At 34.0% G+C, this 57,671-nt stretch carries 53 protein-coding genes, 2 pseudogenes and 1 other annotated feature (2 of these 56 running past the window's edge); of the genes and pseudogenes, 6 read left to right on the top strand and 49 right to left on the bottom strand.

Annotation, left to right across the window (positions count from 1 at the left end; translation table 11 throughout):
• The 12 genes from pknB to ACFWM3_RS05340 form a co-directional block, all read right to left on the bottom strand.
• On the bottom strand, positions 1-705 hold the beginning of the coding sequence (gene pknB, locus ACFWM3_RS05285; RefSeq protein ID WP_390310591.1) for a Stk1 family PASTA domain-containing Ser/Thr kinase. 1,290 nt of this gene lie to the left of the window's left edge; only the first 705 of its 1,995 coding nucleotides appear in the window; the start codon lies at positions 703-705; the stop codon falls past the left edge of the window.
• A gap of 8 nt (positions 706-713) precedes the next feature.
• On the bottom strand, positions 714-1,466 hold the full coding sequence (locus tag ACFWM3_RS05290) for a Stp1/IreP family PP2C-type Ser/Thr phosphatase (RefSeq protein ID WP_056470937.1): 753 nt from the start codon (positions 1,464-1,466) through the stop codon (positions 714-716).
• A gap of 4 nt (positions 1,467-1,470) precedes the next feature.
• The gene (gene rlmN, locus ACFWM3_RS05295; protein WP_056471189.1) at positions 1,471-2,529 is read right to left on the bottom strand and encodes a dual-specificity RNA methyltransferase RlmN; all 1,059 of its coding nucleotides are present in this window, start codon (positions 2,527-2,529) and stop codon (positions 1,471-1,473) included.
• 35 nt (positions 2,530-2,564) lie between these two features.
• Positions 2,565-3,911 (bottom strand): 16S rRNA (cytosine(967)-C(5))-methyltransferase RsmB, encoded by a 1,347-nt coding sequence (gene rsmB, locus ACFWM3_RS05300; RefSeq protein WP_056470940.1) that lies wholly within the window; start codon positions 3,909-3,911, stop codon positions 2,565-2,567.
• Between the two features lies 1 nt (position 3,912).
• Positions 3,913-4,857 (bottom strand): methionyl-tRNA formyltransferase, encoded by a 945-nt coding sequence (fmt, locus tag ACFWM3_RS05305; RefSeq protein WP_056470943.1) that lies wholly within the window; start codon positions 4,855-4,857, stop codon positions 3,913-3,915.
• 8 nt (positions 4,858-4,865) lie between these two features.
• Positions 4,866-5,339, bottom strand: a complete 474-nt coding sequence (gene def, locus ACFWM3_RS05310; protein ID WP_056470946.1) for a peptide deformylase — start codon at positions 5,337-5,339, stop codon at positions 4,866-4,868.
• A gap of 354 nt (positions 5,340-5,693) precedes the next feature.
• Entirely contained in the window at positions 5,694-8,093 is a 2,400-nt protein-coding gene (gene priA / locus ACFWM3_RS05315) for a primosomal protein N' (RefSeq protein ID WP_056470947.1), read from the bottom strand.
• The gene (gene coaBC, locus ACFWM3_RS05320) at positions 8,090-9,295 is read right to left on the bottom strand and encodes a bifunctional phosphopantothenoylcysteine decarboxylase/phosphopantothenate--cysteine ligase CoaBC (protein ID WP_056470951.1); all 1,206 of its coding nucleotides are present in this window, start codon (positions 9,293-9,295) and stop codon (positions 8,090-8,092) included. Before coaBC ends, priA begins: the two co-directional genes overlap by 4 nt.
• 362 nt (positions 9,296-9,657) lie before the next feature.
• Complete coding sequence (rpoZ, locus tag ACFWM3_RS05325; protein ID WP_025568819.1) at positions 9,658-9,870, bottom strand: DNA-directed RNA polymerase subunit omega; 213 nt, start codon at positions 9,868-9,870, stop codon at positions 9,658-9,660.
• Positions 9,871-9,873: 3 nt separating this feature from the next.
• On the bottom strand, positions 9,874-10,491 hold the full coding sequence (gene gmk, locus ACFWM3_RS05330; RefSeq protein ID WP_056470957.1) for a guanylate kinase: 618 nt from the start codon (positions 10,489-10,491) through the stop codon (positions 9,874-9,876).
• Between the two features lie 154 nt (positions 10,492-10,645).
• Complete coding sequence (locus ACFWM3_RS05335; protein WP_056470960.1) at positions 10,646-11,515, bottom strand: YicC/YloC family endoribonuclease; 870 nt, start codon at positions 11,513-11,515, stop codon at positions 10,646-10,648.
• A 146-nt stretch (positions 11,516-11,661) separates the two neighbouring features.
• A complete protein-coding gene (locus ACFWM3_RS05340) occupies positions 11,662-14,334 on the bottom strand; it encodes a calcium-translocating P-type ATPase, SERCA-type (RefSeq protein ID WP_056470963.1) in 2,673 nt (890 codons plus the stop codon).
• A gap of 695 nt (positions 14,335-15,029) precedes the next feature.
• On the opposite strand from ACFWM3_RS05340, the gene ACFWM3_RS05345 reads away from it, so the two are divergent.
• A complete protein-coding gene (locus ACFWM3_RS05345; protein ID WP_056470965.1) occupies positions 15,030-16,727 on the top strand; it encodes an Rqc2 family fibronectin-binding protein in 1,698 nt (565 codons plus the stop codon).
• Positions 16,728-16,785: 58 nt separating this feature from the next.
• Here ACFWM3_RS05345 and ACFWM3_RS05350 read toward each other — a convergent pair whose 3' ends face one another.
• Both ACFWM3_RS05350 and murI read right to left on the bottom strand, forming a co-directional pair.
• Positions 16,786-16,980 carry a hypothetical protein gene (locus ACFWM3_RS05350; protein ID WP_390310594.1) on the bottom strand — a complete coding sequence of 65 codons (195 nt, stop codon included), beginning with the start codon at positions 16,978-16,980 and terminating at the stop codon, positions 16,786-16,788.
• Between the two features lie 310 nt (positions 16,981-17,290).
• Positions 17,291-18,064: a glutamate racemase gene (gene murI, locus ACFWM3_RS05355; RefSeq protein ID WP_390310596.1), complete on the bottom strand. Its 774-nt coding sequence runs from the start codon at positions 18,062-18,064 to the stop codon at positions 17,291-17,293.
• 409 nt (positions 18,065-18,473) lie between these two features.
• On the opposite strand from murI, the gene ACFWM3_RS05360 reads away from it, so the two are divergent.
• The 3 genes from ACFWM3_RS05360 to ACFWM3_RS05370 all read left to right on the top strand — a co-directional run bounded on the left by ACFWM3_RS05360 (position 18,474) and on the right by ACFWM3_RS05370 (position 21,193).
• A complete protein-coding gene (locus ACFWM3_RS05360) occupies positions 18,474-18,953 on the top strand; it encodes a MarR family transcriptional regulator (protein ID WP_056470974.1) in 480 nt (159 codons plus the stop codon).
• Positions 18,954-19,108: 155 nt separating this feature from the next.
• Positions 19,109-20,344: an MFS transporter gene (locus ACFWM3_RS05365; RefSeq protein WP_390310598.1), complete on the top strand. Its 1,236-nt coding sequence runs from the start codon at positions 19,109-19,111 to the stop codon at positions 20,342-20,344.
• Between the two features lie 216 nt (positions 20,345-20,560).
• Positions 20,561-21,193 (top strand): NUDIX hydrolase, encoded by a 633-nt coding sequence (locus ACFWM3_RS05370; RefSeq protein ID WP_390310599.1) that lies wholly within the window; start codon positions 20,561-20,563, stop codon positions 21,191-21,193.
• 71 nt (positions 21,194-21,264) lie between these two features.
• Here the strand turns inward: ACFWM3_RS05370 and ACFWM3_RS05375 are convergent, their stop codons facing one another.
• The 4 genes from ACFWM3_RS05375 to ACFWM3_RS05390 form a co-directional block, all read right to left on the bottom strand.
• Positions 21,265-21,822, bottom strand: coding sequence for a DUF4240 domain-containing protein (locus ACFWM3_RS05375; protein ID WP_390310600.1), 558 nt, complete (start codon positions 21,820-21,822; stop codon positions 21,265-21,267).
• A gap of 113 nt (positions 21,823-21,935) precedes the next feature.
• On the bottom strand, positions 21,936-22,400 hold the full coding sequence (locus ACFWM3_RS05380; RefSeq protein WP_390310672.1) for a GNAT family N-acetyltransferase: 465 nt from the start codon (positions 22,398-22,400) through the stop codon (positions 21,936-21,938).
• A complete protein-coding gene (locus tag ACFWM3_RS05385) occupies positions 22,394-24,169 on the bottom strand; it encodes an ABC transporter ATP-binding protein (RefSeq protein WP_390310602.1) in 1,776 nt (591 codons plus the stop codon). The genes ACFWM3_RS05380 and ACFWM3_RS05385 overlap by 7 nt, the downstream gene beginning before the upstream one ends.
• A complete protein-coding gene (locus tag ACFWM3_RS05390; RefSeq protein WP_056470989.1) occupies positions 24,166-25,905 on the bottom strand; it encodes an ABC transporter ATP-binding protein in 1,740 nt (579 codons plus the stop codon). Before ACFWM3_RS05390 ends, ACFWM3_RS05385 begins: the two co-directional genes overlap by 4 nt.
• Before the next feature lie 628 nt (positions 25,906-26,533).
• On the opposite strand from ACFWM3_RS05390, the pseudogene ACFWM3_RS05395 reads away from it, so the two are divergent.
• Positions 26,534-26,852 (top strand): annotated as a pseudogene (locus ACFWM3_RS05395) (IS1595 family transposase); the annotation flags it as partial.
• Between the two features lie 84 nt (positions 26,853-26,936).
• On the opposite strand, the gene ACFWM3_RS05400 reads toward ACFWM3_RS05395, so the two are convergent.
• The 31 genes and pseudogenes from ACFWM3_RS05400 to spoIIGA form a co-directional block, all read right to left on the bottom strand.
• The gene (locus tag ACFWM3_RS05400) at positions 26,937-27,275 is read right to left on the bottom strand and encodes a hypothetical protein (RefSeq protein ID WP_056470994.1); all 339 of its coding nucleotides are present in this window, start codon (positions 27,273-27,275) and stop codon (positions 26,937-26,939) included.
• 235 nt (positions 27,276-27,510) lie between these two features.
• Entirely contained in the window at positions 27,511-28,716 is a 1,206-nt protein-coding gene (locus tag ACFWM3_RS05405; RefSeq protein WP_390310604.1) for a hypothetical protein, read from the bottom strand.
• Positions 28,717-28,782: 66 nt separating this feature from the next.
• Complete coding sequence (locus ACFWM3_RS05410; RefSeq protein ID WP_390310605.1) at positions 28,783-29,508, bottom strand: YiiX/YebB-like N1pC/P60 family cysteine hydrolase; 726 nt, start codon at positions 29,506-29,508, stop codon at positions 28,783-28,785.
• A gap of 445 nt (positions 29,509-29,953) precedes the next feature.
• On the bottom strand, positions 29,954-30,499 hold the full coding sequence (locus ACFWM3_RS05415; protein WP_390310606.1) for a DUF1572 family protein: 546 nt from the start codon (positions 30,497-30,499) through the stop codon (positions 29,954-29,956).
• Positions 30,500-31,363: 864 nt separating this feature from the next.
• Positions 31,364-32,002, bottom strand: a complete 639-nt coding sequence (gene pyrE, locus ACFWM3_RS05420) for an orotate phosphoribosyltransferase (protein WP_390310607.1) — start codon at positions 32,000-32,002, stop codon at positions 31,364-31,366.
• Positions 31,999-32,712, bottom strand: coding sequence for an orotidine-5'-phosphate decarboxylase (pyrF, locus tag ACFWM3_RS05425; RefSeq protein ID WP_056471007.1), 714 nt, complete (start codon positions 32,710-32,712; stop codon positions 31,999-32,001). The genes pyrE and pyrF overlap by 4 nt, the downstream gene beginning before the upstream one ends.
• Complete coding sequence (locus tag ACFWM3_RS05430; RefSeq protein ID WP_390310608.1) at positions 32,684-33,625, bottom strand: dihydroorotate dehydrogenase; 942 nt, start codon at positions 33,623-33,625, stop codon at positions 32,684-32,686. The genes pyrF and ACFWM3_RS05430 overlap by 29 nt, the downstream gene beginning before the upstream one ends.
• A complete protein-coding gene (locus ACFWM3_RS05435; protein ID WP_056471012.1) occupies positions 33,622-34,392 on the bottom strand; it encodes a dihydroorotate dehydrogenase electron transfer subunit in 771 nt (256 codons plus the stop codon). The genes ACFWM3_RS05430 and ACFWM3_RS05435 overlap by 4 nt, the downstream gene beginning before the upstream one ends.
• Positions 34,389-37,601 carry a carbamoyl-phosphate synthase large subunit gene (gene carB / locus ACFWM3_RS05440; RefSeq protein ID WP_056471015.1) on the bottom strand — a complete coding sequence of 1,071 codons (3,213 nt, stop codon included), beginning with the start codon at positions 37,599-37,601 and terminating at the stop codon, positions 34,389-34,391. The genes ACFWM3_RS05435 and carB overlap by 4 nt, the downstream gene beginning before the upstream one ends.
• Positions 37,586-38,686, bottom strand: a complete 1,101-nt coding sequence (locus ACFWM3_RS05445; protein WP_056471016.1) for a carbamoyl phosphate synthase small subunit — start codon at positions 38,684-38,686, stop codon at positions 37,586-37,588. The genes carB and ACFWM3_RS05445 overlap by 16 nt, the downstream gene beginning before the upstream one ends.
• Positions 38,683-39,969, bottom strand: a complete 1,287-nt coding sequence (locus ACFWM3_RS05450; protein WP_390310610.1) for a dihydroorotase — start codon at positions 39,967-39,969, stop codon at positions 38,683-38,685. The genes ACFWM3_RS05445 and ACFWM3_RS05450 overlap by 4 nt, the downstream gene beginning before the upstream one ends.
• A complete protein-coding gene (locus tag ACFWM3_RS05455; RefSeq protein WP_390310612.1) occupies positions 39,953-40,864 on the bottom strand; it encodes an aspartate carbamoyltransferase catalytic subunit in 912 nt (303 codons plus the stop codon). The genes ACFWM3_RS05450 and ACFWM3_RS05455 overlap by 17 nt, the downstream gene beginning before the upstream one ends.
• Positions 40,865-40,943: 79 nt before the next feature.
• Positions 40,944-42,242 (bottom strand): solute carrier family 23 protein, encoded by a 1,299-nt coding sequence (locus ACFWM3_RS05460; protein ID WP_172795409.1) that lies wholly within the window; start codon positions 42,240-42,242, stop codon positions 40,944-40,946.
• 136 nt (positions 42,243-42,378) lie between these two features.
• Positions 42,379-42,921: a bifunctional pyr operon transcriptional regulator/uracil phosphoribosyltransferase PyrR gene (gene pyrR / locus ACFWM3_RS05465; protein WP_056471028.1), complete on the bottom strand. Its 543-nt coding sequence runs from the start codon at positions 42,919-42,921 to the stop codon at positions 42,379-42,381.
• Between the two features lie 187 nt (positions 42,922-43,108).
• On the bottom strand, positions 43,109-44,017 hold the full coding sequence (locus tag ACFWM3_RS05470; RefSeq protein ID WP_056471031.1) for an RluA family pseudouridine synthase: 909 nt from the start codon (positions 44,015-44,017) through the stop codon (positions 43,109-43,111).
• Complete coding sequence (lspA, locus tag ACFWM3_RS05475; RefSeq protein WP_056471034.1) at positions 44,014-44,472, bottom strand: signal peptidase II; 459 nt, start codon at positions 44,470-44,472, stop codon at positions 44,014-44,016. The genes ACFWM3_RS05470 and lspA overlap by 4 nt, the downstream gene beginning before the upstream one ends.
• A 71-nt stretch (positions 44,473-44,543) precedes the next feature.
• Positions 44,544-44,867 carry a TraR/DksA family transcriptional regulator gene (locus ACFWM3_RS05480; RefSeq protein ID WP_056471037.1) on the bottom strand — a complete coding sequence of 108 codons (324 nt, stop codon included), beginning with the start codon at positions 44,865-44,867 and terminating at the stop codon, positions 44,544-44,546.
• A gap of 261 nt (positions 44,868-45,128) precedes the next feature.
• Positions 45,129-45,356: pseudogene (locus ACFWM3_RS05485) on the bottom strand (CAP domain-containing protein); the annotation flags it as partial.
• A gap of 41 nt (positions 45,357-45,397) precedes the next feature.
• Positions 45,398-45,820, bottom strand: a complete 423-nt coding sequence (locus tag ACFWM3_RS05490; RefSeq protein WP_390310615.1) for an SH3 domain-containing protein — start codon at positions 45,818-45,820, stop codon at positions 45,398-45,400.
• Positions 45,821-45,933: 113 nt separating this feature from the next.
• Entirely contained in the window at positions 45,934-46,299 is a 366-nt protein-coding gene (locus tag ACFWM3_RS05495) for a hypothetical protein (protein WP_056471044.1), read from the bottom strand.
• Between the two features lie 162 nt (positions 46,300-46,461).
• Positions 46,462-49,218: an isoleucine--tRNA ligase gene (ileS, locus tag ACFWM3_RS05500; RefSeq protein ID WP_390310617.1), complete on the bottom strand. Its 2,757-nt coding sequence runs from the start codon at positions 49,216-49,218 to the stop codon at positions 46,462-46,464.
• 205 nt (positions 49,219-49,423) lie between these two features.
• Positions 49,424-49,647: a binding site (T-box leader), on the bottom strand.
• 55 nt (positions 49,648-49,702) lie between these two features.
• The gene (locus ACFWM3_RS05505) at positions 49,703-50,191 is read right to left on the bottom strand and encodes a DivIVA domain-containing protein (protein ID WP_056471050.1); all 489 of its coding nucleotides are present in this window, start codon (positions 50,189-50,191) and stop codon (positions 49,703-49,705) included.
• An 89-nt stretch (positions 50,192-50,280) separates the two neighbouring features.
• Positions 50,281-51,054 carry a YlmH family RNA-binding protein gene (locus ACFWM3_RS05510; RefSeq protein WP_390310619.1) on the bottom strand — a complete coding sequence of 258 codons (774 nt, stop codon included), beginning with the start codon at positions 51,052-51,054 and terminating at the stop codon, positions 50,281-50,283.
• A gap of 68 nt (positions 51,055-51,122) precedes the next feature.
• Positions 51,123-51,383: a YggT family protein gene (locus ACFWM3_RS05515; protein ID WP_056471054.1), complete on the bottom strand. Its 261-nt coding sequence runs from the start codon at positions 51,381-51,383 to the stop codon at positions 51,123-51,125.
• Between the two features lie 4 nt (positions 51,384-51,387).
• Positions 51,388-51,894, bottom strand: coding sequence for a cell division protein SepF (locus ACFWM3_RS05520; protein ID WP_056471057.1), 507 nt, complete (start codon positions 51,892-51,894; stop codon positions 51,388-51,390).
• Positions 51,895-51,899: 5 nt separating this feature from the next.
• Complete coding sequence (locus tag ACFWM3_RS05525) at positions 51,900-52,574, bottom strand: YggS family pyridoxal phosphate-dependent enzyme (RefSeq protein ID WP_056471060.1); 675 nt, start codon at positions 52,572-52,574, stop codon at positions 51,900-51,902.
• Between the two features lie 4 nt (positions 52,575-52,578).
• A complete protein-coding gene (gene pgeF, locus ACFWM3_RS05530) occupies positions 52,579-53,403 on the bottom strand; it encodes a peptidoglycan editing factor PgeF (protein WP_056471063.1) in 825 nt (274 codons plus the stop codon).
• 246 nt (positions 53,404-53,649) lie between these two features.
• Positions 53,650-53,931, bottom strand: a complete 282-nt coding sequence (locus tag ACFWM3_RS05535; protein ID WP_390310622.1) for a YlmC/YmxH family sporulation protein — start codon at positions 53,929-53,931, stop codon at positions 53,650-53,652.
• 477 nt (positions 53,932-54,408) lie between these two features.
• Positions 54,409-55,188 (bottom strand): RNA polymerase sporulation sigma factor SigG, encoded by a 780-nt coding sequence (gene sigG, locus ACFWM3_RS05540; protein WP_056471070.1) that lies wholly within the window; start codon positions 55,186-55,188, stop codon positions 54,409-54,411.
• 269 nt (positions 55,189-55,457) lie between these two features.
• A complete protein-coding gene (gene sigE, locus ACFWM3_RS05545; RefSeq protein ID WP_056471072.1) occupies positions 55,458-56,177 on the bottom strand; it encodes an RNA polymerase sporulation sigma factor SigE in 720 nt (239 codons plus the stop codon).
• A 10-nt stretch (positions 56,178-56,187) separates the two neighbouring features.
• Positions 56,188-57,093, bottom strand: coding sequence for a sigma-E processing peptidase SpoIIGA (gene spoIIGA / locus ACFWM3_RS05550; RefSeq protein ID WP_387361764.1), 906 nt, complete (start codon positions 57,091-57,093; stop codon positions 56,188-56,190).
• 200 nt (positions 57,094-57,293) lie between these two features.
• Between spoIIGA and ACFWM3_RS05555 the strand changes: the two genes are divergently transcribed.
• On the top strand, positions 57,294-57,671 hold the 5' portion of the coding sequence (locus tag ACFWM3_RS05555) for a class I SAM-dependent methyltransferase (protein WP_056471079.1). 291 nt of this gene lie beyond the right edge of the window; 378 of the gene's 669 nt are visible here — the first part of the coding sequence; it begins with the start codon at positions 57,294-57,296; its stop codon lies off the right edge, out of view.

Here is a 57,671-nt window from a genome sequence, read left to right on the forward strand (position 1 = left end):
TGGATTAAATTTTGTTGGTGGTGGAACTTCGCTTTGTAAATGTTTTAATGCGATTGCAACTGCACTCTCACCCGAAAATGGTAGTTTTCCAGTTAAAAGCTCAAACATTACAATTCCTAAAGAATAAATATCTGACTTTTTATTCGCAACTCCACCTCTTGCTTGTTCAGGTGAAAGGTAATGAACAGAACCAAGTACTGAATTTGTTTGTGTAATTGTTGCAGCTGTCGAAGCTGTTGCAATTCCAAAATCAGTTATTTTTACATTTCCTTCTTTATTGATTAAAATATTTTGCGGTTTTACATCTCTATGAACGATTTGAAAATGATGCGCATGAGCTAATGCTGATGCTAATTGTTCCATAATCCTCAATACTTCTTTTGGCTTTATTGGTGTATGATTCTGAATATACTCCTTTAAAGTCTCACCTTCAACGTATTCCATGACGATATACTGTAACCCATCTTCTTCCCCAACGTCATATGAGCTTACGATATTTGGATGAGATAGCGAAGTAACTGAATAGGCTTCACGTTGAAATCTTCTTAAGAAGTCAGGGTCGTTCGAAAAATCAGCTTTTAACATTTTTACAGCTACATCTCGATCTAATATCATATCACGGGCTAAATAAACGTTTGCCATACCGCCAACACCAATTAATTTTAAAATCTTATATCGGTCGTTTAGGCGTCTACCAATCATCACGCTCATCATCACCCTTTCTCTATATTTCTAGGCTCAAACTTAATAATGGCAAGCGTGATGTTATCTTCTCCACCAAAGTCATTTGCAAGTGAAATCAACTGGTTACCGAGAAGATCGATTGGTAGATTTTCATTTAATTTTTCATTAAAAAGTTCATTTGATATTTTATTAGATAAACCATCTGAACATAAAATGATTAAATCATCTTCTTCCCAAGTTAAAGTTTTAATATCAACATCAACTGTTTCCTCAGTACCAAGTGCTCGCGTAATAACATTTTTACGGGGATGAATTTCTGCATCCTCCATAGAAATTTGCCCAAATTTAACTAGTTCAGCTACAAAAGTATGATCTTCTGTTATTTGCTTAAACCCTTCATCATTCCTCAAATAACTTCTACTATCACCTATATGTGCAATCGTAAAAAATAAAGGAGTACAAATAATCGCTTCAAGGGTTGTCCCCATACCCTTGCACTCTTCATTTTGCTCTGAATGAACTAATAAGTTTGTATTTAATTGCGCTACAATATTTTTTAGCCATGATTCGGCTTCGATCGGTGTTTCAAAATTACTAGTATTTTTCCACTCTGCTTCAAGGAAATTGATGGCCATCATACTGGCAACCTCACCCGCTAAATGGCCACCCATTCCATCAGCAACTACAGCTAATACGATTCCAGAATCGTTCGTAAATATACCTACGCTATCTTCATTATGCTCTCGAACTTTCCCCGTATCAGTTTGAAAAAAAGTTTGCATTGTTTCACCTCGTCTCCTCTTTACGCTCCTTTGCACGCAACTGTCCACAAGCTGCATCTATATCATGGCCTTGTTCACGACGAATTGTAACATTAACTCCATTGTTTTTTAGTACTTTTTCAAATGCAAAAATTTGTTCCTTAGGAGTTCTTACGTAATCTCTTTCAGGTACATAGTTAACCGGAATTAAATTAACATGACATTTAACTCCTTTAAGTAACTTAGAAAGTTCTTCCGCATGCTCAACTTGGTCATTTTCACCACCGAATAATCCATATTCAAACGTTACACGTCTACCAGTCTTTTCAACATAGTAACGAACAGCGTCCATTAAATCCGGTAATTTGTATGCACGATTAATTGGCATTAATTTAGAACGTAACTCGCTGTTAGGAGCATGTAATGAAATCGCGAAATTAATTTGAAGACCTTCATCTGCAAAGTTATAGATTTTTGGAATGATTCCACTTGTTGATACTGTAATATGTCTTGCACCTATGTTAAGACCTTTTTCAGAATTAACAATTCTTAAGAAATCCATTAAACCATTATAGTTATCAAATGGTTCGCCTATACCCATAACTACGATTGAGCTTACTCGTTCTTCAACTTCATCAATAGCACGTTGTACTTCTAAAACTTGTGCAACGATTTCACCTGCTTCAAGATTTCGTTTTAAACCGCCAAGAGTCGATGCACAAAAAGTACATCCAATTCGACAACCTACTTGTGTCGTTACACATACAGAATTGCCATAATTATGTCTCATTAAAACAGTTTCAATCGAATATCCATCATGTAATTCAAATAAAAATTTCATAGTACCATCTGAAGAGGTTTGTTTAACTAATGTTTTTAATGTCGTTATTGTAAAATTCTCTTCAAGTAACATACGTAAATCTTTTGGAATATTTTGCATTTCTTCAAAGCTTTCAACTCGTTGTACGTATAGCCAATTATAAATTTGCTTAGCACGGAAAGCCTGCTGCTTTTGCGCCTTTAACCAATCCTCTATATCACTCACTTTTAACGAGTAAATTGAGGGTTTATGAGTTTTTTCTATTTTGACTGAATTTGTAGTATTTTCTAATTTCAACGTTACACCTTCTTCCTTAATCTTGCAATAAAAAATCCATCCGTTCCAAAATAATGTGGTAGTAGTTGTACATACCCTTTTTGAACCGATTTATTTTCATTTAATTTTTCCGGAACATGATCAATTAATGAGTGATCTAATTCATATTCATGATGCTCTTCTAAAAAAGCTTCGACCACATCAATATTTTCTTCATGTCCAACTGTACAAGTGCTATATACTAAAGTTCCACCTGGCTTAACTAACTTTGAGGCTTCGTCTAAAATAGACTTCTGAACTCTTTGTAAATTTGTTACATCAGTAGCATTCTTTTTTAATAAAATATCTGGTTTACGACGAATAACCCCTAAACCAGAACATGGAGCATCTACTAATACTTTGTCAAATAATCTTCCTTCAAACTCTTCAGGTGCTTTTCTTGCATCTAGAGCTTTCGTTTCTATATTATCTAACCCTAAACGATTAGCTTGTTCTTTAATTAACTTTACTTTATGCTTGTGTAAATCTAATGAAGTGACTGAACCAGTACCGCCTAACAACTCAGCAATATGTGTTGATTTCCCTCCAGGTGCCGCACAAGTATCTAATATATCTTCACCTTTTTCAACTCCAAGTGCTTGTGCAACTAACATCGAGCTTTCATCTTGAATTGAAAGGAAACCATCTTTAAATGCATTCGTATAAGCAACATTTCCTTTTTGGATTTCTATTGCAAATGGAGACAGTTTTCCTTCCTTGACCTGTACTCCTTCATCTTCAAGCATTTTAAGTACTTCTTCTCTTGTTGCTTTCATTGTATTTACTCTTGCAGTTTGAAACGGTGGAAGTATATTCTCTTCACAAATTTTTCTCGTTTCTTCTTCTCCGAATTCTTTTACCCATTGTTCAATTAACCAGTTTGGATGATTCGTTTCAATTGAAAGCTTTTCGATTGGGTCCTTTATTTCATCGATTGATCGTAAACCATTTCTTTGAATATTTCTTAAAACCCCATTTACTAAAGAGGCAATTCCTTTATGTCCTCGTTTTTTAGCAATATTAACAGCCTCATTTAAAACTGCGTGAGGTGGTATACGATCTAAAAAATGCAATTGATATAATGAAAGTTTTATTAATATATAAACCCATTCTTCTAATTTCTTCTGATTTTTAATGAATGGTTCTAAATAAAAATCTAATAATTGATCTCTTTGGATTGTTCCATAGATTATTTCTGTTAATAGTCCTGAATCAGCAGAAGATAAGTCATTCTTTTGAATATAGTTATTTACTAACAAATTACTATACGATTGATTTTTATAAACTGAAAGAAGAGCCTCTAAGGCAATCTCTCGTACATTTTTACTCATGTTATTCTCCTAACTTCATTCCACGTTCAATAAACGAACCTGCACCATTAATGTATTGCTTTGCTTCCATTCGCTTTTTACCAGCAGGCTGTAAATCAGTAATTTTGATAGCAGTATGATTTCCTGTTGCCACTAATAATCCATCATTTAAAACATCAATTATTTCACCTGGTGTAGAATTTTGATTCGTATTTACTTTTTCACCCCACCAAACTTTTAAAACTTCTCCGTTTAATGTAGTATAAGCTACTGGCCAAGGGTGTAAACCTCTTACGTGATTATAAATCTCTTCACCAGTTTTTGACCAATTAATTTGTTCTTCTTCACGTTTAATATTTTTTGCAAAGCTTACTTTACTTTCATCTTGCTTCACTGCAGTAATTTCACCTTTTAATAACGGTGGGATTGTTTCTGAAAGTAAATTCGCACCCGCAATACTTAATTTATCGTGTAGCGTCCCAACGTGATCTTTTTCTTCAATTGGAACAACGACTTTGGCTAACATATCACCAGCATCTAACTTTTCAACCATATACATAATTGTTACACCAGTTTCACTCTTACCTTGAATGATCGAATAGTGTATTGGAGCTCCACCTCGTAATTCTGGTAACAATGATGCATGTACATTTATACAACCAAATTTAGGAGCTTCAAGAATATCTGTAGGAAGAATTTGTCCAAAAGCAGCAGTTACAATTAAATCTGGTTTCAAAGCCAACACTTTTTCCGTTTCTTCTGGAAGTCTAATTTTTTCAGGTTGTAAAACTGGGATATTATGTTTTAAAGCCTCTACTTTAACTGGAGGTGGAGTTAGCACTCTTTTTCGACCAACAGGGCGGTCTGGCTGAGTTACTACACCAACTACATCATATCCTTCTTCGATTAATCTTCTTAAAACAGGAACAGAAAAATCTGGCGTCCCCATAAAAACAATCTTTGTCATTTTTTTGCCTACCCTTCTAATTCACTTTCTTCATAGTATTTCGAGACTTTAGAAGTGAATAAAACTCCATTTAAATGATCAATTTCATGTAATAGTGCACGAGCTAAAAATCCACGAGCTTCTATAATAAAATATTTTCCACGTTTATTTTGTGCTTTAATTTTCGCATAGCTAGGTCTTGTTACATCACCATATAAGTTAGGGAAACTTAAACAACCTTCAACATCAGTTTGCTCGCCTTTAGTTTCCATTACGATTGGATTAATTAAATCAATTCTTCCATTCTCATCTTCAACATCAACAACAGCTACTTGTTGCAGAATTCCAACTTGTGGGGCTGCTAAACCAACACCATCTGCTGCCAACATTGTCTCATACATATTATTTAAAAGTTTTACTAAATTTTTATCAAATGACGTCACTTTTTCACAAGGTGTTTCAAGTACTTCATTTGGAAATTCTACTATTTTTAATAAAGCCAATTTCACAACTCCTATCTTGATTGTTCGTTTTCATTTAATTTCTATAGAAAGACCTTCGTTTTATGTTTGTCTTGTCTAACCAGTTACACCCACTTTTCGGAATGTCTAGTTCAAGGCGTTAGCCCTTCGAGGTGTCGGGTCTAACCAGTCGCCTCCACTTTTCGTTCTGTCTAGCTCCAGGCGTTAGCCCCTCGAGGTGTCGGGGCTGAGCAAACGCCTTCCGCTTTTCGTTTTGTCTAGTTCCGGCTCCTAGCCCCTCGAGGTCATAAGCCAAAGTCCAATTAAGGTAAAAACCAACCTTAATCGGCCTTTGTCTTATGCTTGTCGGGTCTAACCAGTCGCCTCCACTTTTCGTTACATAAACATAGTAGGTTGAAAGTCGATTGTTAATTGTAGTTTACCTTTGTCCGTTTCGTCTTGGTAGTATTGTTGGATTCGGTTTAGTACGTCGTAGAGTGCAGGTTCAGATTTGTATTTTATCACACATTGATAACGGAAATGGTCTTTTATTTTTGCGATTGGTGATGCTACTGGTCCGAGTACAATTGATCCTTCTGATAAGTACTCTCTTAAATAGCCTGCAATTTGTTCACTTACTTTTACTGTTTTTATCAAATCACTATGTGCTATTGATATTAAAACTAAATAATAAAAAGGTGGGTAGCGAAATGAGCGTCTTATTTTCATTTCTTCTTCATAAAACGCAACATAGTCCTGTGTTTTAGCTAATTCAATACTATAATGCTCTGGTGAATATGTTTGTATGACTACTTCACCTGGTTTTTCATGACGACCAGCTCTTCCACTTACTTGTGTTAATAAGCTAAATGTTCGCTCACTTGCTCTGAAATCTGGTAAATGAAGTGAACTATCTGCTGCTAAAACACCAACCAATGTAACATTTGGAAAATCAAGTCCTTTTGCAATCATCTGTGTACCTAGTAATATATCAGCCTCACCGTTACCAAATTGCTTAAGCATTTTTTCGTGGGCACCTTTACGACTAGTCGTATCATTATCCATCCTAATTACTCGTGCTTCTGGATACGTTTTTGTAATAGCTTCTTCTACCTTTTGCGTCCCAGTTCCAAAAAAGCGAATATGTTCACTCTGGCACGATGGGCATTGTTTTGGCATATAGGTTTCATAGCCGCAATAATGACATTTTAGATGATGGTTATGTTTATGATATGTTAAGGAAACCTCGCAATGGGGGCACTGAATTGTGTAACCACAATCTCTACACATTACAAATGAAGAATAGCCTCGACGGTTTAAAAATAAGATGATTTGTTCCTTCTTCTCTAATCGATCAATTATTTTTTCATGTAAAGCTGTAGAAAACATCGTACGATTTCCGATTCTTAGCTGTTCTCTCATATCGACTATTTCCACTTCAGGTAATGGGCCTTGATTAACCCTTTTGGACATTGTATTTAGCTCATAAACACCTTTACCAGCTCTTGCAAATGATTCTAGAGTAGGAGTTGCACTTCCTAAAACGATAGGACAATGATGATATTCTCCTCTCCAAATTGCTATATCTCTTGCATGATATCTTGGATGTTCATCTTGTTTATAGGTTGTCTCGTGTTCTTCATCAATGATGATCATTCCAATGTTTTCAAATGGTGCAAATATAGCTGAACGGGCTCCCACTACTACCTTAACTTCTTTTCTTTGAATCTTTCTCCATTCATCATATTTCTCACCAATAGACAAACCACTATGGAGAACTGCAACATCATTTCCAAATCTACTTTTAAAACGACCTACTATCTGTGGGGTAAGTGAAATTTCTGGTACTAATACGATTGCTTCTTTACCTTCAGATAGGACCTCTTGAATGGTTTGCAAATAAACTTCTGTCTTTCCACTTCCTGTTACTCCATGTAAAAGATGAATCTTATTCTTTCTTTCATGAAATGAAGAAACGATTTGCTCAAATGCAATCTGTTGTTCTTCTATTAATGGTAAAGGCTTAGATCGTTCTATTTCCCTACCTTCATAAGGATCCCGATAAACTTCAACTGTTTTAATTGAAATTACCTCGTTTTTCTCCAATGTCTTTATAGGTGAATCTGTGATTCCAAGACATTCTTTTAACTCCTTCACACTTGTTTGACCGTTCATACGTAAGTATTCAATAATGTCTTTTTGTTGTGGAGATGAGATCGTAGGTAATTCTTCATCTAATACTTTTAATAGAGAAACTACACGTTCTGTTTTTTTATTTGCTTTATTTTTCACTTCATATTCAATTTCAAGCAGTCCTTCTTTTATAGCTCGTTGAACTAATGAAATTTTACTAACAAGACTTTCTATTTCAGTCCATTCTCTTCTTTTCACGATTGAAAATAGATTTGCTAATTCCGGAACTAATTGATCTAAAGCTTCTTCAGATGTAACTTGAACATGTTTTTTATAAACAGCTTTAATAGCTGTCGGAAGCATTGCTTGATATGCAGAAATGAAAAAACAAAGTGTTTTTTGGGATAAATAAGAACCTAAAAGAAGAAGTTCTTCTGTTAAAACTGGCATGACATCAAGAACTTCTTCAATTTCTTTAACCTTCTCTAAATTAGTTGTTTCTTTTATAGACAATACAAAACCTTGAACTTTCCTTGGCCCAAATGGCACTATTACACGCATTCCAGGTTGTATTGCTTCCTGCCACCTAGTTGGTACTTTATAATCAAAAGGACGATCTGTTTGTCTGACTGATACATCAACTAAAACTGATGCGTATGTCATCTTTCTACCTCATTTAATAAGTGATGAACTTCAAGTAGTATTTCTTCTGCTACTTCTTTTTTACTCATTTTAGGAAGTGGCTTCACTTCACCATTCCGCTTAAAAATGGTTACAATATTCGTATCAGATCCAAAACCAGCCCCTGTTTTCGTTACATCATTTGCAACAATCATATCTGCATTTTTCTTTAAAAGTTTACTTTTTGCATACTCATCTACTTGATCAGTTTCTGCAGCAAACCCTACTAAAATTTGATGTGTTTTATGTTGACCTAAAGTTAGAAGAATATCTTTCGTACGCTTAAAAGCAATTGAAAGATCACCATCAGCTTTTTTCACTTTTGAATCATAAGTAATTGAAGGTGTGTAATCAGCAACCGCTGCTGTTTTTATGACAACATCCGCTTCATTATAATAAGACCAAATCGCTTCAAACATTTGCTCCGCAGACTCAGTTTGGATCAATTTACAGCCTTCAGGTGGCGTTAAATTGGTTGGTCCAGAAACGAGGATTACGTCTGCACCTAAAGAGACTGCAACTTCTGCAATACTATAGCCCATCTTACCCGTTGAATGATTTGAAACAAAGCGAACTGGATCAATTTTTTCAACTGTTGGACCGGCAGAAATGATAATTTTTTTACCTTTTAATAAACCAACTTCTCTTTGGAAATGTTCATTCACGAATTGAACAATTTCTTCAGGCTCTGCTAATCTACCTTTTCCTACATAGCCACATGCTAAATACCCTTCATTTGGCTCAATAAATCGATGACCAATCTCTTTCAATATGTTCATATTCTTTTGAACAATCGGATGGTTATACATATTAACATTCATAGCTGGTGCGATCCAAACTGGTTTTGTTGCAGCTAGTAATGTTGCCTGAATCATTTCATCTCCAAGACCATTTGCTAATTTTCCAATTGTATTAGCAGTCGCTGGAGCAACGATTATTAAATCAGGCCAATCACCTAAATTGATATGTGCAATTTTTGCACTATCTTTTTCATCAAAAGTATCTATATAAACATCATTTCTTGATAAAGCTTGAAACGTTAAAGGTGTCACAAATTTTGTAGCGGATAAGCTCATCATTACTTTAACGTCATATCCTGCTTGTACTAGTTTACTTGTAAGTGCTGCTGCTTTATAGACTGCAATTCCACCTGAAACACATAGGAGAATCTTTTTTTGTTCCACTCACCTTCACCCTTTCAAATTTTATTCTTTCTATGTAATATGTCAAAAAATAGGTCTTTTGGACGTTCTATGTCTAAGATACCACAAATATGTTTGAAATAAATGTTATAGGATTTTTCTAAAAAAACTCACAATATTCCTAATCGTCTAACTCAGATACCTAGTTGCACTTATCCCTTTTTCTTAAATCAGCGCTTTTCGTTTATAAAACTGCTCGTCGCCATTTTATCACAAAAATAAGACTGCCCCCATTTCTAATCACCACGAAACTTTTAGGAGAGGTGTTAAACACCACGTTGTCCTTTTTAGTCATATGGAAAATTAGCAAATGTTTTGGGACAGCCTCATCACACAGTTAAATATTAATCTTCTTTAACTTCTTCAAGTTTTCTATAAGATAATAAGCCAGCATTAATTTCTTCTAATGCTTTTCCTACAAATTTATCAGATACCGGTTTTTCAACACGAGTATCTTTATTTACTTGCATTTCGCGAGCACGCTTTGAAGCAACTGTTACTAGCGTATATTTTGAGTCTAATTTTGTTAATAAACGGTCAATCGAAGGATATAACATAGTTTATTCGGCCTCCATCATTCTTTTATAATAATTTGCAACTCGTTCACGTTTTAAATGTTCACTTAAAATAATTGCTTTAATACGGTCACAAGCTAAATCAACTTGATCATTTTCAACTACATAATCGTAAGCATCCATCATTTCTATTTCTTCTTTTGCTGCATTCATACGATTCATAATCACATCTTCAGTTTCTGTACCTCTTGTTACAATTCTATTTTGTAATTCTCTCATACTCGGAGGGGCTAAGAAAATAAAAATCCCTTCAGAAAAAGCTTTTTTTACTTGCAGGGCACCTTGAACTTCAATTTCTAGGAAAATGTCTTTTCCTTCGCTTAATGTTTTTTCAACATAATCAATTGGTGTTCCATAGTAATTACCTACAAACTCTGCCCACTCAAGAAACTTATTTTCATTTATTTTCTGTTTGAAATCTTCTTTTGATGTAAAGAAATAATCTACTCCATGTACTTCACCTTCACGAGGATTTCTTGTCGTCATCGAAATACTATATTGCAGATCTAAGTCCTTATTATCAAAAATAGCTTTACGCACCGTACCTTTACCTACTCCTGATGGACCAGAAAGTACGATTAATAAGCCTCTTTCATGCCTCATTTATGACCCTACCCTTCTAATTCTAGACAGTTTTATTTATTAAAGGTCAATCTATTGTTACATCTGCGTGTTTAGAGTCAATTAATCAAAAATTAATTAGTCTTCTATTTCACATTGTTACCGGACCTTTGCAACTATAAACAAATCTTTTACATTATTCAATATTTTGAACTTGCTCTCTAATTTTTTCAAGATTATTTTTAATTTCAACAACTTGTTTAGAAATATCTAATGAATTTGCTTTAGAACCAATCGTATTCACTTCTCGATTCATTTCTTGTACGATGAAATCTAGTTTCCGCCCAATCGATTCCTTTATTTGTAAAGTTTCATTAAACAATTCTAAATGACTAGTTAGTCGAACTAATTCTTCAGATATGTCACATCGATCTGCAAAGAGCATAATTTCTGTTAATAATCTTTGCTCATCAACCGCTGTTAATTCAACTTCCGCTAATTTAGATTGAAGCTTTTCACGATATGATTTCAAAACAAGAGGAGAATGCACTGTAATCTGTTTTTTACATTCTTCAATTGCTGTTAATCTCTCTAATAAATCTTTTTTAAGTTGTCCACCTTCTTTGCACTTAACATCAAAAAATTGCTGACATGCATTTTCAGTAGTCGTTAATAATAATTCTTCAAAATTATCATTGATTTGTTCTACTTCACTTACTGTAGTAACTTCAGGTAGCTTTAATAAATCGATTGGATTATAAGAAGATTTATTTTGCTCTTCACCTGATAGATTTTCAATCGCTTTTTTATATTGTTGAATTAAGCCTTCATCTATTTGTAATGTACGTTGTAATAAGCCCTCAATTGTAACAAAAACCTCTACTCGACCTCGACTAGTATACTCAGCTACAATTTTCTTAATTGCATCTTCATATGCTAATAATTGCCTCGGCATTCGAACGATTGTCTCTAAGTATCGATGATTCACTGCTTTCATTTCAATATGTATTTTGTACTGTTCATTTGACAAAATGGCTTTACCATACCCTGTCATACTTACGACCATTGTTCCACTTCCAATACACTAATTTTCTCTCTAATTTATTTCCAAATTTTATTCAATATGTAAAAGAGAAAAGGTAATAGAGCATACCTCTACTACCTTAAGGAATTATAACATATTTTAAATTGGTTATCCATTTTGTTCGCAAATTATTTTTTCTTTGTAAATAATGCTCCTGCAAGCATAAAAGTTGGAATTGATGAAAGACCTCCAATTAAGAACCAATCTCTAGGTACGATCGGAATCGTTTTGAAAATAGGTTGTAATGGTGGGTAGTAAATAACAACAAGCATTAATAACATTGAAACGATAACAGCACCAATTAAATATAAATTTCCAAATACATTTCGATGAAAAATGGATCGTTCACTTCTACAATCAAATACATGAATTAATTGAGCTAAAACTAATGTGGAGAATGCTACTGTCTGTGCGTATTCAAGTTGATTCGGATGCTGATTATAGGAAATAATGAATGCTAATAGTGTGACAAATCCAATTAAAAATCCTCTTGAAATAATTTTCCATCCTAAACCTCTTGCAAATATCCCTTCTGATAATGAACGAGGACTTCTTTTCATTACATCATCTTCAGCTGAATCAACACCTAATGCCATTGCAGGTAAGCCATCAGTCACTAGATTTACCCATAGAATTTGTACTGGAACAAGTGGTAAAGGTAGCGCTAATAACATCGCAAACAACATAACTAAAATTTCACCTACATTTGAAGCTAATAAATAACGGATAAATTTACGAATATTACTATAAATATTACGTCCTTCTTTAATTGCAGACTTGATCGTAGCAAAATTATCATCCAGTAAAACTAATGCTGAAGCTTCCTTTGCTACATCTGTACCTGTAATCCCCATTGAAATTCCAATATCCGATGCTTTAATTGCTGGTGCATCATTTACGCCATCACCAGTCATTGCTACAATATGTCCATTCGCTTGTAGTGCTTTAACAATTTTTAATTTATGTTCAGGTGAAACTCGGGCAAATACAGCAGCATCTTCAACAAATTCCTGAATCTGCTCTACAGAAAGTGCATCTAATTCTTTTCCTTCAACTACTCTACCGTTATCTCTTAAGATTCCTAGTTTTCTAGCAATACTAGAAGCAGTTAACTTATGATCCCCAGTAATCATAATCGTCCTAATACCAGCTTCTTTACATTCTTGAACAGCTTGTGCAACTTCTGCTCTTGGTGGGTCAATCATCCCTTGTAAACCAATAAATGTTAAATTGCTTTCGAGATCCCTTTCATCTAAGATCGAATTTGGATTTAAAGGTTTAAAAGCAATCGCAATCGTACGAAGTGCATTATTTGCATAAGTTTCAATTGTACTTTCCACTGCATTTTGTCTAAACGTGTTTAATTGTTCTTCTCTTTCATGCCATAAAATTGAATTACATTTTGAAAGTAAGACGTCTGGTGCACCCTTCGTAATTACAAACTGTTCACCTGAACGATTTTTCACAACGACCGACATCATTTTCCGTGTACTATCAAAAGGAAGCTCATGTATTCTAGTAAAATTAGAATTTACGTATTCTCGGTTGATCCCAGCTTTATAACCTGCAACAACAATCGCACCTTCAGTAGGATCACCATCTAGTACGATTTCTTTTTTCTTTTGAATTAATTGTGCATCACTACATATAGAACCGAATACAAGTGTTTGAAATAATTGTTTATTTAATGTTGGATTAATGGTTCTCTCTTTATTCGTAAATTCTCCATCGATTGCATATCCATTTCCTGTTACTTCAAAACTAGACCCACCCGACCAAATATTTGTAACTGTCATTTTATTTTCCGTCATAGTCCCTGTTTTATCTGAACAAATGACTGAAGCACATCCTAATGTTTCAACAGCTTGAAGCTTTCGAACGATTGCTTTCTTTTTAATCATTCGTTGCACACCCAGTGATAAAGCAACCGTTACAATTGCTGGCAAGCCTTCAGGAATCGCAGCAACAGCAAGTGACACACCCGCTAAAAACATATGATATAATTCATTTCCTTGATATACACCGATAAATACAACTAAAGCTGTTAAAAATAATGCAAGAATAATTAATATTTTACCTAATTGTTCTAATCGTCTTTGTAAAGGTGTAACAATGGTTTCTGTATTTTGAAGTAAATTCGCAATTTGCCCCATTGCTGTTTTCATTCCTGTGGAAACAACAACTCCTTTACCATTTCCACGCGTAACGAGTGTTCCCATAAAGCCCATATTATCTTGATCACCAATACCAATATCATCGGCCTGAATTGATTCAAATCTTTTTTGAACCGGAACAGATTCACCTGTTAGCGCTGATTCTTCTATGTATAAACTTGATGCTTCGATTATGCGAATATCAGCACCAATCCGATCGCCACTTGAAAACTTAATAATATCCCCAACAACTAAATCTCTTGAAGGGAGCTTAACAAACTGCCCGTCACGTAAAACATTTACTTGTGGAGCAGCCAATTCTTTCAAAGCTTCTAATGATCTCTCTGCCTTAGCTTCTTGAAAATATCCTAAAATCCCGTTAATTAATACAATTGCCATAATCGCAACTGCATCTACTACTTCCTTTAAAAAGATTGATATAATCGTTGCGCCTAATAGAACAAATACCATAAAATCATTAAACTGATTTAAAAATAAAACGAGTTTGGAAGTTTTCTCTGATTCCTTTAATTCATTTGCCCCAAAAGTTGCTCGCCTTTGCTTTACCTCCTCATCAGTTAAACCGGAGGAAACATTTGTATTCGTTACTTGCACGACTTCTTCCGCTCTCATCCGATAAAAATTCATACCCGCGTTCACCCCTAATTAAACATTAGGTAAGTTGTCCCCCTTACCTCTCATAAAAGCATATTCAGACTCGTCCAAATAAATGATATAATGATGAAAATAAATCTAACTTTTAACCAACTAGAACTGTGACAAGACCAATCAAGATATTGTATGATTAAATTCTATGAAAAATTTCTGATTGTTTATTTAATGGATATGTCCTAGTTTATGAATTATGTTGGGACTAAATAAATTGAGTGTAGTTCGAGAAGAAATCAGGAAATACGTTTGTATGGACTTTTACATTTTTTAATTTAATATCTTTCCCGTTCCATATAATTTGATTTTCAGTAATTCGTCCATTCCAGAGTAAAAACAACGTTCTTTTTTCATGGTTATTAAGTCACTTAAGTTACTTTGAATCCCCATCATTTTATTGAACTTATAATTGAATTAGAATTGAATACAATTAGAGAAGTGATTGGAACGGAAGGGTGCTCGACTCCTATGGGAAATGCGGAAAGCCTGAGACCCCGCACAGAACGAGGAGGCTCAGGTTCCGCCCCATGGAAAGCGAGCATCCTGCAGTGGAAATCAACGTCCTTATTCTAATTGATATTTGGTCAAATTTAATAACCTCATCATTTTATTTATAATGATTAAAAATTATAATAATAAAAAAATAGTGTTTTAAAGAGTAGGACGTGATACATATGTCTTTTGACGGACTTTTTACAGGAGCTATGACAAACGAAGTAGCTCTACTAACAACTGGAAGAATATCAAAAATTGTACAACCAAGTAACTATGAAGTACTACTTACCGTGAGAGCAAATGGTGCCAATTACAAACTATTATTAAGTGCTCACCCTAGTTACGCAAGATTCCATTTTACAAATCAAAACTACGATACCCCATCAGAACCATCAATGTTTACAATGCTTTTAAGAAAACATTTAAACGGTGGGTTCATTGAAAGCATTACACAATTAGAACACGAGCGAATCGTTAACATTAAAGTTCGTAGTAGAAATGAAATTGGTGATGAACAATACCGAACATTGATCATCGAATTAATGGGTAGACATAGTAATATCATTTTAATTGATGAAGAAAGACAAATAATCTTAGACAGTATTAAGCATGTACCGATGGCAGTGAATCGTCATCGAATTGTACAACCCGGTGCAACTTATATTTCTCCTCCAAATCAAGAAAAACATGATCCATTTCAAGTTATTTCTGTAGAGGAGTTTAATCAAATTATAAACCAAGGTGAGGTGTCACCATCCGAAGCAATTGTTCAGCAGTTCTCCGGAATCTCTCCATTACTCGCAAATGAAATTGTCTATAATGGAAAAGAAGATGTATATAATTCGTTTAAAACAATCATGAATGAAATACAATTAAAAAAGTTTACTCCTTCACTTTTCCGCTTAGAATCAAGAGAAATGTTTTATTTCATAAACTTATCTCACTTACAAGCCGAACAAACTGTTTTCGCTAGCTTAAGTGAACTTTTAGATGTTTATTACTTTGGTAAAGCAGAACGTGACCGTGTAAAACAACAAAGCGGAGATTTAGAAAAACTGTTACAAAATGAACTTACAAAAAACAAGAAAAAAATTAAAAAATTACACAAAAGTCTTGAAGATACTGATAAAGCAGATAAAATTCAGTTACAAGGCGAATTGCTTACTGCAAATATGTTTGCACTACAAAAAGGTATGAAAGAAATTGAAGTAATTAATTACTATGACGAAAATGGTGCCACAATGGTCATACCGTTATCACCATTAAAAACACCTTCTGAAAATGCACAAGCTTATTTCACAAAATATACTAAGCTTAAAAATTCGGTAGCACATATTAAAGAACAAATTAAATTAACGATAGAAGAAAATGATTATTTAGAGACAGTTATTCAACAAATCGAGTCTGCTTCCCCACGTGATTTAGAAGAAATTAGAGAAGAACTAGTGGAAACGGGTTATATAAGAAAGAAAAAATCGAAAAAAGCCCAAAAGTCAAACAAACAAAAAGTTACATTAGATGAATACATCTCTACTACTGGTGAACAATTATTAGTCGGTAAAAATAATAAACAAAATGATTATCTAACCAATAAACTTGCGAGCAGGGACGAGCTTTGGTTTCATACAAAAGATATCCCGGGCTCCCATGTTGTCATTCGTGCTAAGGATCCTAGTGAAAATGCAATTAAAGAAGCAGCTATTATCGCTGCATATTTTAGTAAAGCGCGTCAATCAAGCTCGGTCCCAGTCGATTACACAGAAATTCGCCATGTTAAAAAACCAAATGGTTCCAAACCAGGTTTTGTCATTTACGAACAAAACAATACGGTGTATGTAACACCTGATGAAGAACTTGTTTTAAAATTGAAGAAATAAAAAAATGGTGCCTATAAAAATGGCACCATTTTTTTCATGACCTACTGTGCAAACCTATTTACTTTTTCATTTCAACTTTTTCATTTTTACTACTTACTATTGATCCTAAAAATAATACAAGTCCTACGCAAAATCCAAAAATTAAATTCAAGAAAATCTCATCTTCTCTTATATATTTAATGATTAAATAAGCAGCAAAAAATAGCATCGTAATGACGCCGAAATACTTTAATACATCCCTTACATTTACCATCTAAATACAATCTCCCCTCTCTTATAGATAAAAGTTTTCAAAAAGATTGTCCTTAACAACTATTCGATAATAAACAATATTAGTCCTGTATTTAAAAATAAAAAAAGATAAGCAATAGCTTATCTCGGTGTGTAGACAAAGTACGAAAAACTTGGATTTCAGACTGATTGCAAGCGCTTGTCTTTCGAGGCGCGAAGTCTGGTGAGGAGCGGAGTTACCTTAGACGGTAATGAGCACCGCAGACAGGCGAAGCAACGAAGAAAGCGAGCGTTTGTCAACAGTCTGAGATAAGCTAAATCTAGCTTATCTCTTATCTTTCATTTTGTAAGTAGCTTAACGCCTGTTTTGTCTTCTCAATATATTCTATGTCATTATTCGAACACATAAATTTGACATTTGTTTGACCAGTTTCATTTAATTGGCCATTTTCTCCAAGTAACTGGAATAATCTTTTTACAGTACCATTACTTCCATCAACAATTTGAACATCTTCAGGTAAAATCTTTTTTAAGATGTTTTTATAAAAAGGATAATGAGTACAACCCAAAACAATTGTTCCATATTGCTCAATATTAAATAATGAAAGTTTACTTTTAAAATAATCAATCATAAAGTTTTCATCAAAATTTAATTCCTCACAATAATGAACAAGCTCTGGTAAAGGCAATGAGTCTACAATACTTAGATCGTCCACCCTAGATATAAGCTCATTATACTTTGTTTGCTTTAAGGTTAGTGGCGTCGCAAAAACTAATACTCTCTTACCAGTTGTTCTGTTCATTTCAACAGCTGGTTTTACAGCCGGTTCCATACCGATAATCGGAAAATCATACATTTCTCTCAATTCATTTACTGCAATACTAGTCGCCGTATTACATGCAATTACTAATGCTTTTACATCTTCTTTAATAATCATTTCAACAGACTTTTTTACAAATGCACTTACTTCTTCCTTCGACTTTGTGCCATAAGGAACGTGAAGAGTATCAGCAAAATATAAAAAATCTTCATTTGGTAATTTTTTCAGTGCCTCATTTAAGACAGTTAACCCACCAATTCCTGAGTCAAAAAAAGCTATTCTCATTTCAATTCACCTAATAATTTTAATTTAATGAAGTCATTTGTGAAAGTGTCAACAAATCATAACATTACTCAATAGAGACAAACTTTTACAAATATATATATACTAAATTAACCTAATTACGGATGAATGTAAACTTTTCAGAAAATAGTTAACTCATGAAGGAAAAATTCTCAATTCATGTCAAGCTTGCTATACCTATATTTCTCACTATTCCCTAAACATTCAAAATGATTATTTTAGATGAAAAACTCGTTACGTGTATATTTACTACTTGTGGAACAACTTTATTCACTTATATACTTCTAGCCCTCCTTTCACCTATTCTTAAAATAATGATTTTAATATTGTTGAAACAGAAACAATATTTTATATAATATTGTTAATGAACCAACGGGTTGGAGGATTGACTATGAACAAAGAAGAACAGCTTATAATGGGTTTTAGGGACGTATTTAACAAGATGGTTTGGCTTAATAAGTTTAAGATGGAAGAGGCTCTTAAAGGGTATCAATCTTCTGAAGTACATTGCATCGAATACATTGGGAAAAATGTAGATTCCAACGTGACCAAACTTGCTGATTCCTTATATATGACAAGAGGTGCCATTACTAAAATAACAAAGAAGCTTATAAATAAGGGACTGATTGAAAGCTACCAGAAACCAGATAATAAGAAAGAAATCTATTTTAGGCTTACTGAGCAAGGAAAAGTAATAGACAATATCCATGAAGAACTACATAAAAAGTTTCGAGAGCGAGATCAAGCTGTATTTGATCAAATAACCGAAGAACAATTCGACAGTATGCTTAACTTCGTGAACAATTATTGTAATCATTTAGATGCAGAAATAAAGACACAAGGAATCGATATCGATCGTAAACCGGAATAAATTTAAATAGTAAAGATGATCCCTAAGCAGCCCAACTCTATGAGAGAATAGGCTGTTTTTTATTTTAATATTATTGTTGACAAGGAAACAATATCCTCGTACGATAAATATGTTTCCTAGGAATCAAAATTATCGTTATTGAGAGGAGAATATAATTGTTCAAATTTAGATCACTCAAAGAACAGAAACTGGAACAAACCATAGATAAAAAAGCTTTACTTTTCGGTCTAATGTCTGTCTTTCTTTGCGGAATAGGCTTTAGTATCATCACACCGGTCATACCATACTTAGTACAGCCTTATATCAGCAATCCAGGAGATCAAGCCATAGTTGTTACGTTGTTGACTTCTGTTTATGCCTTATGCGTGTTTTTTGCAGCTCCCGGACTAGGAGCATTAAGCGACAGATTTGGTCGTCGTCCAATACTTTTAATATCCCTTTTAGGTTCCGCTATCGGCTACTTAGTTTTTGGCATCGGAGGAGCTCTTTGGGTCCTTTTTGCTGGACGTATAATAGAAGGGATAACTGGCGGGAGCATAAGCACAATCTTCGCATATTTTGCAGACATCACACCTAGTGATAAGCGAACTAAATACTTCGGGTGGGTAAGTGCCGTTGCAGGTGTAGGAGCCGCAATTGGACCTACTCTTGGTGGATTACTTGCCAAGTTTGGCTATTCAGTACCAATGTATTTTGGAGCAATAATAACTTTACTAAATTTTGTTTTTGGTATCTTATATATGCCCGAGAGCCTCTGTAAAAATAATAGACTGAAAAAGATTACCTTTGTAAGGTTGAATCCATTCAGCCAGCTTGTACACGTACTTTCCATAAAAAACTTAAAATGGCTACTCATCTCAGCGTTCCTACTTTGGATACCGAACGGATCATTACAGGCGATTTTTTCACAATTTACAATCGATACATTCAATTGGAAGCCTGCACTTATTGGACTAATGTTCTCAATTATGGGTGTCCAAGACATCATTTCACAAGGTTTCATCATGCCAAAGTTGCTAATTAAATTTAGTGATTCACAAATAGCAACTCTTGGAATGGTTTCAGAAATTATAGGCTACAGTCTTATTGCTGCATCGGCTTTGTTCTCATACTATCCTCTTCTTATTGTTGGAATGTTTATATTTGGATTTGGTGATTCGATCTTTGGGCCTTCATTCAATGGGATGGTTTCCAAGACTGTTGATCCCAGTGAACAAGGCAGAATCCAAGGAGGTAGCCAATCTATTCAGGCTTTAGCAAGAATAATTGGGCCGATTATAGGAGGTCAAATCTATGTATCACTCGGTCATGCTGCACCCGCTTTTATGGGTATACTCCTTATAGCAATAGCAGCAGCAGTATTGAATAAGGGTAGGCTTAAAAATAGATAAACTACTTTTTTCAAATAGATAAAGAGTGAACATTTCTAAACATCACCAATAGGATACGGCGGACTAAGTAAGATACCGCCGTTTTTTATTCTTCAATTTCTAATGAGGTGGAATGGTAACTATGATCTTGATCAATCAAAATATTCTTCAATCTGGCAAAATTTATTTTATAATGAAGTACATGGTTCATAGATCAAATACAAGGTGGTTAGTTAAATGAAAGAAGAATTACTTAAAATTTTTGATGAATCTGGTAATCATATAGGAGAAGCCTCTCGAAGTGAAGTACATAAAGAAGGATTATGGCACGAAACATTTCATTGCTGGTTACTTAGTATAGTAGAAGACCAAGCTTCAATTTATTTTCAAATCCGTAGTCATCAAAAAAAGGATTATCCGAATTTATTTGATATTACTGCTGCTGGTCATTTATTATCTACTGAAACAGTTCAAGATGGATTAAGAGAAGTAAAAGAAGAACTTGGAATAGAAGTAAAAATTGAAGATATAATCCCTCTTGGCATCATTAAAAATTCGATTATTTTAGAAACGATTAATGATCATGAATTAAGTCATGTTTTTTTACTAAAAAGCAATAAACCTTTTACTGATTTCAACCTACAAAAAGAAGAAGTTTCAGGGATCGTGAAAGCTGATTTTAACCAATTTTATCAATTCGCACATGGATTAAGAGATACAGTTGAAGTTGATGGTTTTCAAATTACTGAAACAGAGGAAAAAATTCCAATTCAAAAATCTGTAGATAAAAATCAGTTTGTTTCACACGAAAGTAATTATCTATTAAATGTTGTTGAATTAATAAAAAAACATATACATAGTGAACTCTAATTTTAAGAGCCCTTTGTTTTTAAAGGGCTCTTAGTTATAACTATAATTTCACTAAAAGAAAACAATAATTTTTATCCTAATGGATTTTCACCAAATCTTGCCCATAATTTTGGAAACATCGCTTCTAAACCATCAGAATCTTCTTCATCCCAATCAAATTCCATCTCGTTTGCAGGCATCAGACCTTTTTGTTCCAGTTTCTCTAACAACTCATCATAACTTTCATCGTCCCACTCATTATCGCCAGTTTTTACTAACGTGTAAGCATCTTGTCCTACACTTAATAATTCTTCATTTTGAGGATAACCTTCTTCATCAAGATTTTCATCATTTATGTAATTTGCCAAAAACTCATGATTTCCCATTACTTTGTGATAAATTTCTTCCCCTTGACCAATTAGCCAACCTCTAAAATAATCAAATGTATCATCTGAACATCCACCCATTAATATATACGCAGCAGCCCATAATCTTGATTGATAACTCTCATTCATTAAACCTTGAAAATGCAAATCGAAATCCACAATTTCATTTAAGTCTTTTTTACTTAAAGCCTCAATTAACCATTCAGCTTGATCTTCTTTATTTTTAGACTCTTCAACTAAACTCCAAAAATCTTTTCTATTCACGGATTACTCCCCCTACTTCAAGTTAACAAAACAATTTTAATTTTATCATACATGTTCCTTGTCTATTTTAAATAGATAGAATAAAAAACCCTAAATCATTAGGGTTTTTTAGTTTATTCAATATCTTTACTAAAAGAATAAGAAAGCTTCTTATACTCCATTTTATTTTCATAAAAACGATGCGCATTAATTCTTTGGACACCGGATTGTAGCGTTACTAATTGACAACCATTTCTTTTTCCAAAATCAGAAATAAAATCTAGTAATTTCTTTCCGTATCCATTTGAGCGTTTACTTTCATCTGTCACTAAATCGTAAACAAATACATGTCTACCGTTATAGAAATTTGTTAAAATACTAATACCAGCGACTGCAACCGTCACTCCTTGATCTTCTAACCCAAATAATTGATAGCCTTGTTGTTTCATTTCTTCGTACAAAGTAAAAAATGATTCTTCATTTAAGTGAGTACGAAGTTGTTTTAATACCTCAAAGCCTTTTCTTAACTCTTCTTTTGTTTCGAAAAGTTTTACTGAAATGTTAGATATACTAACACTCCTTTTTAATCTTTTTACGATACACTAATGACATTTTCACCAGTTTCAGCTTCTCTTTTAAATAATCTTGAATAAACACCATCTTTTTCTAATAAAGAATGATGCGTACCTTCTTCGACTACTTTCCCATTTTCGAGTACAACGATTCTGTCCGCTGTTAATACGGTAGATAAACGATGTGAAATTACGATGACAGATTGTTTTGATTTTCGCTGTTGAATTGCTTCATTTATTTGTAACTCTGTAATCGGATCTAGAGCTGAACTTGCTTCATCTAAAATAAGAATTGGAGAGTTTTTAACTAAAGCTCTTGCTAAAGATAATCTTTGTTTTTGACCACCAGATAATAGTGCCCCTCGTTCACCAATTGATGATTCTAGACCTTCTGGTAATGAATTTAGATAGTCTGATAATCCACTATCTTTTAGTGCCTGAATCATTTCATCATTTGTCACCAATTCATTTCCTATACGAATATTATCAGCTAAACTACCATTTCTTAGCTGTACATCTTGCGAAACAAACGAGATCGCATCCCTGATCCACTTTGCATTTGCTTTTTCAATTGGTAAACCATCTACTTCAATTGTTCCATTATTTAACGGATAGAAACCTAATAATAAATCTACAATTGTTGATTTTCCAGCACCACTTGGTCCTACTACGGCCACTGCTTCCCCTGGTTTCACATGAAATGACAATCCTTTTAACACAAATTCTTCCTTCGTTGGATAGGCAAATTTAACATCTTTAAATTCAATTAATCCATTAACAGAATTTAATTTTTCACCTTCTTGTACTTCAAATTCTGAAACTTCTTCAGCTAATAATTTTTCAGAACGATCTAATGCAGGACCAGTTCTACGTACTGATAACCAGTTTCTTAGCATTCTTTGAATTTCATTAGCCGCAATGGTCACAAGTCCACCTGCCGTATACATTTGTCCCGTTGTGATTTGATCATTTGAAATCAGTAAAACACTTATAATATAGACAGCAGCTAAAGCAAATCCATTATAGCTACCGATTACGACAATTGATTGCATTCTTGCTTTTAATTCGATAATTGATTCTTTAATAAATGATTTACGAATATCTGCAACACTTTGAATTTCATAATCCGTTGCACCAAGAATTCTCGAAAGTTGGATCCCTGTTACTGATTCTCGTAATCTTTCTAAATAACGTGACGCTTCCATTCTAGCTTTAGCCGAAGCAATTCTAGTACGAGCTCCGACTTTATTGGACGTCCAATAAAATAAAACACCTAAAACAACACTAGTAATCATTAAATAAGGATTAATCCAAAGTAAAACAATACTATATATAAATACTCCTTGAACAGAAGCCATAAAAGTAGAGCCTTCCCAAGCTAAAAAGTTATGAAGTGTATCTGGGTCATCAGAAACTCGAGCTAATAATTCACCAGATTTAGATTGATGAAAATATGAATAAGGTAAAATTTGCAAGTGCTTAAATAAGCGTAGTTTTTGCCAGTTTGTAACAGATTTAGCAATATGATGGCAAAAATACTCATCAATGACCATTAAAATTAAATCAAGAATTGCAGCAATTAAAAGCAACCACATTAATCCCCATAATAGTGCATTATCATGGTTTGGAATTATATGATCAATTAACCAACCCGTTCCTAGAGTAGGTATTAATGCTGCACAAACTTGACTTAAAGCAATTACGAATGAATCTGCAAATACCCATTTTTTATGAGGCTTGAGAAAGTTTATGACTCTTTTTCCATCACCTATTTTTTTTGTATTTTTCTGCATCATACAGCATTCTCCTTTTCTAGTTCACTGTATTGTGCCATATATAATTGATAGTACTGACCTTTTAATGATAATAATTCTTCATGTGTTCCTTGTTCAGCAATACGCCCTTTATCTAATAATAAAATACAATCAGCATCCTTTACTGTTACAAGTCGATGTGCGATCGTAATTGTTGTACGACCTGGAATTAACTTTTCAAGCGATGATTGTACCTTTTCCTCTGTTTCTCCATCTAATGATGATGTAGCCTCATCGAAAATTAACACTGGAGGATGACGTAAAATTGCTCTTGCAAGAGCTACTCGTTGTCTTTGACCACCAGATAATTTTAGCCCTCTTTCACCAACAATCGTTTCAAAACCCTCTTGTAGTGACTCAACTAAATCAGATAAGTCCGCTGCTTCAACAGCAAGTTTAAGTTCTTCATCTGTTGCATTCGGTTTAGCATAAAGTAAATTTTGCTTTAATGTACTATTTAAAAGGAAAGTCTCCTGAGAAACGACTCCAATATTTTGGCGTAATGATTGATAATCATGTGAAGATAAATCTTTACGATCAACAAAAATTGAACCTGAAGAAGGCTGGTATAATCCGAGTAATAACTGAATTAAAGTACTTTTTCCTCCACCGCTGGAACCAACAATCCCAATATGTTGACCAGCTTTCATTGAGAACGAAACATCTTTTAATACTTCTTCAGTTGAATTTGGATACGTAAAACGAACATTTTTAACGTCTAGATCACCTTTCACTTCTCCAAATTTCGGTAAATCATCAGGCTGTTCTGCAGGCAAATCAAAATACTCATAAATTCTTTGAAGTGCTGGAATTGCTTGTTGAATTGTTAACGCATTTTCAGCTAAAGAGCGTACTGGCATAAACATTGTTGGGATAAATCCTAAAACGGCGATTAAAGTACCAATTGTAATTTCATGCTGCCAAATCGAATATCCACCAATCAACATAATGACCCCAGGTGCACCATTATTAATCACATTTCCTAAACGCCAATTAACCTTCCCAATTAAAGCCAAGCGAATAGCAAATCTTTTCCAAACAGACAATTTATCTTCTAATTTTTTATTTTCAATATCCTGCGTTTGAAAAGTTCTCACTAAACGAACTGACTCAATACTTTCTTGAGTATGATTATACAAATCAGCACTCATATCACGAGCTATAGCTCCCATTTTTCTTACTTTTTTACCAATCATAAAAGAAGGAACTAAATAAATTGCAAATACAACTAACATGACGACTGCAGCAGGCCAATACAACGGAAACACCGCTATAAATGCTGCAATAGCTGCAATTACTTGTTGAATAAAACGTGGTACAACTGTATTATTCAAGTTTTGAACAGATTCTACATCATGCGTTAACCTATATAACATATCTCCCCGAGGTGTTGTTGAAAAAAACGTCATTGGTGCTTTTTGAAGCTTTGTAAATGCACGTAATTGCATATCTGTAATTACATCTAGACCAATTTTTACTTGAATAAATTCTTGTAATGATTCAAAACCGACCTTAAATAAGAATGCGAGCATAATCCCTAAAATTAAATAAAAAATAATTTTTGAATCAGGACCACCAATAATCTCATCGACCAATTTACCAGTCAAAATCGGCGGAATAATCGCAAATGCGCCAGCAATTAATGAACATACAAAAGCAACTAGAAATACTTTCCAATACGGTTTAAAATGATTAATTGTTTCGATTAAAATTTTCATCTATTGCCATCCCCCTAACCTGTAACATTTTACAATATTTTCGAACTATTTTCACTATTAAAATTTTTACCAGGATTAAAGTAATGCATGTGTAAAAGAATCGTTGAGTTATTTTTATGTGGTTTAAAATGATTCTCCCAGTACCTCTTCCCTATCCTAAAATTCTTCGTTATTCCTTTTCTCTGGTCTCAAATACATTCTAATCTTTCAATTAATCTATTTCTTCATTAAATAGATTGAACATTCGTACACTATTAGTCTTTAGGGACATAAAAAAAATCTACAACTTAAGTCGTAGATTTTAAGATTTTTTATTTTTTGAAGATATATAATGTAGACTTATGAAATAATTTTTCCTTTTTCTCTTTCAATATTTTAAAATCGTATGAATGAACTGATTTCCCTTTTACTGACGACAAAATTTCATCTACTCCATTCATTTGAACTACCTTTGTTTTTTTGCCAGTTCCCAGAGAATATTGTTCAAAATAATATTTAACTTTCTTTTTTGAATCATAATTTACCACAAACATTGAATCATTTTTGAAATATGTTTGCTCTCCATAGCGATACGGACCTTTTCGTGGATTTTCAATTGTAAATTTCTTTTTGACTCTATTACTAGTTGTCTTTGTTATGCACTGATACGGCAACGAATTATAAAAAGTTCGCTAAGATAAAAGGATTACATTGAGCGACAAATACAGCGTGTAAAGAAGGGACTTTACCACATTCAACACGTTAACAACTTTCATAATCGCTTGAAAAAGTGGATAGAGCGTTTTCTAGGAGTTGCGACAAAATATTTGGATAACTACCTATTCTGGTACCGCTGGCTTGATTTGGGGAACAATGTGGCATTTGAAAATCGAGTCGAACACATGCTTATTTCAGCGTGTCAAAAATCCAATTATACTACCGTCAACATTTTAAAAGGTTTTTCATAAAGGAAAAAGCCCTCAATTGACGACTTATAATGGGTTATATTTGAAATACCAAAAAGTAAAATTCTTTTTTGTCATATCAACTTTTTAGACTGACTTATATTTAATTTTCCTGAATAAATAGAATGATAACATTCCTAATAATAGATATATGATTACTGGAGTAACTATATTTCCTATATTATACCATATTGAAATAGGTAGAATAACTGCAACAGTTGATAGCGAGAAGCCAACTATCATACTTCCTTTTGAATTTGAATAAATAATACCCTGAATAATGAATATTATTGGGAAGAGTAAATATATTCCTAAAATAATATATTTACTTTCAGGAAACATAGAATCTATCCATATAAATGCAAATAAAACTATACTTGGTAATATTATTGCAAGGAAATTCTTCATAAACATTCCTCCATTCATTTGAAATTACCCCTTAGTGTTTTTACACAAAAAAGGGTAAATTTATAAAATTATTCATTAAAAAAACAACAAATTTTACGAAAAGAGCCTTTACAATAAATGGCAAAACTCTTATTTATTAACAGTAAAATAACAACTGAAAACAACAAGTAAGCAAGTTAAACATAGTATGATAGTTTTATATTTTCTTTTCATTTTTTCTCCTAGACTATACTAAAATGCAATTATTATTTATTTATTTCAATATTTTAAAATCGTATGAATGAACTGACTTCCCTTTTACTGAAGACAAAATTTCATCTACTCCATGCATTTTAACTTCATTTGTTTTTTTGCCGGAAACTAAAGAATATTGTTCAAAGTAATATTTAACTTTCTTTTTTGAATCATACCTTACGACAAACATTGAATCATTTTTGAAATATGTTTGTTCTCCATAGCGATACGGGCCTTTTCGTGGATTTTCAATTGTAAATTTCTTTTTGACTCTATTATTAGTAGTGTCCACTGTGTAAACATCACCTAGCCCATTTGCGCAGAAAAGCTCCTTACCATAAATATAGATCGAATGATCAGTGCTGTAAGGAATTTTTGCGGTCAATTGATTGATGGTTTTATTTTTATAGGAAACAAGTGTGATCATTTCTTGCTTTAATGTTTTCTTATTTATTCGAACTAGTACTACATTTTCATCCTTCAAATTCCCTTCTTTCCTTTCCTCAAGTACCATGTAGTAATAATTTTCATCACTAATAATCTGTGAGCTAGGATTGTAACTATTATAACCAGATCGGTTTTTAAGCTGAATTAAATCTTTTATTATTAGTTTGTTGTCGTCGAAAACAACTTTACGTAAATGAGCAGTATTTTTCTCAATATCTTCTGTTAAAATATGTATTTCATTTTTATCAACACCCGATGTTGAAATAAAATGGGGGATATTTCCTTTTTCAAATCCTTTCTCATTCCCATATAATACATTTGAAGCATAACCATTTTTTACAAAACCTGAATTAAAAATAGTAAAATAAAGATTTGAACTTTTTAGATATCCTGTTAGATCTCCTGTATGTTGATACTCCATTTTAACTTCTTTATATTGATGACCAATTAAGCGTAGTGTTTCTTTATCCATTAATAAAAGACCTTTTTCTCCTAAAGCAACACTACCAAGTTCTAATCCTTTCATTTTATACCCTCTTGCTACACCGTCATCATCAACAAAGATCGCGATACTTTTCCCTCTACCATCCATATCTTGGTCCGCTGTAGAAGAATAATATAAGACGGCTTGTTTATCATTTAAAAAGTTATTCTTTCGAATGGTCTCCTCTTTTACAATAAATGGAGAAACTCTTATTTTATTAAAAATAAAATAACAACTAAAAATAACCAGTAAGCAAGTTAAACATAGTATGATAGTTTTATATCTTCTTTTCATATTTTTCTCCTTAAACTATACTAAAAGGCAATAAGTCAAACTGTTCAACTTATTGCCTTATAAAATTTATATTTTACGGACTAGCGTTGTATCTTTTGCATCACGTACATCCCTCGGATATACACCTGATCCTTTGTCTTTATCTAAATCTAAGTCCGCTTTTAACTTATAGGCAGACCAGACTAACTTTGCACAATTTTTTTTACCATAATGATCAGTTTTACGGTTAGTTGCAAAATTGTAAGAGTAGTCATCTTTACCTACTCTACTGTATGCCCAATCGGCAGCTGCATTTCGTTTAGCAGTTGTAGTGTTAACGGATTTGACTTGTGCATTTCCTTTGTCTACTAGCCTTTCTTTAAAATTTTTTTTACGAACTCCCACTTTTGGAACAGATTCGACGACAGTTTCAGCATTATAATACATTCCTACATGTCCATGATTTAAGTAAGCAGTTTGTGAAGCCGTATAGTAAATCTGGCCTTTTACTCCAGTTCCAACCGAAACAGTACCACCACTCCCCCCTCTACCTTGCAATTTTTTTTCTGACAACCCTTGAGCTTCGTCTTGTTTAAGCTCATTAAAAAGTTGTTCTAATATAGCTTCTTTCGTATCACCAGTGTTTTTAGAAATGGATTTTACGTCCTTTATCAATTCTTTTTCTGTAACATTAGGTTGCAATTCTAAAATTTCGTTTACATAAGGTAAATCATTTGTATTAGCATAGCTAATAGGTGTAGCAGATAAGACTAAACTAGCTGATAAGACACTTACTCCGATTAATTTTTTCATTTAAACATCTCCTTTTACAAATAATTTTCTATATTTGAAATAGAGAGTGATATGAAGTTTATTAGTTTTACTGTCGAATCATTCATCACAATTCTATACAAGAATATTATATATGGAAAACTTTACTAATTTTCACTAAATTTTAGTCTCTTTTGTGTCACTTTTTAATTTCTTGAAATGTGGATAAATATACTCCATTCCTATATATAGTACAGGGTAAAGCGTAAGATAAAAATAGTAATCTTTAAAGTAAAAAACTTCCTAGCTTACTTCTCACCTTTAACAAAGGGCTTAATAAACAGAAAGAAAACTCGCCGAATAGCGAGCCTTTAAGCTAAGATAGAGGAGTAGTTGCAATTATATTTTTACTAAAATTGGCTACAACGACGAGCTTACTTCACAGCTGCCAATTTATACTTTCTTAATGCGTAAAAAAATCTACAACCTAAGTCGTAGATTTTTTTGATTCATTCAGTTTGAACTCTAAGAATTCTTGAGATTTTCCTTTTGGAATACTCAAACTCTTAAATTCGTCATTTTTTATTAACTTAGCAATATAAACGATTTGACCAATATGATTTCCGTAATGACTAATTTGTCTATGTATTGCTTGTAAAACAGTATGATCTTCTCCACGAATTTTAATCGTTTTTAATACGTCATCTTCTTGTAGACTCTCTAATGTGTGAAAAACAACATTCCATCCTTTATTCCAATCTGCTAACAACTCATCCTTTGTTTGGTATATACCCTCAAATTCAACGTCACGATTTCTCCATGATTTTTCACCATCCGTCGTGAGAAAATCCGTCCATCTAGAAATCATATTACCACTTAAATGCCTTACAATTATGGAAATACTATTCGATTCACTAGATGGGTGCAAGTGTAACTCCTCATTATTTAGCTGATCCATCGAACGGTCACCAAGCTTTTTTATCCCTTTGAATTCCATTAAACTATTCGTAAGAAATTGTTTTGCGATTGACATATTTGAACCTCCAATTTTAAAGTTACTTTCAATCAATTGTATGAATAGTTTAAAAACTTATTAATTATTTATCAAATAATTTGTTTGTGACTAATGTGTAAAAGAACTGTAATTTAGTAGATTTTCAGGTGAAAGTTTATCATTTTGTATGATTTTCCATGTGGTTACCAATCATTTTAAGTGATTTTAAGTTAGGAAGCTTAGTTTGCATGAATTTTCTATTGTGAAGCAGTCATGTTGATGTGATCTATTATAGTTTATTTGCGATTTTACTATTTTTAATTGTGATTACTTAATTTTAATTGCCATTTTAGTTTTTTAATTGCTATTCTCTATATTTAATTGCGATGGCTCATTTTTATTTGCCATTTCCAGTTTTTATTTGCGATAGCCCGATTTTATTTGCCATTACCAATTGTTAATTGCGATGGCTCATTTAATTTGCGATTATCAATTTTTAATTGCGATGCCTCGTTAATTTACGTTGGCTCATTGCTATTTGCCATGATCCTCTTTTTTCATTTGAGTTCTAATTAATTTATTAGGATTTACTATTTTCACCCCTCATTTTCTTTTAAATCAAAGCTATTCAAAGACTTATTTGCACTTTTGAATTTTTTAATTGCAGTTTTGATTTTTTTATTTGCAGAATTGATCTTTTTAATTGCACTTTTGGCTTTTTTATTTGCAGTTCACTTTTTTTAATTGCACTTTTGGCTTTTTTAATTGTAGTTTCGACTTTTTTATTTGCACTTTAGGTCGATTTATTTGCAGGTCCAATTTTTATTTGCAGTCCTAATCTGTTTATCGTCACTCCACAAAAAAAAGATGACTCCAAAAAAGTCATCTTTCCTACTCTAAGTATTAAACTTCAACAGTCATCCAACTAGCGTCTTGTGGATTTTTTCTCCATGCAGTTAGTTTAGCTACATGTTCTGCTTGGATTGAACCTTGTTCTTTTGCTACTTCAACTAGTGTGTCGTAGTCAGTTAAAGAATAGTATGTTACATCGTTTGCATCGAACTTCTCTACCGCTGCTGGAAGATTGTATGTGAAGATTGAGACTACTCCTAGTACTTCGCAACCCGCTTCGCGTAGAGCTTCAACGCATGTGATTACGCTGCCGCCAGTTGAGATTAGGTCTTCTACAACTACTACTTTTTGTCCGGCTGTGATTGGGCCTTCGATTTGGTTTCCTTTGCCGTGGCCTTTTGCAGAGCTACGTACATAAACCATTGGTAATTCCATTAAATCACTTGTCCATGCTGCGTGTGGAATTCCAGCAGTTGCAGTTCCAGCGATTACATCTACGTTACCAAATTTAGTTTGGATTAGTTCAACTAAGCCTTTTGCAATGTTTTTACGAATTTCTGGATAGCCAAGAGTTAGGCGATTATCACAATAGATTGGAGATTTGATTCCTGATGCCCAAGTAAATGGAGTTTCAGGTTGTAGGCTTACTGCCCCAATGCTTAATAAGTTTGCTGCGATATTCTTTTTCATATTGTTACGCCCTCCCATTGTGCAATTACTTCTTCATATGCTTCTACTGGATTTTCGCTTTTTGTAATACTGCGTCCTACTACAATATAGCTACTTCCAAATTGTCTAGCTTTCGCTGGTGTTGTTACACGTACTTGATCATCTACACTATTATCTGCTAGTCGAATACCAGGTGTTACAGTAAGGAAGTTCTCACCTTCAACTGCTGCTTGCACTAACTCTACATCAAGTGGAGAGCAAACTACACCGTCAAGACCGCTTTCTTCTGTTATCGCAGCATATAGTTTAATCGAATCTTGTAAAGAAGATATTCCTTGTTCATGGATTACTTGTTCTTCTGAGGTACTTGTCAGTTGTGTCACAGCTATTAGTAATGGTCTTTTTTTACCAGCTGGAGTGCCTTCTTCTAGACCTTCTAATGCTGCCTTCATCATTTTCGTTCCACCAGCTGCATGAACATTAACCATGTCTACTTCTAGAGAGGCGATATTTTTCATTGCGTGTTTTACTGTATTTGGAATATCATGAAGTTTCAAATCTAGGAAGATTTGATGTCCTAATTCTTTTAATTCCTTTATGATCGCTGGACCCTCTTTGTAAAATAGCTCCATCCCTACCTTTACATATAGAGACTTTTGAAATTTTTTTACAAAATTCATTACTTCATCTTTTGATGAAAAATCAAGCGCGATGACCACTTGTGATGACATGTTGTTTCCAGCTCCTTCCAATACATTCTTCAATTGATTGATATCCGTATTTGTGTAGTACTTCAGGTAGTTCATCTATAATTGTTGGACAAACAAATGGATCAACGAAGTTTGCCGTACCTACACCGATTGCACTTGCTCCTGCTAGGAAGAACTCTAGTGCATCTTCTGCATTCATAACCCCACCCATTCCGATGATTGGGATGTTTACTACTTGACTCACATCATGAATCATACGAATCGCTACAGGTTTTATTGCAGGACCTGATAATCCACCAGTTTTATTAGCTAGTATTGGTTTACCAGTTCTTAAATCAAGTCTCATCCCAAGTAATGTATTAATCATTGTTAATCCATCTGCTCCTGCATTTTCAATTGCTTTTGCGATTTCAACAATATTCGTTACATTTGGAGATAATTTTACGTAAAGTGGAACTTCGCTTACTTCTTTTACTTTTTTTGTTACTTCAGCCGCTGTTGCAGCATCCGTTCCAAATGCAATCCCACCGCATTTTACGTTTGGACAAGAAATGTTTAATTCTAGTGCTTTTACATTACTTACTTTGGAAATCTCTTTTGCGACTGTTACATAGTCATCAATAGTTGATCCAGCAATGTTTGCAACGATTGGTACATCATAATTTGATAACCATTTTAATTCACCGTTTATTACTTTTTCTAAACCAGGATTTTGAAGTCCAATCGCATTTAACATCCCCGCCTGAGTTTCTGCTACACGAGGTGTTTCATTTCCGTACCTGGCTTCAACTGTTGTTGCTTTTATCATAATAGCTCCAAGAATACTTAGATCGTAAAGATTTGCGAACTCTCTACCAAAACCGAAGCAACCAGAAGCTGGCATAATAGGATTTTTTAAATCTAAGCCAGGAAGTTTTGTTTGTAATGAAATCATAGTACTACCTCCTCAGCTTGGAATACTGGTCCATCGCTACAAATTTTACGATATGACCCGTCTTCAGTATGGCATACACATGCGAAACAAGCTCCGATTCCACAGCCCATTCGTTCTTCAAGTGATATATAGCCATCCTTCATACCTTTATATTGCTGTTGTAAAGCCTTTAACATCACAGTTGGACCACATGCAAAGTATTGATCAAATTGAAGTTCTTTTTCACGAATTACATCAGTTACAAAACCTTTTGTACCTAGAGTTCCATCAACTGTTGCCATAAAGGTTGGTCCTAATTCTGAAAATTCTTTTTCATAAAAAGCTACATTGCTTGAAGCAAATCCTAATACATGAATTACATTTACACCACGAGCTTTAAATTGCTTTGAAAGTTCATACATCGGAGGTACACCAATTCCACCACCAACTAGTAGTGCTGTATCTCCTTCTGAAAGAGTTTCAACATCATAACCTTGACCAAGAGGACCTAATACATCAACTTGTTGTCCAACGCTTGCTTCTTTTAAAAGCTTAGTTCCTTCACCTTCTGCGCGGAATATCATCGTGAACTCACTTTTCTCTTTGTCGATCGAACATATACTGATTGGTCTTCTTAATAGTGGCGTTAGTCCACCAGTCACTTTTATATGGACAAACTGCCCAGGAGAGTGCATCTCCTGAACTAGTTCACCTTTTAATGTCATTTCGACAATTTGATGGGCAATTTCTCTGTTTGAGACAATTGTCATGAGTTCTTTTTTTATCATACTAATACGCCAGCCTTCATTTCTTTGTTTGGTAGTGCAGAAGTTGAGAATGTTAAGCTTTCAATTACTGATAATATTGCATTTGCTGTATCTAGTGAAGTTAAGCAAACTACTCCGTTTTCAACTGATTCACGACGAATTCTGAATCCATCACGAGCTGGTTTTTTACCTTTTGTTAACGTATTGATAACAAACTGTGCATCTCCACGCTTGATCATATCTAGCATATTGTCTTCATGCTCGTTAATTTTGTTTACCGCTTTTACTGGTACACCGTGGTTTTCTAAGTGATTTTTAGTTCCTTCCGTACCGAATACTGTAAATCCAATTTCATGGAAGCGTTTTGCGATATTAACTACTTCTTCTTTATCTTTATCAGCTACTGTAATGATCACTGATCCGTGAGTTGGGATTTGCATTCCAGCAGCTACTAAAGCTTTGTATAATGCTTTTTGAAGACTTACATCTTTCCCCATTACTTCTCCAGTTGATTTCATTTCAGGGCCTAATGTTATATCTACTGAGCGTAGTTTAGCGAATGAGAACACTGGTGCTTTTACATATACTTCATTTCCTTCTGGATGGTAGCCTGTAGCATATCCGAATGAAGCTAATGTTTGACCTAAGATAACTTTTGTTGCGATATTCGCCATTGGTACGTTTGTAATTTTACTTAAGAATGGTACTGTACGGCTTGATCTTGGGTTTACTTCTAGTACGAATACTTCATCTTTATCTGTAACAACAAACTGGATGTTAAGTAATCCTTTAATATTTAAACCTTTAGCTAGTTTGATTGTATAATCGATTAATTTTTGTTTCGCAGCTTCTGATACATTTTGTGTAGGATATACTGCGATTGAATCTCCTGAGTGAACTCCAGCTCGTTCGATATGCTCCATAATACCTGGGATATATACATCGATTCCGTCAGAGATTGCATCTACTTCAATTTCTTTACCAGTTAAGTAACGGTCGACTAATACTGGATGTTCTGGATTGATTTTAACTGCATTTTGCATGTAGTGAAGAATTTCTTCACGGTGGTATACAATCTCCATTGCACGTCCACCTAGTACATAAGATGGTCTTACTAATACTGGGTAACCAATTTCATCAGCGATTGCAGCTGCTTCTTCAGGTGTCATTGCTGTTTTACCAAGAGGTTGTGGTACACCTAATTTTTGAAGTGCTTCTTCAAACTTGTCTCTGTCTTCAGCACGATCTAAATCCTCAAGTGAAGTTCCAAGAATTTTTACACCACGTTCTACTAATTTACCTGCAAGGTTGATTGCTGTTTGACCACCGAATTGAACAACTACTCCCATCGGTTTTTCTAAATCGATAATGTGCATTACGTCTTCAATTGTTAATGGCTCGAAATATAGTTTGTCTGAGATACTGAAGTCAGTTGAAACTGTTTCTGGGTTGTTGTTTATAATGATTGCTTCGTATCCAGCTTCTTTAATTGCTCTTACACAATGTACTGTTGCATAGTCAAACTCGATCCCTTGACCGATTCGAATTGGACCAGATCCAAGAACTACTACGCTCTTCTTATCTGTTACAATTGATTCATTTTCGATTTCGTATGTTCCGTAGAAGTATGGTGTTGTAGATTCAAACTCTGCCGAACATGTATCAACCATTTTATATACTGGTATGATTTGATTTTGTTTTCTAAATTCGTATATTTCTTTATTTGTTGCATTCCATTCTAATGCGATGTAATCATCACTAAAGCCCATTTTCTTAGCTTTTAACAGTACATCTAGTTCAAAATGGTTTTCTTTAATTTGTTTTTCCATTTTAATGATGTTTTCAATTTTGTGTAGGAAGAAGAAATCAATTTTTGTAATATCGTGTATTTCTTCTATCGTCATACCTGTTCTCATTGCTTCAGCAACAATGTATAGTCTTTCATCGTCAGCTTTTGCCATGCGAGCAATCATTTCTTCTTTAGACAGTTCTTTTACTGCGTTAAGTTCGATGTGATTTACTCCTAATTCTAGTGAGCGAACCGCTTTTAATAATGACTCTTCAAGTGTTCTACCGATTGCCATTACTTCTCCAGTTGCTTTCATTTGAGTTCCTAACTGACGGTTTGCAGTTTCAAACTTATCAAATGGCCAACGTGGAATTTTTGATACGATATAGTCTAATGCTGGCTCGAAGCAAGCATAAGTTTTCTTAGTAACTGGGTTAATCATTTCATCTAGTGTTAAGCCTACTGCGATTTTCGCTGCTAATTTTGCAATCGGGTAGCCTGTTGCTTTTGAAGCTAACGCACTTGAACGTGATACACGTGGATTTACTTCGATTACATAGTATTGGAAGCTATCTGGATCTAGTGCAAGCTGTACGTTACATCCACCTTCAATTCCTAAAGCACGGATGATTTTTAATGATACATTTCGTAACATTTGATATTCACGATCACTTAACGTTTGAGAAGGAGCGATTACGATTGAATCTCCTGTGTGAACACCAACTGGGTCGATGTTTTCCATGTTACATACAACAATCGCATGGTCATTTGCATCACGCATTACTTCATATTCGATTTCTTTAAAACCAGCGATACTTTTTTCTAATAAACATTGTGTTACTGGGCTATTTTTTAATCCGCTTGCTACGATTTCTTTTAAATCTTCTTCATCATTACAAATTCCTCCGCCTGTTCCTCCAAGAGTAAAGGCAGGCCTTACGATAACTGGGTAGCCAATTTCTTCTACGAAGTCATATGCTTCTTCTAAAGTATGAATGATTTCACTTTCTGGTACTGGCTCGCTTAAGTCGTTCATTAATGTTCTGAATAGGTCGCGATCTTCTGCGCGGTTAATCGCTTCTAAAGTTGTTCCTAAAATTTTTACTCCACACTCTTTTAATACGCCAGATTTATCTAATTCTACCGCTAAGTTAAGTCCTGTTTGACCTCCTAATGTTGGTAAAAGAGCATCTGGTCGTTCTTTACGAATGATTCGACTAACGAAATCTACTGTTAGTGGTTCGATGTATACTTTATCTGCTGTTTGTACATCTGTCATAATTGTTGCAGGGTTTGAGTTTACAAGAATTACTTTGTATCCTTCTTCTTTCAATGCCTGACAAGCCTGTGTTCCAGCATAGTCAAATTCTGCTGCTTGACCGATTACGATTGGTCCTGATCCGATTACTAAGATTGTTTTTATGTCTACGCGTTTTGGCATTGTAAGTTCCCCTCTCGTTTCTGTGCTTCCATCATGCTAATAAATTCGTCAAATAAGTAGTTTGCATCTTCTGGTCCAGGTGAAGCCTCTGGGTGATATTGTACTGTGAATGCTGGGTATGTCTTGTGTTTAAGTCCTTCAACAGTTCCATCATTTAGTGCAACATGTGTTACTTCTAAGTCAGTTCCTTCAATTGATTCTGTTTCTACAGCATAACCATGGTTTTGTGAAGTGATTGCTACTTTTCCTGTTTCTAAATGCTTAACCGGATGGTTCGCACCACGGTGACCGAATTTAAGCTTTGAAGTATTTCCTCCATTTGCTAGAGCAAATAATTGGTGACCTAAGCAAATTCCGAATAATGGTACTTTACCTACTACTTCTTTAATCATTTCGATTGCTACTTGAACATCCTTTGGATCTCCAGGTCCATTACTTAACATAATTCCATCTGGAGCTAGTAAGAATATTTCTTTTGCTGAAACGTTATAAGGCACAACTGTAACGTCACATTTACGGTTTGTTAATTCTCTTAAAATACCATGTTTCATACCGAAATCTACTAATACTACTCGGTGTCCTCTACCTGGACTTCTATAAGGTTTTTGTGTTGAAACTCGTTCAACATGGTTTGTGAATAGTGGTGTATTTGTTAATTCTGCAACTACTTCATCAACATTTGCTTCCATGCTGCAGAATTTACCTTTCATCGTTCCAACTTCACGAAGTTTTTTCGTTAACATACGTGTATCAATTCCTGCTAAACCTGGAATTCCTTTATCTTTGCAATATTGATCCAAGCTCATTTTGTTTCGGAAATTTGATGGATGCTCAGCATATTCTTTTACAATTAAGCCATGTACTGCTGGTACGATGCTTTCAAAATCCTCTAAGTTAATACCATAGTTCCCTACTAAAGGGAAAGTGAATGTTACGATTTGTCCACAGTAAGATGGGTCAGTTAATACCTCTTGATATCCTGTCATACCTGTTGTAAATACGATTTCTCCTGTTGTTTCAACTTCGCTACCAAATCCTTCTCCTACAAAAACTGTACCGTCTTCTAATATTAATTGACGCATCATACTGTTAGTTCCTCTCTTTCATATACTAATTTGCCATTTACCATTGTCATTACTGGCCAACCTTTACAGTTCCAACCATTAAATGGTGTGTTTTTACCTTTTGAAAGGAATGTTGTTGAATCGATTTCCTCTTCTAAATCTAAGTCGATTACAGTTAGGTCTGCTACCGCTCCAACTTCAATTTTCCCTCTGTTTAAGTTAAAAACTTCAGCAGGTTTAGTTGTTAAAAAGTCTATTACTTGTTGTAAAGTCATTTTACCCGTTTCGACAAAATGAGTGTTTAATAATGGAAAAGCAGTTTCTAGCCCTACAATTCCAAACGGTGCTAATTGCATCCCCTGAGCTTTTTCCTCTTCAGTATGAGGTGCATGATCTGTTGCGATCATGTCGATTGTTCCATCAAGTAATCCTTCGATTAATGCTTCTCGATCGACTGCACTTCTTAATGGAGGATTCATTTTGAAATTTGTGTCCAAGCCTGGGATGTCATCTTCACAAAGAATTAAATGGTGTGGTGAAACCTCAGCCGTTACTTTAATTCCAGCACGTTTTGCATCGCGTACTACTCTTACTGATTCTTTTGTACTGATATGGCAAACATGATAGTGACACCCTGTAGCTTCAGCTAATAGAACATCTCGAGCAATTTGAACACTTTCACAAATTGAAGGAATTCCATTTAAACCATTTTCTTTTGAAAACTTGCCTTCGTGGACACAACCTTTTTGAATCAGTGTGTTTTCTTCACAGTGTGCAACGATTGAGACATTTAGTTCAGCTGCTTTTTGCATTGCTTTGTACATCATTTCAGCAGATTGAATGCCTACACCATCATCTGTGAATGCAAAAGCTCCATTTTCTTTTAAGACTTCAAAGTCTGTTTGCTCTTCACCAGCTTGTCGGATTGTAATTGATGCATATGGTAATACGTTTACGACTGCTGTTTCTTCTATTTTTTTATTTAATGCGCTTAGGTGCTCGAGTGTATCTGGTACTGGTCGAGTATTTGGCATTGCAGCAATTGTAGTAAATCCTCCTCTTGCCGCTGCCTTCGTACCTGTTTCGATTGTCTCTTTATGTTCACCGCCTGGCTCACGAAGATGCACATGAACATCGATTAAACCTGGTGAAAGCAATTTGCCATCTAATTCAATTTGAATCGCATCTTCATCAACGATTGTTGCAGCGATGACTGAAATTTTTCCATTAACTACTAATACGTCTCGATTTAGAAGTTCACCATTTTCTTGTAAGATGACACCGTTTTTAAACAAGTACTTCATTTTTCATCTCTCCCCATACTGTTGGTAAGGCTCTTTTTAACACAGCCATTCGTACATATACTCCGTTTTCCATTTGCTTAAAGATTCTTGATCGCTCGCATTCAACTAGTTCACTTGCAATTTCAACATCTCGATTAAATGGTGCTGGATGCATGATAATGCTTGTAGGTTTCATTTTTGCTGCTCTTTCAACCGTTAGGCCATGCTTTTGTAAGTAATTTTCCATTATGTGATTTGTCTCTTCGTCATGTCTCTCATGCTGAACTCTTAATAGCATCATGACATCAACTTCTTCGACTAATTCATCTAAATTTTTATATGTTCCATAAGTATTTTTATCATCTTTCCATTCATCAGGACTTGCGAAGTATACTTTTGCACCTAATCTAGTTAGTGCTTCAGCATTAGAGCGTGCAACTCTTGAGTGTCTTAAATCTCCAACGATTGCTACTTTTAATCCTTCAAAGCTTCCAAATTCTTGTTTGATCGTTAGTAAGTCAAGTAGGCATTGTGTTGGGTGATTTCCACATCCATCGCCGGCATTCAGGATTGGCATTCCTGCATCCTTTATTTCTTGAAAATACTCGTCTTGTGTATGACGGATTACAACTGCTTCAACACCAATTGCCTGAAGTGTTTTAACCGTATCATACAAAGTTTCACCTTTTTGAATACTTGAGCTTTCAACAGCTAAGTTAATGACTTCAAGTCCAAGTTTCTTTTGGGCTACTTCAAAGCTGAAGCGAGTTCTCGTACTATTCTCAAAAAACAAATTTGCAACAAATGTCTGACGTTTCAGGCTGCTTGTTTCTCCATTTGCAAAGCTTTGTGCTTGTTCTAGCAAATCTTGAATTTCTTCGATTGTTAAATCAGACATGGTTAATAAATGATTCATCCGTCATCCCCCTAAATGAATTTCATCTGTTTTATTTTTGGAGTCTTATCACTGTAAGAATGCCCCATTTAAATGTCGATTATGAAGTTAAGCTCTCATCCTTATTTTCTATTGTACGATCGCCACCAATGTTTTCTGGTAGGACTAAATTTAGTACAACTCCGATTAAAGCTGATAAAGCCATTCCTTCTAATGCGAATTGTTTACCAATGTGTATTGCAGCTCCACCAATTCCTAGTACTAGAATGACTGAAGCGATAACTAAGTTACGTTGTTTAGCGAAATCGATTTTGTTTTCTACTAGTACTCGTAATCCGCTTGAGGCGATGATTCCGAATAGTAGGATTGAGATCCCACCCATTACAGGTGTGGGGATTGAGCTAATGACCGCTGAGATTAATCCGCTGAATCCGAATATCGTGGCCAAGATTGCTGCACCTATGAATACGTATACGCTGTAAGCTCTTGTGATTGCTAGAACACCGATATTTTCACCGTATGTTGTTGTTGTAGGTCCACCAATTAAGCCTGCGATCATGGTTGAAACTGCATCTCCGAATAATGACTTATCTAATCCAGGATCTTTAATTAAATCTTTCTCTACGACACTTCCTAGAACGACTTGGTGTCCAATATGTTCTGAGATTGTCACGATTGCTACAGGTACAAAGATGATCAGTAGCTGGAAAGTGACATGTGGTGTGTAGTGAACAAATGGTAATGAAAAATCAGGTACTTCTATTATATGTGCGATTTTTATTCCTGAAAAATCTACTACTCCAAAGAAGATTGATGTGATATATCCACCGATAATTCCTACTAAGATTGGTATGACTGATAAAAAACCTCTTGTAAATAATGCTGTTATGATTGTGATTGCTAGTGTAATTAATGCGATAGTGATTGATGTTGAACTGTATTTTCCATCTGCTCCATTCATTGCCATTCCTACTGCTACTGATGATAAACTTAATCCGATAACGATGATTACCGGGCCAACAACGATTGGTGGTAATACTCTGAATAACCATTTGACGCCTACTTTGTTAATGATTAGTGCGATTACTGCATAAATAATACCTGTGATGAAAACTCCTACGAACGCTGCACCAGGTTCTAAATTTGTTTTCGCGTAAATCATCGGAGCGATAAAGGCGAATGATGATCCAAGGTAAGATGGTACTTTACCTCTTGTAATTAGTATGAACACGATTGTTCCAATCCCACTTGATATTAGTGCGATTGAAGGATTTATGCCGATTAAAATTGGAGCTAGCACTGTAGATCCAAACATTGCGAATAAATGCTGTAAACTTAGGAAAATCCATTGACCTAAATTCGGTTTTTCATTTATCTCTAGGACAGGTTTTTGTTTTATCATGTTGTTTCCTCCAATTTTCCCAATAAAAAAACTCTTTGTGATTTTACACAAAGAGTCCGAGTGCGTTGCTTAAGAAGGCAGCAACTAACTAGACCCTTTGTTAGCCTCTCTGGACCAAATTTAAAAGGGACTTCTATTTTTCAAATATACTTACTTTATCGTGGTCATCTGTTTCCTTTAAGGCTACGACTACTTTTTCATTACTCGAAGTTGGAATATTTTTACCAACATAGTCTGCTCTTACTGGAAGCTCACGATGTCCTCGATCTACTAAAACTGCTAATTGTATTTGTGCCGGTCTACCTAGGTCCATAACAGCGTCCATTGCGGCACGAACTGTTCTACCTGTGTAAAGCACATCATCAACTAAAATTACTTTTTTGTTTGTTAAGTCAACAGGAACATTTGAACCCTTTACTAGTGGTTCTTTGTTTTCTGTCTTTGTCGATAAATCATCTCGATAAAGAGTAATATCTAAATCGCCCATGATTACATCTTTACCTTCAATCTGTTTAATTCTTTCTGCAATTCGTTTTGCTAGATAAACACCTCTTGTTTTAATACCAACTAAAACAACATTTTCAATGCCTTTGTTATTTTCTAGCATTTCATGTGCAATTCTTGTTAACCCACGTCTGATCGCAAGTTCGTCTAAGATGATTGCTTTTTCAGTCATTTTACCTTACCTCCTACTTTTATAGTGTAGAAGCAAAAAACCCTCTTGCCCGATGGACAAGAGGGTAGCGCAAAAGGATACAATTATCCCTTTTCATTTTTCCGCTTCCTTCTCAACCTCACGGGGTTGTGTTAAAGGTTCATTCAACTGTCCTCATTATGACCTATGTTTCAATCATTGTCAACAGTTATCTGCGTAATTGTTCAATAATATTTTCTAGTACTTTTGGAATAGGTGATGAAAACTCTAAATACTCATTTGTTCTTGGATGTTTAAATCCTAAAACAGCTGCATGTAGTGCTTGACCATCTATATCTAATGTTTTACGAGGTCCATACTTAGGATCACCAGCTAACGGGTAACCTATATATTTCATATGAACACGAATTTGGTGTGTACGGCCTGTTTCAAGCTGACATTCAACTAAAGTAAACTCATCAAATCGATCTAATACTCTAAAATGAGTCACTGCCTCTTTACTATTATCTTCAGTAACCGTCATACTTTGACGATCATTTTTATCTCGTCCGATTGGCGCATCAATTGTGCCTTCTTCATGCGGAATTACCCCATGTACAATCGCAATATACTTACGTACAGAAGTTTTTTGACGTAATTGCTCTGCAAGCTTCTCATGAGCTACATCGTTTTTTGCAACCATTAATAAACCTGAAGTATCCTTATCGATTCGATGTACGATACCAGGTCTTAATACACCATTAATGCCAGATAAATCTTTACAATGATACATTAAAGCGTTCACTAAAGTACCCGTTTCATGACCTAATGCAGGATGAACTACCATACCACGTGGTTTATTTACTACAATAACATCCGCATCCTCATAGTAAACCTCTAGTGGAATATTCTCAAGCTTAACTTCTAATGGCTTTGGATCAGGTACTGAAACTGATATTTCATCGCCCTGTTTCACTTTATAATTACGTTTAATTTTTTCACCGTTCACTAATACAAAATCTTCTTTTAACCATGCTTGTACTTGTGACCTTGACCACTCATCGTTTTGAGTTGCAATAAACGTATCGATTCTTTCTAAATGTTGATCCTCTTGAACTGTAAAAGCAAATACTGTCATTTCTTAACTCCTCTTTTATCTTCCAATAAAGTAATAATAAATAATAAAATAACGCCTACACAAAGCGCTGAATCCGCGATATTAAACACAGGGAAATCATAATTAAAAATATAAACATGAATAAAATCAACTACTTCTTTACGGAAGAATCGATCAATAAAATTACCTATTGCACCACCTAAAACTAATCCTAAAGATAGACCAAGGAATCGATCTCCTTTAGCGTGCTTTTGGATAAAGTAAATCACTGCTATCACAAAGACTAAAGTAATTAAATAAAAGAAGCCCATTTTCCCTTGGAGCATTCCCCAAGCCGCTCCTTGATTGCGATGTGATGTTATGTAAAAAATATTTTTAATAATTTCAATATTTTCTCCTAAATACATCTTCTTTAATACTGCAAGTTTTGTCAGTTGATCAATTAAAATGACAATTACCGCAATAATATATGCCATATTTATCCCCTACCTTATTAGATATCTCATCAAATTTTAGCATAGGGGAAACGTTTATACAATGAATAGTATTAGTAATGATTTCTTACAAAACTAAAATCCTCTAATGTTCGACCTGTTGGAAGCACTTTTAATTTTTCAATTGGAATAGCTTGCCCGGTTACTTCACAATAACCAAATAATCCATGATCAATTTTTTGCAGGGCAATCTCAATATCATATAAATCATTTTGCATGTCTTCAACTAGAATTTGATGTTTATTTATCTCCTCGAAAATTGATTGATGCTGCTCAATATCAGAAGAACTTATTGGTTCAGAAAATAAACGATGTAGCAATTCATTTTTAATTAGTTCGAGCTCTTGTTTAATAAAGAAAATTTCATTGCTCCTCATCTTCTTCACTCCCAATTTATTTATGTAAAAATACTTTTCCCTCAATATCAAGTCGATAATAGGTGAAACTTTTTCCTTTTAAGGAAATGGCAAAAGATTTTTCCATTCATAATTGTGATGTAAAGTAATTATTGCTCTAAAGGAATGTTTCTTAAAATTGTTTGATCTCAATAAAAAAAGAAAACCCGCATAGGTTCATTTACCTGTTGCGGGTTTTCCTTCTGTATTGCAAAAATTCAATTTAAACATTAAGTAGCATGATTAGTCTGTAAATTGTTGCGTCCAGTAAGTTCCTACTTTACCTACGCCAAGTTGTTTAAAATTAGGGCTCATGATGTTCGCTCTATGACCTGTTGAATTCATCCAATCAGTCATTACTTCTTTTGCGTTTGTTTGACCATGTGCAATGTTTTCACCTTTATATCCACCATTAAAGCTTAATGTTGAATGATACATATTGTTCGCATTACTCATTGTTTGTGACCACGTTTGAGCCGTTCCGTTTAAATAGCTAGATAGTGTTAATGGCTTTAATCCGCCTTTCCCACGCTGATATTTACTAAGTCTAAAATTTGTTGTTGAGTCGAGGAATTAGAACTAGCTGGTGTAGTCGGATTTGATGGTGTTGTTGTTGGATTAGATGGTGTTGCTAGATTTGTTGTTTTTGTTGGCGGAACATATTTTACGTATTTTTTCAAAATATATCTTGTCTTACCTTTATAGCTGATCTTAACAAATGTACTATTGTAACCTGAGTAGTTAATTTTTTGGTTTTTAGCAAGGTATCCAACTGTTTTAGAACTACTCCACGGCTTTTCTTTAACTGACAATTTAGTAGCAGTTATTGCACCTGAAGTCGCTCCAGCATATGTTGCGCCTAATCCTATAAACATTGGCATTGCGATTGCAACCCCTAAAACTGTTTGAGTTACTTTTTTGAATGTTTTTTTCAATTTGTTTTCCCCCAGTCGTTTTTTGTAAGTTGTTATCGCTTACATGAATTATCATACATCAACACATACATACATACAATTCAAAAATAAAAAAAGGAAGATTATACTAATGATCATCCTTTTTCACCTTCAAATTCTTTTCTATATTCTTCTTTAAGAATTTCTTTTACATCATCTCTTTTAATAAACTCTTTTACAAATTCTCTAATTCCTTGTTTTCTCATTTCTTCGAGCATTTCATTTCTAATTCCTTCAATACTAACGGACTTATCAATTTCTTTTTTGAGGATCCCTTTAATATCTGGTTCCTTTATTCCTAAAAGATAATATGAGCGCTTGATACTTTGTTGTATACTTGAACGACTTTTCTGCTCTAAGTCAGCTATTTCTTGGTAACTATATCCCTTTTCTCTTAAATCTATTCTCTTCTTCATTAATTCAGTTAATTTTTCCCAATTTGGATTATTTTCATAATTCATTATGTATTAACCTCTTATATCTTATTTATAGTACTGTACACATACCATACACCAATACATACTTTTTTACAATTTATGAAAAAGATAATAACAAAAACGTTCAAAAAGAGCCGAAAGTTTAAACTTTCGACTCTTCTTTAATGTGCTTATACACTTTTTAATTTAAATACCTTTTACAACACTTGCACAACGTAAGCAAAGTGTAGGGTGCTCTTCATCTTTTCCTACTTCTTCAGTAACTACCCAGCATCTTTCACAAGTTTCACCTGTCGCAGGAGTTACTTCGATACTTAATGTATCAAATTTTTGAGCTGTTTCAGGAGCTTGTTCATTGCTATTTGCAATTTCAACTTGAGAAACAATTAATAATTGTTTGAAGTCTTCATTAATAGAGTTTAATAACTCTGCTACTTCTGCATTTGGATAGATTTTCACTGATGCAGTTAGAGATTTACCGATTACTTTTTCATTACGTGCAACTTCAAGTGCTTTTAATACGTCATCACGTAAATCCATGAATTTTTCCCACTTAGCTTCTAAGCTTTGTGTATCGCCGAAATCTTTAACATCTGGCATTTCAGTTAAGAAAATACTATCAACTGTAGCTCCTGCCATATGTGACCAAACTTCTTCAGCTGTATGAGGTAAAATTGGAGCAACTAAACGAGTTAGTGCTTGTAATGATTCATGTAATACTGTTTGAATTGCTAAACGATCTTTATTCGTTTTTGGCTCAATATATAAAACATCTTTTGATAAATCAAAATAGAAAGAACTTAATTCTGTTGTACAGAAGTTTTGAATTGTGTGGTAAACATTTGCAAATTCATATTTCTCGTATGATTCACGAACAGTTTTAACTACATTGTTTAACTTAACTAACATGTATTGATCTAATTCGCGTAGCTCTTCATATTTTAATGCATCTTGTTCTGCATTAAATCCATCTAAGTTACCTAGTAAGAAACGGAACGTATTACGGATTTTACGGTATACTTCAGCAACTTGTTTCATTAAAGCGTCAGAAATACGAACATCTGATTGATAATCTACAGACGCTACCCATAGACGTAAAATATCTGAACCATATTGATTCATAATTTTTGATGGTAGGACGATGTTACCAATTGATTTACTCATTTTACGACCTTCACCATCTAAAACGAAACCATGGCTTACTACAGCTTTATAAGGAGCTTGACCTGTAACAGCAACACTTGTACTTAATGAAGAGTTAAACCAACCACGGTATTGGTCAGAACCTTCTAAGTAAATGTCAGCAGGGAAAGATAATTCCTCACGAGTGTTTAATACCGCTTGATGTGAAGAACCACTATCAAACCAAACATCCATGATATCTTTCTCTTTAGTGAAGTTACCATTTGGTGAACCAGGATGTGTAAATCCTTCTGGTAATAATTCTTTCGCTTCTTTTTCAAACCAAATATTTGAACCATGCTCTTTGAATAAGTTCGAAACATGTTCAATTGTTTCTTCAGTAATAATTGCTTCGCCGTCTTCAGCATAGAATACTGGGATCGGAACTCCCCATACACGTTGACGTGAAATACACCAATCTCCACGATCACGAACCATGTTGAATAGACGAGTTTCTCCCCAAGCTGGGAACCACTTAGTATCTTGAACAGCTTGCATTAATTGCTCACGAATTGCTTCAATTGAAGCAAACCATTGTGCAGTTGCTCGGAAGATAATTGGCTTTTTCGTTCTCCAGTCATGTGGATAAGAGTGTGTGATAAATTGTAATTTTAATAAAGCACCTTTTTCTTCTAATGCTTTTGTAATTACTTTATTAGCTTCATCATAGAATAATCCTTCAAATCCAGGAGCTTCTTTCGTTAGTACACCTTTTTCATCTACTGGACAAAGTACTTCTAATCCATATTGTTGACCTACACGGAAGTCATCTTCACCATGACCTGGTGCAGTATGAACACAACCTGTTCCAGCGTCAGTTGTAACATGATCACCTAAAATAACGACTGACTGGCGATCATATAAAGGATGCTTACAAATGATTCCTTCAAGTTCTGCTCCATTATAAGTCTTTTCAACTACTGCATCTTCCCAACCTAATTCTTTTGCTACTGCATCTCTTAACTCACTAGCAACTACGAACTTGTCACCATTTACAGATACTACATCATAGCTTAAATCAGGATGTAAACATACAGCTAAGTTAGCTGGGATTGTCCATGGAGTTGTCGTCCAAATAATGAATTTTTCTCCACCGTTTAGAACATTTTTCCCATTTTCAACTGCAAATGCAACATAGATTGATGCAGAACGCTTATCTTGGTATTCAATTTCCGCTTCTGCAAGTGCAGATTCACTTGATGGAGACCAATATACTGGTTTTAGACCTTTATAGATTAATCCCTTAGTAGCCATTTTACCGAATACTTTAATTTGTTCAGCCTCATATTCTTTTTCAAGTGTGATATATGGTCGGTCCCAATCACCTAAAATTCCTAAACGTTTAAATTGTTCTTTTTGACGCTCTACTTGCTCGTAAGCATATTCTTCACATAGTTTACGGAATTCTGCCACTGACATTTCTTTACGATTTACTTTTTTATTTGCTAATGCTTGTTCAATCGGTAAACCGTGAGTATCCCAACCTGGAACGTAAGGAGAACGGTATCCATTCATATTATAAAAACGAACAATGAAATCCTTTAATACTTTATTAAGTGCATGTCCCATATGAAGGTCACCATTTGCATAAGGTGGTCCATCGTGTAAAATAAATGACGGTTTTCCTTCGTTATGTTTTTGAACAGTTGCATAAATATCTTTTTTGTTCCACTCTTCTTGAATTTGTGGCTCACGTTGAGGTAAATTCCCTCTCATAGGAAATTCAGTTTTTGGCATAAGTAACGTATCTTTGTACTCCATTTGCTTTCCTCCATTTTTAAACTTTTTAATAGATTGATCTAAAGCTAGCCGTTTCAGGCAAGTCCAACTACTCTATGCCAGCTTACTTTACATTTTTTAATTTCCACATTAACGCATTGTATCCATCTTACAAGCCTTTTATTAGTGGAGTTGTCTATTATGTATAATAAATCGTATAAGACGCAAAAAACCTTCCTCATCCCAAAAAAGGGACGAGAAAGGTTTCCCGTGGTACCACCCTAATTGACAATAAATTTCATGAAATCACTGTCCACTTAGCATTCGTAACGTGAATGAAACGGCTTTTCTTACTCATTTTCAGAAAAGCACTCTAGGGTGATTTTCCTTCTATTTTCTATATCAAGCTTTCACTATCCTTGACTCGCTACCTAGTTTTATAGAAGTACTCTTCCCTGTCACCGATTTACTATTAATATCTAATAAATTATATTTAAAACTTTACAAATCGTCAAGGCTTATACGACTAGTTTGCGATTTCTTCTGTTTCTTTATCATCTAAAATATGATCCCAATCTTCATGACCTAACATTTCTAATTGAGTTTCAATTGCCATTCTTAAACGTGTTCGGAAAACTTTGGATTGCTTCTTAAGCTCTTCAAATTCCATTGTAACTTTTCTAGATTTAATTAAAGCTTCATTGATAATACGATCAGCATTTTTCTCCGCTTCTTTAATGATCAATTTAGCTTCTTTTTGAGCACTACCTTTTACATCTTCAGCAGCTTCTTGCGCAATCAAAATTGACTTATTTAAAGTTTCTTCTATAGTAGAAAAATGCTTTAATCTTTCTTTCATATCAAGAATTTGTTCATCTAATTGTTTCTTCTCACGAATAACTAATTCATAATCTTTAATGACTTGATCTAAAAACTCGTTAACCTCATCTTCGTCATAGCCACGAAAACTTTTACCAAATTCTTTATTATGAATATCAAGTGGTGTTAAAGGCAATTAAGCCACCTCCATGTATGTATGTTCTTTATTAATAGGTTATAATAAATTTTCGACAGTTTCTACGTTTTTCCTTCTACAATTTCTGACTATTTTTTAACACCGTAGTTTATCCGCCATTTTTCTTTTTTTGATAAGCCATCAATTGACATTAACATTCCTCTACCAAAACCTTTGACAGAGAATAAATCTCCTTCTTCACATAAAAACGAAGTAGAATCAATAACTCGCTGATTTACTTTAACGTGTTCGGCCTTTATTAAACTTTGAGCTTTTTGTCTCGATATATTATAGAATTCACTCAATAAGACATCTAATCTTAGTGATGACACAGTCCCATTATTAGTTTGCCAAACATCATCTGATTCAATCAATTCTTTAAATGAAATTCTACTTAATTTAATTGGCGATTTCCCAACAGAATTTAAGTTATTTTCTACAAAACTTGCTACTTCATCAGCAACAATTACTTGGATTATATCATTTTTAAGTAGAATATCACCAAATTTTCCTCTAGTGATTCCTAAAGACATTAAAGTTCCTAAAACTTGCCGATGTGATAAAGTGTGAAATTTAGTTGCATAATCTACGTCAAATGCAACCAAAGAATAGTCTTCTTCAACTGGTGTATAAAAACTTGGATAAATAATTGCACGCTTTCGTTCACAATCTTCACGACCACCAAAAAAAGCGACAAAACACTCCGCTTGATTACCGATAATTGATTGCATAATCATTTGTTCTCTTAAATCAAGAAAATCTGTCAACTTAATAGAATAACGTTCAATTGCTTGTTCCTTCCAACTGATAACCTTGTCTACGAAAACATGTTCTTCTTTTCGAAAATGATCATAAATACTCATTGATGTAATCCTCTTTTTCATCAAACTTTCAATATTAATTAAAAAAGAGAACCTGTTAGATTCTCTTTTTAAAAGTAATGAGAAATACTTATTATTCCATATCCAGCAAATTCTAAAGCAAATAATGCAATAATAGGTGAAAAATCAAACATACCGATTGATGGAACAATTCGACGGAACGGCTCTAAATATGGTTCTGATAACCTACCAATTAAGCGACCGAAGCCTGATTGTCTTATTTGAGGGAACCAAGATAAAATGATATGAATTACGATGACGTATCTATAATACTTGATTAATTGGTATAAAATATATAAAAGTAAACCCATTTAATTACCACCTTTTAACGGAATTTTCTTCCTCAAATAACATATCTGTAATCGTTCCAGAAATATCAATATTATCAGGTGTACAAATAAAGGTATTTGTACCAATTTTTTTTATATCTCCACTTATTGCATAAACTGTACCACTTAAGAAATCAACAAAGCGTTTAGCTTGATCGATTTGCATTTGTTGTAAATTGATCACAACTGCTTTTTTTGATTTTAAATGATCTGCAACATCCTGTGCTTCTGCATATTCACGCGGCTGCGCTAATACAACTTTTGACGACAAAGAAGCTCCTCCTGGTATACTTACTAATTTTTGCTTTGATGCATTTCGCTCATGATTAATTTCTTCATTTGCATGTTTAGAAAATTGTTGTTGTTGATATTGTTTTTGTTGCTGATGTTGTTGTTGTTGCTGTTGTTGCTGTTTTTGCTCTTCGTATTCATAATCATCTTCATACTCATCTTCCATTGCAAAAAAGTTTCTTACTTTCCCAATAATACTCATCTTCTCTACCTTCCCTTTCCTACTAAATCAGTACCTATTCTTATGAATGTAGCACCTTCTTCTATTGCTATCTCAAAATCATTAGACATCCCCATTGATAATTCAGAACATGGAATATTTGCAATATGTAGATCTTTTACTTTTTCTTGTAATTCCTTTAATCCTTTGAAACTATTTCGGATCATCTTTGCATCCTCTGTAAATGGTGCCATCGTCATTAATCCTACAACTTGTACTTTATCAAATTCTGAAAGCTGTCTAGCAAATTCGACTACATCATTTGGGCTTATGCCATGCTTTGAATCTTCTCCAGATACATTGACTTGTAGGAAGCACTTTAATGGTTCAGTTGCTCTTTTTTGTATCTCTTCTGCTAAAGATAGTCGATCTAAAGAGTGTAAGTAATCTATTCTATGAATGACGTCTTTTACTTTTCTAGTTTGAAGTGAACCAATAAAATGCCAAACAACATCATTTTGGATGTGATCTTGTTTTTCCTTTAGACCTTCAAAACGGTTTTCGCCAAATTGTTGTATACCTTCAGCTAAAACTTCTTTTGCCACTTCTGTTGAAACTTGTTTAGTAACAGCTATTAAAGTGACTTCATCATTTCGATTTGCTCTTACTTTGGCTGCATTAATTTGTTCACTAATACGTTCATAATTTTGTTTGACTGTCATGATGCTAATTCCTCCAACCAATATAACTCATCATTCTTCCTGTTTTTCCGCCATCTCTACGGTGAGAAAAAAATACGTCCGGGTTACAACTTGTACAATAATTTGTCATTATTATATTTTCTTCACTAATACCCGATTTAATGAGTAATTGTTTGTTTGCTTCTTTTAAATTCAATTTGAATTTCCCGTTATGTAAAGTGGTTAAAATATTATTAGGTATTTTGTGTTCAAAAGCATCATTTAATTTATTCATCACAAAATCATCCACTTCATAACAACAATCACCAATGGATGGCCCGATTGCAACTTGGATATTTTTTAGTTGTAAGTTTTCTTCTGTAATCCATTTTTCGATTAGACGTCCGCCAATGTTTTGAACAGTACCTTTCCAACCTGCATGAGCTAAACCAATAAATTTACTTGTTGGTTCAAGGAAATACAATGGAACACAATCTGCATAACAAGAAGTTAATAATATATCTTCCTCATTCGTATAAAAACCATCTGTTGTCTCGATGCTACTTCCATAATCAATAACACCTTTGCCACAATCTTTTTTCGTTACTTTCACGACATTATTCCCATGAACTTGTTCTGAACAAACCCATTTCGTTTTTGAAAACTCTAGTTTACTCGCAAGGAGTTCTCTATTTTCTACTACAATATCCTTCGAGTCATTTACATGTAATCCAAGATTAAAAGAAGTGAAACAACCTTGGCTAACTCCATCATTTTTTGTTGTAAATCCAGCAACTAAATGTTTGTATGAGTCTTCCCAAGGTTGAATCATAAAAGTACTTTCAGTCGATTGAATGAAACTCTCTTTCATATTTATAAGACCTCACAGAAAACTAATTTAGTAAATATATGTAAACCAGTTGATGGTTTCCTATATTTTACCATAGATTTCACATTTTTGATTATTTTTGACAAAACACAATTATTTTTTTCACTTTCGAAAGTATAAATTAGTTTCAAGGAATCCTACTCGACATGGTTGCATTCTATTAATAGAGTATAAATACAACGACGCCTTTGACTTCGCCTAAAAAGCTCGTCAGTCAGCGAGTTTTCATTATGTGAATTTTACTGGACTTGCTTGATTTTCTTCCAAATCCACAGATGAACGATATTTTACCAAAATAACATCTTCGCCTATTTTCACAATATCATTCCAATAAATTGTCATTTCCTCTTCTTTACTAAAAAAATTCAAACCTTTCCCGGGCTTTGTTAAAATAATCGAAGTGATTTTTCCGTTTGATTGATCAATATCTAAATCAACAATATTTCCTAATTTCTTTCCATCAGCAACATTTACAACATCTTTAACTTGAAAATCTGAAATTCTGGCCATTTAACTTCACCATCCTTTTTATAAAATATATGAAGTAAGGGCCAAACATCATGATAAAATTCAAATAAAAATGTGTTAGACAATGTTGTTCGATGTTCATCCATTGTCTAACACATTAATATCGTATTTTCATTCTTCCAGTTTAACTATTTTGTAGTTATTGGATTATTTGGTTTTTGATTTTGTTTTTTTATAAATTTCATTCATTATAATTTGGAATTCATTATATAGGAATTGAAGCTCTAACTGAGGCTCCTAACTCCTCGAGGTCATAAGCCAATTTCCGCTAAAGGTTAAAAACCTACTTTTCTTTCTTTTGGGTAATTACTCTTTATTCAGGGAAAGAAATAGTATGATGTCTAGCTGCGGCTCCTAGCTCCTCGAGGTCATAAGTCAAAGCCCGATGAAAGTAAAAAGCAACTTTCCTCGGTCTTTGCCTTATGCTTGTCGGAGCTGACCAGTCGCCTCCGCTTTTCGTTAGCCCTGTATATTTTTGTTCATTTGTTTTATTGCTGATTTTTCTAGTCTTGATACTTGTGCTTGGGAGATTCCGATTTCTTCGGCAACTTCCATTTGTGTTTTTCCTTGGAAAAATCGTTTGCTTATGATCATTTTTTCTCGGTCGTTTAATCGTTTCATTCCTTCGCGTAGTGCTAGTTCTTCAACCCATTGCTCGTCCTTATTTTTATCATCACTTAGCTGATCCATTACAAAAATTGGATCTCCGCCATCATTATATATCGGTTCAAATAACGAAACTGGGTCTTGAATTGCATCTAATGCAAAGACGATTTCTTCATGTGTTACGCCTAATACTTCTGCGATTTGAACAGGAGTTGGTTCTTTTGAATTCTCTGCTAATAATCGCTCTCTAACTTGTAATGCTTTATAAGCAATGTCTCTTAATGATCTAGACACTCTTATTGGGTTATTATCTCTTAAATATCTTCTTATTTCACCAATAATCATAGGTACAGCATACGTCGAAAATTTTACATTTTGGCTTAAATCAAAATTATCAATAGACTTCATAAGGCCTATGCAGCCTACTTGAAATAAGTCATCCACAAATTCTCCGCGATTATTAAAACGCTGAATAACACTTAGGACAAGTCGCAAATTTCCATTTACGATTGTTTCTCTTGCGCTTCGATCACCGCTTTGCATTGCATGAAATAACTTACGCATCTCATCATTCTTTAAAACTGGAAGCTTTGATGTATCTACACCGCATATTTCTACTTTGTTTCGTGTCATGATGTTCCCTCCTACTTGGAGTTGCTGTACTATAGGTAAGTATCTCCTTCGGTGGAAAATTTATGCACAAAATAAAATATACAAAAATAATAAATTCCGGATTAAAAAAGCCTAACAAATAGAGAAAAAACAAGGATTTTTTTATAAAATTAATGAAAATTAACAGGTAGGTCTTATGAAAATATTTTTAAATATTATGTGGATATCCTTTATACATAGAAAAAACCGATTAGTATTTGAAAAAATCAAATCTAATCGGTTCTTATATTTTAAACCATTTTATTAAACTCTTTTCGAAGTCTTTTAATAATACGTTTTTCTAATCGGGATATATATGATTGCGATATTCCAAGCATATCCGCTACGTCTTTTTGAGTTTTTTCTTCAGTTCCATCTAGTCCAAATCGTAGTTCCATTATTTGCTTTTCACGATCGTTCAGTTGATCTAATGCCTTTGTTAATAATGATTTATCGACATTGGCTTCCAAGTCCTTCGTAATGATATCGTCTTCTGTTCCTAATACATCAGAAAGTAATAATTCATTACCATCCCAATCAATATTTAATGGTTCATCGAATGATACTTCAGAACGGTTTTTATTATTTCTACGTAAATGCATTAGTATTTCATTTTCAATACATCTTGAAGCATAAGTAGCCAATTTAATTTTCTTTTCCGGATTAAAGGTATTAACGGCTTTTATCAATCCGATTGTACCAATGCTAATCAGATCTTCAATATTAATCCCCGTATTTTCAAACTTTCTAGCGATATAAACTACTAATCGTAGATTTCTCTCAATTAATAGCGATCTAGCACCTAAATCTCCATTTGGTAGTTTCTGTAAAAGCTTTTCTTCTTCTTCCCTTGTCAAAGGAGGCGGTAATGCTTCACTTCCCCCAATGTAGTATACTTCATCGGCTTTCAAACCAAGCTTTACTAATAGCTTATACAAACCTAACTTTAGTTTTAAGAAAAATCGATTCATTTTCTACCTCCTATGCAATTTCATTAATTGTTCCCTGCATCATTTTTGGATGAAGGATACATTCATATAAATTGTCTGAAGACAAAGTAACATGACTCAATCCAACTAAAACCGAACTCGATGAATACCATTTCCCATTAATTTTTAATTTAACTACAGTAGGTTTTATTGCGACGAGGAATTGATTACTTTGACCAATACTTTTATAAGGTATATACGTTCCTTGAAAAAAACTTAAGACATCGAGTGCTTCAGTATTATGTAATGTATTTTCTGAGTCCCTTACTAACTTTACTAGTTCTATTGGTAATCCATAGTCACTAGTGGAACAATCTAAAATAATGACTGGTTTCCTAGAAAGAGGCTCATGAAGTGAGTTACCACTATCCATTAATCCTCTAATTTTAATCGAAGTGTTTCGCCACACAATTTCCATTTCGTACATTTCATTCAATTTCCATTTTGTAAACGAAATCTGATTGATCGATTTTCTAGCGTAAAATATAACGATTGGTAGCATTCCAATAACAAAATACCAGCTAACAGGGTCCCCATAAAAGGATGATTTCGTTAAATTTGATTCATTCGTAGCAAATAAATAATGTAAGCCTAGTAATGCCCCACCTAAAACGAATGTTGAAAAATAGAAGATACTTAATAGCTGTAAAAAAGTGATAATCCGTTGACGTCCAAATGCAAAAAATACGATGAAAAACGATAATAATATTTTCATAAAGGGTGAGCCAACAACATATGCATAAGGAGTAAACGTCATTAAAACAACGATTGAACCTAATAATGCCCCTAACAATGACCGCAAAATAGATACATTTCTTTTTAGAATTAAGCCTGTCAACTGAATAATCAAGAAGTCCATTAACAAGTTTAATAACCAAACAAGATCGCCATATATCACCAATTTTGTTCGCCATCCTCTATAGAATATTCATTTATATGTAAGTATAGGATGAGCACGGTAAGAAGTCTGTCAAAAAAAGGTATCTTTATTGAAGAGTTTTTCGACAATACATTTTCGAAATATGGATTGGACAGGTCAATATTTAATAGAAAACTTCCTTTTGTTTCTATTAAATCCGTCTAATAAGGAGTGAGGATTTGGATAACTGGATATTTCATTCACCCATTTTTGAGTTTGACGGAACTAAACCAACAATAAGACAACACTCTGCCTGGAAAGGTCACGCTAAATTTGCTTATGATTTAGTTCAATTCGTGAAACCAAAAAAAATTGTAGAATTAGGTACTCACTTTGGCTTTTCTTTTTTTTGTTTTTGTCAAAGTGTGAAAGATCATAATCTGTCATGTGAATGTTTTGCAGTTGATACTTGGCAAGGTGATCTGCATAGTGGATTGTATAGTAATGAAGTTTTTGATACGGTACGAGAAGTTGTTCAAAAACATTATCAAAAAGAAGCTAAAATGTTACGCAATTCTTTTGACGAAGCTATTAAGAATTTCGAAGATCATACGATC

The organism is Gottfriedia sp. NPDC058432 (assembly GCF_042721555.1).
In the GTDB taxonomy this organism is placed as follows: domain Bacteria; phylum Bacillota; class Bacilli; order Bacillales; family Bacillaceae_G; genus Gottfriedia.

What these genes read in the sequence shown, in the direction of transcription:
- ileS (WP_390310617.1), bottom strand. Translation starts at nt 49,218, where the DNA reads ATGGAGTACAAAGATACGTTACTTATGCCAAAAACTGAATTTCCTATG.
- pyrE (WP_390310607.1), bottom strand. Translation starts at nt 32,002, where the DNA reads ATGAAAAAGAATATCGCAGCAAACTTATTAAGCATTGGGGCAGTAAGC.
- ACFWM3_RS05340 (WP_056470963.1), bottom strand. Translation starts at nt 14,334, where the DNA reads ATGAATTTTTATCGGATGAGAGCGGAAGAAGTCGTGCAAGTAACGAAT.
- ACFWM3_RS05480 (WP_056471037.1), bottom strand. Translation starts at nt 44,867, where the DNA reads ATGAGGAGCAATGAAATTTTCTTTATTAAACAAGAGCTCGAACTAATT.
- ACFWM3_RS05495 (WP_056471044.1), bottom strand. Translation starts at nt 46,299, where the DNA reads ATGAATTATGAAAATAATCCAAATTGGGAAAAATTAACTGAATTAATG.
- carB (WP_056471015.1), bottom strand. Translation starts at nt 37,601, where the DNA reads ATGCCAAAACGCGTAGACATAAAAACAATCTTAGTAATCGGATCAGGA.
- fmt (WP_056470943.1), bottom strand. Translation starts at nt 4,857, where the DNA reads ATGACAAAGATTGTTTTTATGGGGACGCCAGATTTTTCTGTTCCTGTT.
- murI (WP_390310596.1), bottom strand. Translation starts at nt 18,064, where the DNA reads ATGAGAATAGCTTTTTTTGACTCAGGAATTGGTGGGTTAACTGTCTTA.
- ACFWM3_RS05435 (WP_056471012.1), bottom strand. Translation starts at nt 34,392, where the DNA reads ATGATAAAAAAAGAACTCATGACAATTGTCTCAAACAGAGAAATTGCC.
- sigG (WP_056471070.1), bottom strand. Translation starts at nt 55,188, where the DNA reads ATGACACGAAACAAAGTAGAAATATGCGGTGTAGATACATCAAAGCTT.
- ACFWM3_RS05350 (WP_390310594.1), bottom strand. Translation starts at nt 16,980, where the DNA reads ATGGTAAATGTAAGGGATGTATTAAAGTATTTCGGCGTCATTACGATG.
- ACFWM3_RS05430 (WP_390310608.1), bottom strand. Translation starts at nt 33,625, where the DNA reads ATGATTTCATTACAAACAAAACTTCCTGGCTTAGATTTAAAAAATCCT.
- sigE (WP_056471072.1), bottom strand. Translation starts at nt 56,177, where the DNA reads ATGAATCGATTTTTCTTAAAACTAAAGTTAGGTTTGTATAAGCTATTA.
- pyrR (WP_056471028.1), bottom strand. Translation starts at nt 42,921, where the DNA reads ATGACTGAAAAAGCAATCATCTTAGACGAACTTGCGATCAGACGTGGG.
- ACFWM3_RS05345 (WP_056470965.1), top strand. Translation starts at nt 15,030, where the DNA reads ATGTCTTTTGACGGACTTTTTACAGGAGCTATGACAAACGAAGTAGCT.
- ACFWM3_RS05415 (WP_390310606.1), bottom strand. Translation starts at nt 30,499, where the DNA reads ATGTCAATCGCAAAACAATTTCTTACGAATAGTTTAATGGAATTCAAA.
- pyrF (WP_056471007.1), bottom strand. Translation starts at nt 32,712, where the DNA reads ATGTCATCACAAGTGGTCATCGCGCTTGATTTTTCATCAAAAGATGAA.
- ACFWM3_RS05405 (WP_390310604.1), bottom strand. Translation starts at nt 28,716, where the DNA reads ATGAAAAGAAGATATAAAACTATCATACTATGTTTAACTTGCTTACTG.
- lspA (WP_056471034.1), bottom strand. Translation starts at nt 44,472, where the DNA reads ATGGCATATATTATTGCGGTAATTGTCATTTTAATTGATCAACTGACA.
- priA (WP_056470947.1), bottom strand. Translation starts at nt 8,093, where the DNA reads ATGACATACGCATCAGTTTTAGTTGATGTATCAGTCAGACAAACAGAT.
- ACFWM3_RS05370 (WP_390310599.1), top strand. Translation starts at nt 20,561, where the DNA reads ATGAAAGAAGAATTACTTAAAATTTTTGATGAATCTGGTAATCATATA.
- rpoZ (WP_025568819.1), bottom strand. Translation starts at nt 9,870, where the DNA reads ATGTTATATCCTTCGATTGACCGTTTATTAACAAAATTAGACTCAAAA.
- ACFWM3_RS05510 (WP_390310619.1), bottom strand. Translation starts at nt 51,054, where the DNA reads ATGAGTATTTATGATCATTTTCGAAAAGAAGAACATGTTTTCGTAGAC.
- ACFWM3_RS05520 (WP_056471057.1), bottom strand. Translation starts at nt 51,894, where the DNA reads ATGAGTATTATTGGGAAAGTAAGAAACTTTTTTGCAATGGAAGATGAG.
- ACFWM3_RS05515 (WP_056471054.1), bottom strand. Translation starts at nt 51,383, where the DNA reads ATGGGTTTACTTTTATATATTTTATACCAATTAATCAAGTATTATAGA.
- ACFWM3_RS05400 (WP_056470994.1), bottom strand. Translation starts at nt 27,275, where the DNA reads ATGAATGGAGGAATGTTTATGAAGAATTTCCTTGCAATAATATTACCA.
- ACFWM3_RS05335 (WP_056470960.1), bottom strand. Translation starts at nt 11,515, where the DNA reads ATGGTCGTAAGTATGACAGGGTATGGTAAAGCCATTTTGTCAAATGAA.
- pgeF (WP_056471063.1), bottom strand. Translation starts at nt 53,403, where the DNA reads ATGAAAGAGAGTTTCATTCAATCGACTGAAAGTACTTTTATGATTCAA.
- rsmB (WP_056470940.1), bottom strand. Translation starts at nt 3,911, where the DNA reads ATGAGTAAAAATGTACGAGAGATTGCCTTAGAGGCTCTTCTTTCAGTT.
- ACFWM3_RS05455 (WP_390310612.1), bottom strand. Translation starts at nt 40,864, where the DNA reads ATGAATCATTTATTAACCATGTCTGATTTAACAATCGAAGAAATTCAA.
- ACFWM3_RS05385 (WP_390310602.1), bottom strand. Translation starts at nt 24,169, where the DNA reads ATGATGCAGAAAAATACAAAAAAAATAGGTGATGGAAAAAGAGTCATA.
- ACFWM3_RS05290 (WP_056470937.1), bottom strand. Translation starts at nt 1,466, where the DNA reads ATGCAAACTTTTTTTCAAACTGATACGGGGAAAGTTCGAGAGCATAAT.
- gmk (WP_056470957.1), bottom strand. Translation starts at nt 10,491, where the DNA reads ATGAGGCATGAAAGAGGCTTATTAATCGTACTTTCTGGTCCATCAGGA.
- ACFWM3_RS05360 (WP_056470974.1), top strand. Translation starts at nt 18,474, where the DNA reads ATGAACAAAGAAGAACAGCTTATAATGGGTTTTAGGGACGTATTTAAC.
- ACFWM3_RS05390 (WP_056470989.1), bottom strand. Translation starts at nt 25,905, where the DNA reads ATGAAAATTTTAATCGAAACAATTAATCATTTTAAACCGTATTGGAAA.
- ACFWM3_RS05445 (WP_056471016.1), bottom strand. Translation starts at nt 38,686, where the DNA reads ATGATGCGTCAATTAATATTAGAAGACGGTACAGTTTTTGTAGGAGAA.
- ACFWM3_RS05450 (WP_390310610.1), bottom strand. Translation starts at nt 39,969, where the DNA reads ATGAAGTACTTGTTTAAAAACGGTGTCATCTTACAAGAAAATGGTGAA.
- ACFWM3_RS05525 (WP_056471060.1), bottom strand. Translation starts at nt 52,574, where the DNA reads ATGACAGTCAAACAAAATTATGAACGTATTAGTGAACAAATTAATGCA.
- ACFWM3_RS05470 (WP_056471031.1), bottom strand. Translation starts at nt 44,017, where the DNA reads ATGACAGTATTTGCTTTTACAGTTCAAGAGGATCAACATTTAGAAAGA.
- ACFWM3_RS05535 (WP_390310622.1), bottom strand. Translation starts at nt 53,931, where the DNA reads ATGGCCAGAATTTCAGATTTTCAAGTTAAAGATGTTGTAAATGTTGCT.
- ACFWM3_RS05410 (WP_390310605.1), bottom strand. Translation starts at nt 29,508, where the DNA reads ATGAAAAAATTAATCGGAGTAAGTGTCTTATCAGCTAGTTTAGTCTTA.